52 protein-coding genes and 2 tRNA genes are annotated in these 52,213 nt (G+C 67.3%); 24 read left to right on the forward strand and 30 right to left on the reverse strand.

The genetic code is table 11. The annotated features are described in order from the left end of the window. Positions 1-47 precede the first annotated feature (47 nt). From AE618_RS02455 to AE618_RS02475, 4 genes are all read left to right on the forward strand, one after another. Positions 48-124: transfer RNA gene (locus AE618_RS02455), tRNA-Met, on the forward strand. Between the two features lie 567 nt (positions 125-691). Beyond that, positions 692-1,591 carry a polyphosphate kinase 2 gene (ppk2, locus tag AE618_RS02460; protein WP_054207481.1) on the forward strand — a complete coding sequence of 300 codons (900 nt, stop codon included), beginning with the start codon at positions 692-694 and terminating at the stop codon, positions 1,589-1,591. A gap of 379 nt (positions 1,592-1,970) precedes the next feature. Further along, positions 1,971-4,340, forward strand: a complete 2,370-nt coding sequence (locus AE618_RS02470; RefSeq protein WP_054207483.1) for an Orn/Lys/Arg decarboxylase N-terminal domain-containing protein — start codon at positions 1,971-1,973, stop codon at positions 4,338-4,340. Between the two features lie 14 nt (positions 4,341-4,354). Beyond that, complete coding sequence (locus tag AE618_RS02475; protein ID WP_054207484.1) at positions 4,355-4,912, forward strand: GNAT family N-acetyltransferase; 558 nt, start codon at positions 4,355-4,357, stop codon at positions 4,910-4,912. 59 nt (positions 4,913-4,971) lie between these two features. On the opposite strand, the gene AE618_RS02480 is transcribed toward AE618_RS02475, so the two are convergent. The 11 genes from AE618_RS02480 to AE618_RS02525 all read right to left on the reverse strand — a co-directional run bounded on the left by AE618_RS02480 (position 4,972) and on the right by AE618_RS02525 (position 14,834). Then, entirely contained in the window at positions 4,972-6,246 is a 1,275-nt protein-coding gene (locus AE618_RS02480; RefSeq protein WP_054207485.1) for a TRAP transporter large permease, read from the reverse strand. Between the two features lie 18 nt (positions 6,247-6,264). Next, positions 6,265-6,870: a TRAP transporter small permease gene (locus tag AE618_RS02485; RefSeq protein WP_054207486.1), complete on the reverse strand. Its 606-nt coding sequence runs from the start codon at positions 6,868-6,870 to the stop codon at positions 6,265-6,267. A 119-nt stretch (positions 6,871-6,989) separates the two neighbouring features. After that, complete coding sequence (locus tag AE618_RS02490; RefSeq protein ID WP_054207487.1) at positions 6,990-7,988, reverse strand: TRAP transporter substrate-binding protein; 999 nt, start codon at positions 7,986-7,988, stop codon at positions 6,990-6,992. A gap of 44 nt (positions 7,989-8,032) precedes the next feature. Then, positions 8,033-8,947, reverse strand: coding sequence for an amidohydrolase family protein (locus tag AE618_RS02495; RefSeq protein ID WP_054207488.1), 915 nt, complete (start codon positions 8,945-8,947; stop codon positions 8,033-8,035). Continuing rightward, positions 8,947-9,846 (reverse strand): NAD(P)-dependent oxidoreductase, encoded by a 900-nt coding sequence (locus tag AE618_RS02500; RefSeq protein ID WP_054207489.1) that lies wholly within the window; start codon positions 9,844-9,846, stop codon positions 8,947-8,949. Before AE618_RS02500 ends, AE618_RS02495 begins: the two co-directional genes overlap by 1 nt. A gap of 25 nt (positions 9,847-9,871) precedes the next feature. Beyond that, a complete protein-coding gene (locus AE618_RS29125; protein ID WP_349236423.1) occupies positions 9,872-10,150 on the reverse strand; it encodes a hypothetical protein in 279 nt (92 codons plus the stop codon). Then, complete coding sequence (locus AE618_RS02505) at positions 10,033-10,653, reverse strand: enoyl-CoA hydratase-related protein (RefSeq protein WP_349236422.1); 621 nt, start codon at positions 10,651-10,653, stop codon at positions 10,033-10,035. Before AE618_RS02505 ends, AE618_RS29125 begins: the two co-directional genes overlap by 118 nt. Next, positions 10,650-11,840 (reverse strand): CaiB/BaiF CoA transferase family protein, encoded by a 1,191-nt coding sequence (locus tag AE618_RS02510; protein WP_054207490.1) that lies wholly within the window; start codon positions 11,838-11,840, stop codon positions 10,650-10,652. Before AE618_RS02510 ends, AE618_RS02505 begins: the two co-directional genes overlap by 4 nt. Positions 11,841-11,943: 103 nt before the next feature. Further along, the gene (locus AE618_RS02515; protein ID WP_054207491.1) at positions 11,944-12,939 is read right to left on the reverse strand and encodes a TRAP transporter substrate-binding protein; all 996 of its coding nucleotides are present in this window, start codon (positions 12,937-12,939) and stop codon (positions 11,944-11,946) included. A 51-nt stretch (positions 12,940-12,990) separates the two neighbouring features. Then, positions 12,991-14,274 carry a TRAP transporter large permease subunit gene (locus AE618_RS02520; RefSeq protein WP_054207492.1) on the reverse strand — a complete coding sequence of 428 codons (1,284 nt, stop codon included), beginning with the start codon at positions 14,272-14,274 and terminating at the stop codon, positions 12,991-12,993. Then, positions 14,271-14,834: a TRAP transporter small permease gene (locus tag AE618_RS02525; RefSeq protein ID WP_082364943.1), complete on the reverse strand. Its 564-nt coding sequence runs from the start codon at positions 14,832-14,834 to the stop codon at positions 14,271-14,273. Before AE618_RS02525 ends, AE618_RS02520 begins: the two co-directional genes overlap by 4 nt. A gap of 401 nt (positions 14,835-15,235) precedes the next feature. Between AE618_RS02525 and AE618_RS02530 the strand changes: the two genes are divergently transcribed. Then, positions 15,236-16,201, forward strand: a complete 966-nt coding sequence (locus AE618_RS02530) for a Bug family tripartite tricarboxylate transporter substrate binding protein (RefSeq protein ID WP_054207493.1) — start codon at positions 15,236-15,238, stop codon at positions 16,199-16,201. Positions 16,202-16,390: 189 nt separating this feature from the next. Here the strand turns inward: AE618_RS02530 and AE618_RS02535 are convergent, their stop codons facing one another. From AE618_RS02535 to AE618_RS02545, 3 genes are all read right to left on the reverse strand, one after another. Further along, positions 16,391-17,590 carry an OpgC family protein gene (locus AE618_RS02535; RefSeq protein ID WP_054207494.1) on the reverse strand — a complete coding sequence of 400 codons (1,200 nt, stop codon included), beginning with the start codon at positions 17,588-17,590 and terminating at the stop codon, positions 16,391-16,393. Beyond that, entirely contained in the window at positions 17,590-17,781 is a 192-nt protein-coding gene (locus tag AE618_RS02540) for a hypothetical protein (RefSeq protein ID WP_054207495.1), read from the reverse strand. The genes AE618_RS02535 and AE618_RS02540 overlap by 1 nt, the downstream gene beginning before the upstream one ends. Before the next feature lie 70 nt (positions 17,782-17,851). Further along, positions 17,852-18,772 carry an alpha/beta hydrolase family esterase gene (locus AE618_RS02545; protein ID WP_054207496.1) on the reverse strand — a complete coding sequence of 307 codons (921 nt, stop codon included), beginning with the start codon at positions 18,770-18,772 and terminating at the stop codon, positions 17,852-17,854. 165 nt (positions 18,773-18,937) lie between these two features. On the opposite strand from AE618_RS02545, the gene AE618_RS02550 reads away from it, so the two are divergent. From AE618_RS02550 to AE618_RS02555, 3 genes are all read left to right on the forward strand, one after another. Beyond that, complete coding sequence (locus AE618_RS02550; protein ID WP_054207497.1) at positions 18,938-19,510, forward strand: sigma-70 family RNA polymerase sigma factor; 573 nt, start codon at positions 18,938-18,940, stop codon at positions 19,508-19,510. Between the two features lie 68 nt (positions 19,511-19,578). Next, the gene (locus tag AE618_RS29015) at positions 19,579-19,713 is read left to right on the forward strand and encodes a hypothetical protein (RefSeq protein WP_282568483.1); all 135 of its coding nucleotides are present in this window, start codon (positions 19,579-19,581) and stop codon (positions 19,711-19,713) included. 87 nt (positions 19,714-19,800) lie between these two features. After that, entirely contained in the window at positions 19,801-20,613 is an 813-nt protein-coding gene (locus tag AE618_RS02555; protein ID WP_054207498.1) for a DUF72 domain-containing protein, read from the forward strand. Positions 20,614-20,743: 130 nt separating this feature from the next. Here AE618_RS02555 and AE618_RS02560 read toward each other — a convergent pair whose 3' ends face one another. The 6 genes from AE618_RS02560 to htpX all read right to left on the reverse strand — a co-directional run bounded on the left by AE618_RS02560 (position 20,744) and on the right by htpX (position 27,316). Next, entirely contained in the window at positions 20,744-21,211 is a 468-nt protein-coding gene (locus AE618_RS02560; protein WP_054207499.1) for a YbaK/EbsC family protein, read from the reverse strand. Positions 21,212-21,215: 4 nt separating this feature from the next. Next, a complete protein-coding gene (locus tag AE618_RS02565) occupies positions 21,216-21,482 on the reverse strand; it encodes a hypothetical protein (RefSeq protein ID WP_054207500.1) in 267 nt (88 codons plus the stop codon). Positions 21,483-21,503: 21 nt separating this feature from the next. Next, positions 21,504-23,096: a bifunctional phosphoribosylaminoimidazolecarboxamide formyltransferase/IMP cyclohydrolase gene (gene purH / locus AE618_RS02570; protein ID WP_054207501.1), complete on the reverse strand. Its 1,593-nt coding sequence runs from the start codon at positions 23,094-23,096 to the stop codon at positions 21,504-21,506. Positions 23,097-23,199: 103 nt separating this feature from the next. Continuing rightward, complete coding sequence (locus AE618_RS02575) at positions 23,200-24,945, reverse strand: heparinase II/III family protein (RefSeq protein WP_054207502.1); 1,746 nt, start codon at positions 24,943-24,945, stop codon at positions 23,200-23,202. A gap of 63 nt (positions 24,946-25,008) precedes the next feature. Then, the gene (locus AE618_RS02580; RefSeq protein WP_248310722.1) at positions 25,009-26,382 is read right to left on the reverse strand and encodes an RsmB/NOP family class I SAM-dependent RNA methyltransferase; all 1,374 of its coding nucleotides are present in this window, start codon (positions 26,380-26,382) and stop codon (positions 25,009-25,011) included. Between the two features lie 4 nt (positions 26,383-26,386). Further along, positions 26,387-27,316 carry a zinc metalloprotease HtpX gene (htpX, locus tag AE618_RS02585; protein WP_054207503.1) on the reverse strand — a complete coding sequence of 310 codons (930 nt, stop codon included), beginning with the start codon at positions 27,314-27,316 and terminating at the stop codon, positions 26,387-26,389. 113 nt (positions 27,317-27,429) lie between these two features. On the opposite strand from htpX, the gene AE618_RS02590 reads away from it, so the two are divergent. After that, on the forward strand, positions 27,430-27,663 hold the full coding sequence (locus AE618_RS02590) for a DUF1674 domain-containing protein (RefSeq protein WP_082364947.1): 234 nt from the start codon (positions 27,430-27,432) through the stop codon (positions 27,661-27,663). 107 nt (positions 27,664-27,770) lie between these two features. Here the strand turns inward: AE618_RS02590 and AE618_RS02595 are convergent, their stop codons facing one another. Genes AE618_RS02595 through AE618_RS02605 form a run of 3 tightly spaced genes read right to left on the reverse strand, consistent with a single transcriptional unit; the run spans position 27,771 to position 30,813 of the window. Continuing rightward, the gene (locus AE618_RS02595) at positions 27,771-28,964 is read right to left on the reverse strand and encodes an ABC transporter substrate-binding protein (protein WP_054207505.1); all 1,194 of its coding nucleotides are present in this window, start codon (positions 28,962-28,964) and stop codon (positions 27,771-27,773) included. Positions 28,965-28,987: 23 nt separating this feature from the next. Beyond that, positions 28,988-30,049 (reverse strand): N-acetylglucosamine-6-phosphate deacetylase, encoded by a 1,062-nt coding sequence (locus AE618_RS02600; RefSeq protein ID WP_197280659.1) that lies wholly within the window; start codon positions 30,047-30,049, stop codon positions 28,988-28,990. A 20-nt stretch (positions 30,050-30,069) separates the two neighbouring features. Further along, positions 30,070-30,813, reverse strand: coding sequence for a glucosamine-6-phosphate deaminase (locus AE618_RS02605; protein ID WP_054207506.1), 744 nt, complete (start codon positions 30,811-30,813; stop codon positions 30,070-30,072). Between the two features lie 141 nt (positions 30,814-30,954). On the opposite strand from AE618_RS02605, the gene AE618_RS02610 reads away from it, so the two are divergent. From AE618_RS02610 to AE618_RS02660, 11 genes are all read left to right on the forward strand, one after another. After that, complete coding sequence (locus AE618_RS02610) at positions 30,955-32,139, forward strand: ROK family protein (protein WP_054207507.1); 1,185 nt, start codon at positions 30,955-30,957, stop codon at positions 32,137-32,139. A gap of 163 nt (positions 32,140-32,302) precedes the next feature. Next, positions 32,303-33,475 (forward strand): ABC transporter substrate-binding protein, encoded by a 1,173-nt coding sequence (locus tag AE618_RS02615; RefSeq protein WP_054207508.1) that lies wholly within the window; start codon positions 32,303-32,305, stop codon positions 33,473-33,475. Between the two features lie 11 nt (positions 33,476-33,486). Next, positions 33,487-34,512 carry a Gfo/Idh/MocA family protein gene (locus tag AE618_RS02620; RefSeq protein WP_054207509.1) on the forward strand — a complete coding sequence of 342 codons (1,026 nt, stop codon included), beginning with the start codon at positions 33,487-33,489 and terminating at the stop codon, positions 34,510-34,512. A 12-nt stretch (positions 34,513-34,524) separates the two neighbouring features. Then, a complete protein-coding gene (locus tag AE618_RS02625) occupies positions 34,525-35,535 on the forward strand; it encodes a Gfo/Idh/MocA family protein (protein WP_054207510.1) in 1,011 nt (336 codons plus the stop codon). Between the two features lie 84 nt (positions 35,536-35,619). After that, positions 35,620-37,122, forward strand: a complete 1,503-nt coding sequence (locus tag AE618_RS02630; protein ID WP_054207511.1) for a xylulokinase — start codon at positions 35,620-35,622, stop codon at positions 37,120-37,122. Between the two features lie 3 nt (positions 37,123-37,125). Continuing rightward, entirely contained in the window at positions 37,126-37,920 is a 795-nt protein-coding gene (locus AE618_RS02635) for an SDR family NAD(P)-dependent oxidoreductase (RefSeq protein ID WP_054207512.1), read from the forward strand. A gap of 5 nt (positions 37,921-37,925) precedes the next feature. Next, positions 37,926-38,882, forward strand: a complete 957-nt coding sequence (locus AE618_RS02640; RefSeq protein ID WP_054207513.1) for an ABC transporter permease — start codon at positions 37,926-37,928, stop codon at positions 38,880-38,882. A 39-nt stretch (positions 38,883-38,921) separates the two neighbouring features. Further along, on the forward strand, positions 38,922-39,863 hold the full coding sequence (locus AE618_RS02645) for a sugar ABC transporter substrate-binding protein (protein WP_197280660.1): 942 nt from the start codon (positions 38,922-38,924) through the stop codon (positions 39,861-39,863). 122 nt (positions 39,864-39,985) lie between these two features. Then, positions 39,986-40,750, forward strand: coding sequence for an ATP-binding cassette domain-containing protein (locus tag AE618_RS02650; protein WP_054207515.1), 765 nt, complete (start codon positions 39,986-39,988; stop codon positions 40,748-40,750). 4 nt (positions 40,751-40,754) lie between these two features. Further along, positions 40,755-41,684, forward strand: a complete 930-nt coding sequence (locus tag AE618_RS02655; protein ID WP_054207516.1) for a nucleoside hydrolase — start codon at positions 40,755-40,757, stop codon at positions 41,682-41,684. A 22-nt stretch (positions 41,685-41,706) separates the two neighbouring features. Continuing rightward, complete coding sequence (locus AE618_RS02660) at positions 41,707-42,228, forward strand: hypothetical protein (RefSeq protein WP_054207517.1); 522 nt, start codon at positions 41,707-41,709, stop codon at positions 42,226-42,228. 10 nt (positions 42,229-42,238) lie between these two features. Here the strand turns inward: AE618_RS02660 and AE618_RS02665 are convergent, their stop codons facing one another. The 5 genes from AE618_RS02665 to AE618_RS02685 all read right to left on the reverse strand — a co-directional run bounded on the left by AE618_RS02665 (position 42,239) and on the right by AE618_RS02685 (position 45,932). Continuing rightward, positions 42,239-42,721, reverse strand: a complete 483-nt coding sequence (locus tag AE618_RS02665; RefSeq protein ID WP_054207518.1) for an SAM-dependent methyltransferase — start codon at positions 42,719-42,721, stop codon at positions 42,239-42,241. A 12-nt stretch (positions 42,722-42,733) separates the two neighbouring features. Beyond that, positions 42,734-43,552 (reverse strand): molybdate ABC transporter substrate-binding protein, encoded by an 819-nt coding sequence (locus AE618_RS02670; RefSeq protein WP_054207526.1) that lies wholly within the window; start codon positions 43,550-43,552, stop codon positions 42,734-42,736. A 4-nt stretch (positions 43,553-43,556) separates the two neighbouring features. After that, positions 43,557-44,435 (reverse strand): extracellular solute-binding protein, encoded by an 879-nt coding sequence (locus AE618_RS02675; RefSeq protein WP_054207519.1) that lies wholly within the window; start codon positions 44,433-44,435, stop codon positions 43,557-43,559. An 83-nt stretch (positions 44,436-44,518) separates the two neighbouring features. Continuing rightward, complete coding sequence (locus AE618_RS02680) at positions 44,519-45,241, reverse strand: energy-coupling factor ABC transporter ATP-binding protein (RefSeq protein WP_054207520.1); 723 nt, start codon at positions 45,239-45,241, stop codon at positions 44,519-44,521. Further along, positions 45,234-45,932, reverse strand: a complete 699-nt coding sequence (locus tag AE618_RS02685) for an ABC transporter permease (protein ID WP_432704481.1) — start codon at positions 45,930-45,932, stop codon at positions 45,234-45,236. Before AE618_RS02685 ends, AE618_RS02680 begins: the two co-directional genes overlap by 8 nt. Before the next feature lie 106 nt (positions 45,933-46,038). Between AE618_RS02685 and AE618_RS02690 the strand changes: the two genes are divergently transcribed. Further along, positions 46,039-46,929, forward strand: a complete 891-nt coding sequence (locus AE618_RS02690) for a helix-turn-helix transcriptional regulator (protein ID WP_054207521.1) — start codon at positions 46,039-46,041, stop codon at positions 46,927-46,929. 304 nt (positions 46,930-47,233) lie between these two features. Here AE618_RS02690 and AE618_RS02695 read toward each other — a convergent pair whose 3' ends face one another. Then, positions 47,234-48,370, reverse strand: a complete 1,137-nt coding sequence (locus tag AE618_RS02695; protein ID WP_054207522.1) for a DSD1 family PLP-dependent enzyme — start codon at positions 48,368-48,370, stop codon at positions 47,234-47,236. Between the two features lie 156 nt (positions 48,371-48,526). Here AE618_RS02695 and AE618_RS02700 point away from each other — a divergent pair, with 156 nt between their 5' ends. The 3 genes from AE618_RS02700 (at position 48,527) to AE618_RS02710 (ending at position 51,065) form a co-directional block, all read left to right on the forward strand. Then, entirely contained in the window at positions 48,527-50,347 is a 1,821-nt protein-coding gene (locus tag AE618_RS02700) for an ABC transporter ATP-binding protein (protein ID WP_054207523.1), read from the forward strand. Between the two features lie 96 nt (positions 50,348-50,443). Beyond that, entirely contained in the window at positions 50,444-50,812 is a 369-nt protein-coding gene (hisE, locus tag AE618_RS02705; protein ID WP_054207528.1) for a phosphoribosyl-ATP diphosphatase, read from the forward strand. A gap of 176 nt (positions 50,813-50,988) precedes the next feature. Further along, a tRNA-Arg gene (locus tag AE618_RS02710) sits at positions 50,989-51,065 on the forward strand. Positions 51,066-51,226: 161 nt separating this feature from the next. On the opposite strand, the gene AE618_RS27755 is transcribed toward AE618_RS02710, so the two are convergent. After that, positions 51,227-51,880 (reverse strand): hypothetical protein, encoded by a 654-nt coding sequence (locus AE618_RS27755; protein ID WP_210166439.1) that lies wholly within the window; start codon positions 51,878-51,880, stop codon positions 51,227-51,229. Between the last annotated feature and the right edge of the window lie 333 nt (positions 51,881-52,213).

The raw sequence follows: 52,213 nt of genomic DNA on the forward strand, positions 1-52,213 counted from the left end.
TAAAACACGCCCTGCGCACAACACACGCAGCGCACCAAAAGACTTATCGCGGGGTGGAGCAGCCCGGTAGCTCGTCAGGCTCATAACCTGAAGGTCGTAGGTTCAAATCCTGCCCCCGCAACCAAAACACCAAAACCCCGGCGCTCAACGCGCCGGGGTTTTCGCGTCTCTGGCCGTCGCCCCAAAAGCCCGCCGCCGCGCTAACCCCACAATCGCGCAAAAATCGCGGCGCAGCACCCGAATATCTCGCCCCCGGCGGCCAACCGCGTCCGCGGAGCGGTGACGAGCCGCGCTGACGCGACGATGAAACCACCCTGGCGGGACCATGGCGTCGCGTCGCGCAAGCCGGCGTCATATCGGTGTCACCTCGCCGCTGTCTGCACTACCACCGTCGGCCAGATCGAAAGCGGGGACGCAGCGATGAACGCCCACCCTTCGGCCGCTTTGCCCAAGAGCCGCTGTCTCGGCTGGTGCCCGGAGCGATGCGACCAGTGGCCCGCGTGTTTCAGGGCGGCGCGAGCCGGGACCGTCCATCGCAATTGCCGGGTGCGGCATCTGCGGGCAGCATGCGGCGGCGCGCAGGCATGGCTCCTGGCAGATGCCGGCCCGAGCTGCTTGCCACAACCGCTACAGGGCCGCGCAGGCGGCCAGGTGCTCTCTTTCTTCCAGAACCAGAACAGGGACCGCTTCTATGAGCACTGATCTCGACCGTATCAAAGCGGAGATCGCCGACAGTTTCGATGAAGAACTCGAGATGCAACTCGAGGAGGACCGCATCGACGAGTTGGTCGCCGAGGGAGTGGCGCCATCGGGATCGACGCTGGACCGAAAGGTCTATTTTCGAGAACTGTTCCGGCTGCAGCATGAGCTGGTGCGGCTGCAGGACTGGATCCAGTACAAGAAGCTCAAGGTGGTCGTGCTGTTCGAGGGGCGCGACTCCGCCGGCAAGGGCGGGGCGATCAAGCGCGTGACGCAGCGGCTCAATCCACGGGTCTGCCGCGTCGTGGCCCTGCCGGCCCCGACCGAGCGCGAGAGACATCAGTGGTATTTCCAGCGCTATGTGCCGCATCTGCCGACCGCCGGCGAAATGGTGCTGTTCGACCGCAGCTGGTACAACCGCGCCGGCGTCGAGCGCGTGATGGGGTTCTGCACGCCCGACGAACTCGAGGAATTCTTCCGTTCCGTCCCGGAATTCGAGCACATGCTCGTCCGTTCCGGCGTCATCCTGGTCAAGTACTGGTTCTCGATCACGGATGAGGAACAGGAGTTCCGCTTCCAGATGCGCATCGCCGATCCGCTCAAGCAGTGGAAGCTCTCGCCGATGGACATGGAAAGCCGTGTCCATTGGGAAGACTACACCCGCGCCAAGGAGGAGATGTTCGACCGGACCCATACCGACTACGCACCCTGGTGGGTGGTCGAGGCCGTCGACAAGAAGAAGGCGCGGCTCAACTGCATCGCCCATCTGCTCAGCCAGATCCCGTATGAGGATGTGCCAAAGCAGGAGATTTCCCTGCCGGAGCGCGTGCGGCACCCGGACTACCAGCGCCATCCCGTCCCGCCGGAACTCTACGTGCCGGACCAGTATTGAGCGCATGACAGGCGAGCGCGTCGATCGTTGCCAAGCTGCGGGCCGCCTCGCCGAGGCGGCCCGCTCGGGTTTCAGGACAGCCACATCTCGCTGCCTTCGCGCGAGGTGAGCGGAGGGAGGGCCTGCCGCCTCGACGGGTGCAGGGGTCGTCGTTCGGGATGGGCGGTTGGGTGATCGCTGTCGCCGTGCAAACACTCCGCCGCGTTACAGCCATGTCATTGCGCTGTCGGGACGTCTCGTTCCCGATCATGGGGCTGTTGCGCGACGGGCTGAGCATCGCCATCGGCCCCCGGGGCAAGATGGAGCGAGCCGATTAGATCATTCGTCGGGCCGTCATGAAATCTGTAGATATCATCGGACTCGCACGCACGGGGTTCAGATGGATTATTTCAGGCGCTTCACTTTCCTGTTCGCGACGCCGAACTTCGATGCGGAGGATCTCGAGGGCATCCGCTTCCATCAGATCGTCGACGAAATCGAGAGGTCCGGCTTCGAGGTCGTCAAGGCGCGCAAGCTCGAAGACGCCGAGATCGCTGTCCAGACTGACGCTGCCATCGGCTGCATGGTCGTCGACTGGGGCAAGAAGGGCCTCGAGGGCAAGACCGCCTCGCTGATCAATTTGATGCGCCGGCGCGGACTCGAATTCCCGATCATCCTGCTGATCCGCCGCAAGCGTTTCGAGGACGTGCCGGTCGAAGTCCTCGACTTCATCGACGGCTATATCTTCCTGTCCGAGGAAACCCCGCCCTTCATTGCCAAGAGCCTGATCAGCCGCCTCAAGCAATATGCCGAGACGCTGAAGACGCCGTTCTTCGGCGCGCTGGTCGATTATGCAGAGGAGGGCAACCATCTCTGGACCTGCCCCGGCCATAATGGCGGCGTGTTCTACAGCCGCAGCCCGATCGGCCGGGTCTTCATGGAGCATCTCGGCGAGGCGGTCTTCCGCGACGACCTCGACAATTCCGTGCTCGACCTCGGCGACCTGCTGACCCATGAGGGCCCCGCCCTCAAGGCCCAGAAGGAAGCCGCCCAGATATTCGGGGCGGAGAAGACCTATTTCGTGCTCAACGGCACCTCGACCTCCAACAAGGTCGCGCTGGCGGCACTGGTCACCGATGGCGACCTCGTGCTGTTCGACCGCAACAACCACAAGGCCGCCCATCACGGCGCGCTGCTGATCTCCGGCGGCATCCCGGTCTACATCCCCACGGCGCGCAATGCCTGGGGGCTGATCGGCCCGATGCGCTGGGACACCTTCGACGAGGAGGCGCTGCGCGAGCGCATCCGCACCAACCCGCTGGTCAAGGACCCTGACGCCTGGAAGAAGCCCCGCCCCTTCCGCGTCGCGGTCGTCGAGCAATGCACCTATGACGGCACGATTCACAGCGCCGAGATGATCCTCCAGCGCATCGGGCATCTCTGCGACTACATCATGTTCGACGAGGCCTGGGCCGGCTTCATGAAGTTCCACCCGCTCTATGCCGGGCGCTTCGCCATGGGGCTGAAGGATCTCGGCCCGGATTCGCCAGGCATCATCGCCACGCAATCGACCCACAAGCAGCTGGCGAGCTTCAGCCAGGCCTCGCAGATTCACATGAAGGACCGGCACATCAAGGGCCAGAAGCGGCGCGTCGAGCACCGCCGCTTCAATGAGAGCTTCATGCAATACGCCTCGACCTCGCCCTTCTACCCGCTCTTCGCCTCGCTCGATGTCGGCGCGCAGATGATGAAGGGGCGTTCGGGCGAAGTGCTCTGGGACGACACGATCCGGCTCGGCATCGAGCTGCGCAAGAAGATCAGGGCGGTCCGCCGCGAATTCGAGGAGAAGGAGGCGCGGCTCGAGCGCCGCTGGTTCTTCGAGCCCTTCGTGCCTGACCGGGTGTCGATTCCCGATGCGGCGCGGCCCGGGGCCGTGCATGACGTCGCCTGGGAAATGGTCGCCACCGACCAACTCGCCAGCGACCCGGCCTTCTGGCAGCTCGCGCCCGGCGCGGGCTGGCACGGCTTCGCGGATATGGAGCCGGGCTTCGCCATGACCGACCCCAACAAGCTCACCCTGCTTACGCCCGGCTTCGACCGCAAGACCGGCGCCTATGAAGAGCACGGCATCCCCGCGCCGGTCGTCGCCCAGTTCCTGCGCGAGAACCGCATCGTCGCTGAGAAGAACGACCTCAACTCGCTGCTCTTCCTGCTGACGCCGGGCGTCGAGGCCAGCAAGGCCGGGACGCTGATCAGCGGGCTCGTCGCTTTCAAGAAGCTGCATGACGACAACGCTCTGATGGAAGACGCCATTCCGGAGTTCTATCGGCGCAGGCCGGCGCGCTATGACGGCGTGCGCCTGCGCGACCTCTGTGGAGAGATGCACCGCTTCTTCCGTGATCATCAGGTCAGCGACCTGCAGAACCGGCAATTCTCGCGGGAGCATCTGCCGGAGATGGTGATGTCGCCGCATGACGCTGCGCGCTGCCTCGTGCGCAACGATGTCGACTATCTGCCGATCGATTCGATCGCCGGACGCATCGCCACCACACCTTTCGTCGTCTACCCCCCAGGGATCGCCACCATCGTGCCCGGCGAGCGACTATGCGAGCGGGCCAAGCCCATGATCGACTATCTCAAGATGTTCGAGGCCTCCTTCAACGCCTTCCCGGGCTTCGAGGTCGAGATCCAGGGTGTCTATCGCGAGCTTGATGCAGACGGTCGGGTCCGCCTGCACACCTATGTGGTCAGCGAGCCGGCCGGGCACTGAGGTCGAACGACGCCATGGATGCTGACCTGCCGATCTTCGTGCGTCCCTCGCGGGACGACGATGTGGAACCCATGCTGGCAATCTATCGCCGGCATATCCGCCGCGGTATCGAGGCCGGGGTCGAGGAGACAGGCACCCCGCTGCCGGACGATCTGAAGGACCGCCGGAAGAACCTGCGCAACCGCCGCCTGCCGCATCTGGTGGCGACGCGCGGCGGCGAGGTGGTGGGCTACGCCTATGTCGTTCTCTTTCGCAAGCGTCCGGCCTATCGCTTCACGGTGAAGCATTCGATCTATGTGCATCACGAGCATCTCGGACGCGGCATCGGGAGGCTGCTCATGCAGGCGCTGATCGATGCCTGCGCAGCGGCCGGCTTTCGCCAGATGATCGGCTATATCGACGCGGAAAACACCGCTTCGCTGGCGCTTCACGAACGCTTCGGCTTCATCAGGGTCGGGCTGCTGCCGGGTGTCGCCTATCGCTATGGCAAATGGTCCGACAGCGTGATGGTGCAGCGCTCGCTCGGCGCCGGCGCGACCCTGCCGGCCATAGGCGACGCCGCTCTGCGGTGACGTTTGGATGGCGGTCTCCATCTGGCGTGCGCCGGGGCGGAGGCGATCGCTTGAGCCGGCTAGCGTAGCATCTTCGGCAGCCAGAGGGTCAGTTCGGGAAAGACGGTGATGATGGCGAGCGCGCCGAACAGCGGAATGTAGAAGGGCAGCAGCGCCTTGAAGATCGCCGGCATCGGCGCCTTGGCGATATCCGCCAGCAGGAACAAAGCGAGCCCCATCGGCGGCGTCAGCAGGCCGATCATCAGGTTGAAGATGAAGATGATGCCGAGATGGACCGGATCGACGCCGGCCAGCACCAGCGGCGCGCTGACGAGCGGCGCGACGAGCAGCGTCGCCGTGGTCGAATCCAGGAACATGCCGACGACCAGCAGCAGGCCGTTGACGATCAGCAGCAGCACGAGCGGATCGGTCGAGAGCGACAGGATCGTGCGGGTGAAGGTCTGCGGCAGTTGCTCGATCGTCAGGATCCAGCCGAACAGCGCCGCCGCCGAGACGATGATCAGCACCGCCGAGGTCGTCTTGACCGTGTCGAACAGCGCAAAGCGCAGGCGCGCCCAGCTCATGCCGCCATAGAAGACGAAGGTGATCAGCAGGATGTAGACCACGGTCACCGAGGCGGCCTCCGTCGGCGTGAAGATGCCGAGCAGCATGCCGCCGACCAGCAGGATCGGCGTGAACAGCGCCGGAGCCGCCGGCAGGAAGGTCGACCAGATCTCGCGCAGGCTCGGCCAGGTCCGCGAGCGCGGATGGCCGTGGCGATGCGCCAGCCAGGCGACTGTCGCCATCAGCAGCGTGACATACATCAGGGCGGGCATGATGCCGGCGACCAGCAGCTGCACGATCGAGACGCTGGTGACCGATCCGTAGATGATGATCGGGATCGAGGGCGGAAAGATCGGTCCGACCACGGCCGAGGCGCCGGTGATCGCGGCGGCATAGGCGCGAGAGAAGCCCGCATTGACCATGGCGCGGATCTCGATGCGCCCGAGACCGCCGATATCGGCGAGCGCGGCGCCCGAGGTGCCCGAGAAGATCAGCGAGCCGATGACGTTGACCTGTGCCAGCCCACCGGGGACGCGTCCGGCGACGGTGTGGGCGAAGCGGTAGATGTCGCTGGTGATGCCGCTCTGGTTCATCAGGCTGCCGACGAAGATGAACACCGGCACGGCGACCAGCGGGAACGAGTCGAGCGCATAGGTCATGCGCTGCGCGATCAGCTCCATCGGGAAACCGGCGAAGAAGACGTAGAGCAGCGCCGGCACGGCGATGGCGACGACGACCGGGAAGCCGAGGATGAAGAAGGCGACGAAGGCGAGGATGACGACGAAGGACATGGGATGCGTTCCGCTCGCTCAGATCTTCATCTCGGGCGGCAGGTCGAGCTCTTCCTCGGGCTCCATCTCCTGGGGGAAGCTGACATAGAGCGGCCTGTCCTGCAGCACTTTAATGAGCTGGATCCCGCATTCGGTCGTGGTCATCGTGAAGCTGACGAAGGCGGCCCCGAGGAAGAGCCAATAGGGCATGCCCAGGGTCGGCGTGGCATTGTCGAGATTGCTGGAGATCGCGATCAGGCTGGCGACGGCGGCGGTCGCGAAGGTTGCGATGGCGACGATCGCCGTGACCAGCTTGACGCTTCGGACGAAGCGTTTGGGGCAGAGGGAGAGGATCTCCTCCATGCGGATATTGGCGCCGCCCGCCGCGACATAGGGCAGTGCGATGAAGACCGTGCAGATCAGCATGAAGCGCGCGAGCTCCTCGGCCCCGATCAGCGGCGCGCCGACGATTTCGCGCGCGACAACCTGGAGGAACGGCAAGGTCACCATCGCGATCAGCATGACGAGGCTGCCCCAGCGAAAGACCCAGCGCAGCGGCTCCATCGCGCGGTCGATCGCATAGGTGCGGCTGTCGACGGCGATGGACGCAACGGGCGCGTCGGCGATGAGCGTCTCGGCGTGCATGGGACAGGTCTCGCTGGCAACGGACGGAATGGAAATCGCCCGCGCGCAGGGCCGGGCCGGGAGCGGACCGGGCGGCGCGAGGTCGCCCGGTCGTCAGAAGGCTCAGGAGGCCGAACGCCTCACTTCACGGCGGCGATGCGCTCGATATAGGGGCCCCAGCTCGGAAAATCGGTGCGGACCTGAGCGGAGACGGCCTTGCGGAAGTCCTCGACCTTGAGGCCGTCTGCCGCGGTGACGAACGTCATGCCCTTCTTCTTCAACTCGTCGATCAGCTTGGTCTCGGCTTCGTTGCCGAGCTTCAGCGTCTCCTCGCCGATCTCGGCGGCCGTGGCCGAGATGATGGCGCGGTCCTTCTCGGGGATCGACTGCCAGGTGCGCTCGTTGATGAAGACCGGCAGCACGTTCTGCATGTGGCTGGTCAGCATGACATGCGTCTGCACCTCGTAGAGCTTGTTGGCGTTGATCATGGTCAGCGGGTTCTCCTGCCCGATCACCATGCCGGTCATCAGCGCGGTAGGCAGTTCACCGACCTCGACCGGGGTCGGAATGGCGCCCATGCCCTTGATCATCGTGGTCCAGAGCTGAAGCGGCACGCCGCGGAAGCGCTTGTCCTTGAGATCGGCCGGCGAATAGACCGCCATCTTCGCCGTCATCTGGCGGGCGCCGCGATAGAGCCGGCCGATGATGCGGATATTGGCGGTGGCGACGAGCTTGTCGGAGAGCTCCTTCATCACCTCCGACTTGGCCGGGTCGGTCGCGTTCATGGCATGGGAGCCGTCGCGATAGGCGAAGGGCGCGGCGAAGACGGCGATGTCCGGGCTCAGCCGGGCGAGCGAGGCGAATTCGTGATGCGCCAGCGGGATCGCGCCGCTGCGGACTCCATCGACGGTCTCCTGCGCGCCACCGAGCTGCGAATTCGGGAAGACCTGGACCTTGACGCGCCCTTCCGTGCGCTGGTTGACGCGCTTGGCGAATTCCTCGGCGTACCAGTACTGGATGTCGCCTTCCGAGCCGACATGGGCATAGCGGATCGTGACCTGCGCCTGTGCCTGCAGTCCGAGTCCAACGGACAGGCCGAGGCCGAGGGCCAGCATCTTCAAGGCGTCGCGCTTCTTCATGGTATCCTCCCGTTTTGTTTTTATGATTGTCGAACGGCCCGCTGTCAGAGCCGGTAGAGCCTCGCCGCGTTGTCGTGGAACAGGCGCATCCGGTCTTCTTCGGACCGGTCTGCCGTGGCAGCGAGGAAGCCTGAGAAGATCGTGTCGAAATCGCCGACGAGGCTGTCGACGGGAAAGTTGCTGGCGAACATCGCTCGTTCGACGCCGAAGATCGCGATCGCGTCGCGAATGATGGCTGCGTTGCCGGCCTGCGCCCAGGCGATGCCGGGCCGGCCGATGCCGGAGATCTTGAGGGCGATGTTGGGCTGGGCGGCAGCCGTTTCGAGCGCGCGGCGCCACGCCGCCAGTGCCTCGGGGCTGCGGTCGGCAGGCAAGGCGGTGTGGTTGATGATGATCTGCGTTTCCGGCAGGTCGCGCGCCAGCTCCGCTGCCGCATCGAGATGCCACCATGGCGTCTGCAGATCGTAGGACAGGCCGTTGCGGGCGAGCTGCGCATAGCCCTCGCGCCAGGCGGGATCGTCCATCGAACCGGGCTGGCCGCGCCTGGCGTCGCCCGCGCTCGCGGCAGCGGCGGGCTTGTGCCTTATGCCGCGCACGATCGGGATCGCCGCATGGGCAGCCAGAAGCTCGGCCGCGCCGGGGTCGGCGAGGTCGCACCAGGCGACCACGGCCGAGGGCAATCCGTGTTCGGCGGCAACGGCCGCGATCCAGCGGCTCTCGCTCAAGGCGTTGGAACGCTCCCATTCCGCCTCGACGTAGACGGAGGCCGTCACCGGCCAGCCGGCGGTGTCGCGGCGGTAGTCGGCCGGCATGTAGCTCTTGCGGATGGCTGAGTAGTCGCCGTAGCGGAACGGGATCGGCGGCTCGTCGCTGAGCCAGGGATGACGGTTGGCGTCGAGATCCCAGACATGGTGATGCGCATCGATCACCGCGCTCGGCTTTTGCGGCGCGCTTGCCATCAGCCGCCTCCGCGCGCGGCTGCTTCGTGCTCGTAGAGCTTCACGACCGCAGCCGAGTCGCTCATCTCGTGGCCGAGCGCGACATAGTCGGCGTAGCGATGCACGGCTTCCTCGATCACCTTGAGGTCGAGCCCCAGCTCCCGGGAGAAGGCCTTGACCGCTTTGAGGTCCTTGAGCAACTGGCGGGCATAGCTCGCCGGCGGCTCGAAGGCGCGGGCCTGCATCTGCGGATAGAGCCGCTGCAGCAGGCTCGAATCCGCGTGTCCCCCGGCGAGGCATTGCGGCAGGCGCGCGGCGTCGATGCCGGCGGCTTCCGCCAGCATCAGCGCCTCCGCCATCACGACATAGCCAGTGCCGACGATGGCCTGGTTGATGATCTTGGTGGTCTGGCCAGCGCCGACCGGTCCCATCAGCGTGACATTGCCGGCCATGTCGGCGAGCAGCGGCTGCGCCGCCGCGAAATCGTCGTCCGAGCCACCGGCCATCACGGTCATGCCCCCGGTGCGGGCGAGTTGCGGCCCGCCCGAGACCGGCGCATCGACCCAGCCGGCGCCGGTCAATGCCTTGAGCTTGCCCGCCGCCTGCCGCGTGCCCTCGGGATCGGCTGTCGACAGGTCGATGACGAGCTTCGTCGAGGAACCGCCCGCCGCGACGCCGTCCCCAGCGAAGACGCAACGCTCGACCGCGGCCATGTGCAGCACGCAGAGCATGACGACATCGCTCGCAGTCGCGACCTCGGCCGGCGAGGCGGCTGGCCTGGCGCCGTGCGGGACGACGGTCTCCAGGCGCTCGGGCTCGAGATTCCAGACCGTCACCTGATAGCCCTTGTCGAGCAGGCGTCGCGTCATCGCCTCGCCCATGATGCCGATGCCGATGAAGCCGATGCGGGGTTTTGTCATGGCTGCTGCTCCCTCGGTGTCAATTTCACTGCCCCGCCCAGGTCGGCAGCGCCTTGGTCTTGGCCAGGAACGCGCTGACGCCTTGCCTGAAGTCGTTGCTGCCATAGACCCGGGCGATGAGGTCATCGACCTCGGGCAGGCCCTCGAAGGCCATGCGTCGCAGGATCTCCTTGGTCGCCCGCGTGGTCAGCGGGGCGTTCTCGGCGGCGCGGCGGCACAGGGATTCGAGCTCGGCATCGATCGCCTCCGGCTCGACGACGCGCAACAGGAAGCCGGTGGGGAGCAGATCCTGCGCGCCGAAGATTTCGCCGAGCAGGACCATGCGCCTGGCGGCCGCGACGCCGATCGCCCCCCGATCCGCGCCAGGCTGAGAGGCGAGAGGCAATTGCCGAGCGTGCGGCCGATCGGGGAGCCGAAACGCGCATCGGGCGTCGCAATCCTGAAGTCGCAGGCCGCGGCGATATTGAGGCCGCCGCCGACGGCCCAGCCATCGATCACGGCGATGGTCGTGACGGGAATGGCATCCAGCGCGCGCATGCAGTCGTCGCCGCTGCGTTCGTAGGCGACGCCGTCCGCTCCGCCGGTGAAGGTGGCGAAGCCGGAGATGTCGGTCCCCGATACGAAGGCCTTGCCGCCCACGCCACGGAACACGGCGACCCGGACGGACGGATCCTCCGCGATCCTGCCGGCGATGTCGCGCAGCTGGAGCCACATCGCGCCGGTGAGCGCGTTATAGGCGCCTGGATTGTCGAAGCGGACATGGGCGACGTCGCCCGTCTTCTCGTAGGTGACGCGGGGTTCGCTCATGCTGTCTTACCCGACTTGGCTGCCTCGGGCAGAAGGCCCTGGCTGATCAGTTCGGCGCGCAGTTCCGTGCCATGCTCGTCGAGCAGGGGCGGCGGCAGGCGGATTTCCTGCGGGGTGTCGCTGAGCTTCACCGGGAAGCCGAGGGCGCGGAACTCGCCCTCCACCGGATGCGGCACCATCTTGACCATCTCGCGGGCCACGGCCTGCTCGCTGACGACGGCCTCGCCGTAGTCGAGGATCAGGTCGGCGGGAACGCCCGCCTCGAGCAGTGCGTCGATCCAGTCGCGGCGGGTGCGCGTCAGGAAGGTCGGGGCCATCGCGTCGATCAGGGCGAGCCGGTTCTGCAGGCGTGCGGCGTTGGTCGAGAAGCGGGCATCCTCCTGCAGCTCCTCGCGGCCCAGGACCTTGAGCAGCTTGAGCCAAAGCCCCTGATTGGCGGCGCCGATCACGAACCAGCCATCGGAGGCCGCCACGGCCTGATAGGGTGCCGACATCCGGTTCGCCGAGCCGATCGGCTCGGGCGCGCGGCCGGTGCCCCAGAGTTCCGTCGTCTCCCAGACCGACAAGGCCAGCGCGGCCTCGAACAGCGAGGCATCGAGATACTGGCCCTTGCCAGTGGTCTGGCGACCGATGACGGCGCTGAGGATGGCATAGGTGCTGAACAGCCCGGCGCCGAGATCGGCGACCGGAATCGAGTTCTTAGCCGGCTCCATGCCGGGCAGACCGTTCGAGCTGAGCACGCCGGAGACCGCCTGCGCGATCAGGTCGAAGCCCGGACGCTGCGACCAGGGGCCGGTCTGGCCGAAGCCTGAGATGCTGGCATAGATCAGCCGCGGATTGATCGCGCTCAACGTGGCGTAGTCCATGCCCAGTCGGCCCGCGACGCCGGGGCGGGCATTCTCGACCAGAACGTCGGCCGTCTTCACCAGTGCGTAGAGAACCTCGCGATCGGCGTCGGATTTGAGATCGAGCGCGATGCTGCGCTTGTTGCGGTTGAGCGCGAGGAAGCCGGGGCTGTCCTCCCCCTTCATGCGGAAACCCATCGACTGGCGCGTCGAGTCGCCGGTCCCCGGCGGCTCGATCTTGATGACGTCGGCGCCCATATCCGCCAGCAGCATGCAGCAGAACGGCCCGGCCATGACCTGCGATATGTCGAGAACCCTGATGCCTGTCAGCGGTGGTGCCATGGACGATATCCTCCGGCATGTTCCGCCTCCTTCACTGGCGTGAGGGAGGCGGTATGATCGTGGTCGATCGCGGCGTGCTGCCAGCGAGCGGCAGTGGGGTGCGTCAGACGGCGGCCTTCTTGATCGCGTCGAGCGTCTCGCTGCCGTATTTGCCGACGAAGTCCTTCTCCACCTCCGCCGTCACGATTTTTGCAAAGGACTCGCGGTCCGGGCTTTCCACCGCCTGCATGCCGGCCTTCTTCAGTGCGGCGAGGCTCGAGCCCTCGGTGTCCGCGTTCATCTGGCGCTGGGTCACGGCGAGCTCGGCGCCGATGCCGAGCAGCAGCTTCTGGATCTCGGGGGAATAGGCATCGAACTTGGCCTTGTTCATCACGACCGGGCCGGTGGTGAAGGCGTGGCGCGTCAGCGAGAGATGCTTCTGCACCTCGAAGAACTTCGCGTTCAGGATCAGCGTGACCGGGTTCTCCTGGCCGTCGACCGCTCCGGTCTCCAGTGCCGTGAACAGCTCCGTGAACGCCATCGGGGTCGGGATCGCACCGAGCAGCTGGAAGGCCTTGATATGGGCCGGGTTGGGCGTGGTGCGGATCTTGAGCCCCTTGATGTCGGCGGCGGTCGCGACAGGGCGGCGGTTGTTGGTGAGGTTGCGCCAGCCGATCTCCCAGGTCGCCAGCGCCTTCAGATTCGAGGCTTCGAGCTCGCGCCGCAGGCCTTCTCCGATCGGACCGTCCATCACGGCTGCGGCATGCTTGCGGCTCTGGATCAGGAAGGGCAGGTCGAGCACATTGAGCTTGGGCGCAAGCCCGGTGAAGAAGGGGTTGCCGGTCAGGCAGATGTCGATCGAGCCGCCGCGCACGGCGCTGATCGTCTGCGCATCGGAGCCCAGCGCGCCATTGGGGAACACCTGGACCTCGAACTGCCCCTGGCTGCCGGCCTTGACGCGCTCGGCCAAAAGCAGTGCCGCCTTGTGCCAGCTGTCGGATTCCGGATGCGGATGGGCAAAGCGCAGCCGCGTCGCCTGGGCGAAGGCAGGGTTGCCGATCGCAAACAGCGAGACACCGGCGGCGGCGCCCTTCAGGGCGGTTCTGCGGGTCAGGGTCATGGCGTCCTCCTCGTGATTTTTATGGGTCGATTCAGGTTGTTGGGGGCGGTTTCAGCGCCCGTAGAACCATTTCGCGGGGATGGTGACGATCTCCGGCACCAGGATCAGCAAGGCGAGCACGGCGAGCTGCGAGAGCAGGAACGGCATGACGCCGCGAATGACCCTGTCCATCGAGATATTGCCGACGGCGCAGACGACGTTGAGGACCGTGCCGACCGGCGGCGTCAGCAGGCCGATGGCGTTGTTGATGATGAACATCACGCCGAAATAGACCGGGTCGATGCCGGCCTGCTTGACGATCGGCATCAGCACGGGCGTCAGGATCAGCACGGTCGGGATGAAGTCGAGCGCCGTGCCGACGACGACGACCAGCAGCATCATCGCCAGCATGACCAGGGTCTTGTGCTCGATCAGCGGGCCAAGCAGGCTTGCGACTTGGGCCGGGATGTCGGCGATGGTGATGAGCCAGGCTGAGACCAGGGCCGCCGCCACCAGGAACATCACCGCGGCCGACGTCTTGAGCGAGGCCAGCAGCGCCGGACGGATGTCCTCGAGCTTGAGCTCGCCGTAGACGAAACGGCCGACCAGCCCGGCATAGACAGCCGCGACAACGGCGGCCTCGGTCGGGGTGAAGGCGCCGGCCTTCATGCCGCCGATGATCAGGAAGGGCAGGCCGAGCGCCCAGATGCCATCGAGCGCCGAGCGTGCGATCTCGCGCGGCCGGGCGCGGCTGGCGCGGGCGACGGGCTCGTCGCGCGCGACGACATACCAGGTGATGACGAGCGCAAGCGCCATCAGGATGCCCGGGACGATACCCGCCAGAAACAGCCGCGTGATCGAGACGCCGGCGGCGACGCCGAAGACGACGAAGCCGATCGAGGGCGGGATCACCGGGGCGATGATGCCGCCGGCCGAGATCAAGCCGGCCGCGCGCGGCATGTTGTAGCCCGCCTGGCGCATCATCGGGATCAGGATGGCGGCGAGCGCGGCGGTATCGGCGACGGCCGAGCCGGAGATCGAGGCCATCACCAGCGCGGCGATGACCGCGACATAGCCGAGCCCGCCCTTGACGTGGCCGACCATTGTGACCGCCAGCGCGATGATGCGGCGCGAAAGCCCGCCGGCATTCATCAGTTCTCCGGCCAGCATGAAGAAGGGCACCGCCATCAGCGGGAAGGAATCGGCGCCGCCGACGAGGTTCTGCGCGAGGATCTGCGAGTCGAATGTGTCGAGCTGCAGCATCAGAGCGACGCCGCAGACCAGCAAGGCGATCGCGATCGGCACGCCGAGCGCCATCGCGCCGATCAGCGAGCCCAGGAAGACGAGGACGGTCACTTGCGCGCCTCCGCCGGACCCGTCTCGCATTGCCTGGCCTCGAAGGCCGCCAGTTCCTCGGAATCGGCGCCGATCACCAGGGCTGAATCGGGCATGCGCCCGGTGAGGAGATCGAACAGGGCGATCAGGTTCAAGGCCCCGATGCCCAATCCGCAGAGCAGCCCGGCGATATAGGTCACGGCCAGTGGGATGCCGGTGACAGGGGCGTAATTGTCGATGTTGATGACGCTCTGGCGCCAGCAGCCGCCGACCAGCAGCGCCATGCACAGGAGCGAGAGCGCTTCGGCTGCGAGCCTGCACCACCAGCGGCCATTGCGGCCGAGCATGACGACGACCGTGGTCATTCCGAGATGATTGCCGTCCTTGGCGACGAGGAAGGCGCCGCCGAAGGTCAGCCAGACGAAGATCATGCGCGAGGCTTCTTCCGACGTGGTGATGCCGGAGTTGAAGATGTAGCGCAGCACGACATTGCCGAAGACCATCGCAATCATGGCGACGAAGCCGATGAGCAGCAGATTCTCGACGCTGCGCAGAAGGGCGTGCCGGATGGCGCCGCTCATGGCGTGCACCGCCTGTGGACCCTGTGCATGCGAAGACGCTGCCGGCGACGGGCCAGCAGGGCGTGGTTTTCGACCATCGCCTTCTCCTCGTTTGTTTCCCTGGCCGTGGCGCTGAACCGCCCGGTCTCGATTATCTGTATGCAGCATACCGTGTGCGGGAGACGTGTCAAACGCTCGGCCGTTCCGTCGCGCGAAAAGTTGCATGCAAGAATTGGTGGGCGTCAACCGAGCCGTCGGCATGACCGCCTAGCGATGACGACATCCTCGGCGTCGCCACGGTTCCACCCATGCGCAAGAGCGGAATGCTGCATGCAGCATATCTTGAGCCGCGGGGAGAAACTGCTAGTCTGGTCGTCCGGACCGCCGGTCAACGCGGCGGCCGATCCCTGGGGAGGGACCTAATGAAGATCATCGTGAAGGCCGCCATCGGCATGGCGGCCATGCTGGTTGCCGCTGGCCCGTCCTGGGCCTTCCCTGATCGCCCGATCCAGCTGATCGTGCCCTGGGCCGCGGGCGGCGGCATGGACTCCGTGATGCGCATCTTCGCGGCCGGCTTCGAGGCCGAGCTGAAGCAGCCGGTCAATGTCGTCAACCGCACCGGCGGCGGCGGCATCACCGGGCATACGGCGATCGCGGGCGCTGCTCCCGACGGCTATGTCGTCGGCGGCATCAGTCCCGAAATCTCGTTCTTCAAGGCTCTGCGGCTTGGAGATCTGACCATCGACAGCGTCGATGCGTTCTCCCGCGTGTCGGTCATTCCGGCCGGCGTCACGGTCAAGGCCGACAGCCCCTACAAGACCATCGCAGACTATCTGAAAGCGGTGAAGGACAGCCCGAAGGGCACGCTGATGGCGTCGGGCACGGGTGTCGGCGGCTCCTGGCATATCGCGTCGGGCGGGCTGCTTAAGGCGGCTGGCGTCGCGCCCGACGCCGTGAAGTGGGTCCCAAGCAATGGTGGCGCCCCGGCGCTCAACGATCTCGTCGCGGGCGGCCTCAGCGTCTTCACCGGCTCGCCGATCGAGGCCAAGGCGATGCTCGAGGCGGGGCGCGTGCGCACCCTCCTGCTGATGACAGCCGAGCGCCATCCCAGCTTCCCCGACATCCCAAGCGCGAAGGAGGCCGGCCTCGACTGGACCTATGAGAACTGGTTCGCGCTGGCGGGGCCGAAGGGCATTCCCGCCGAGCGCCGCAAGGTGCTCTTCGACGCGGCCGCCAGGACGATGCAGCGTCCCGAGGTCCGCAAGGCGATGGCCGATCGCGGCATCACGCCGGTCTGGGACAAGCCGGAAGAGTTCGCGGCCTATGTGACGACCTTCACCGAGCGCGGCAACGGCATCCTGCGCGATCTCGGGCTGGCGAAGAACTGAGGCACAGCGCGGCCGGGATGCGGGCATCCAGGCCGCAGTGCCGCATCAAGGGCCGGTCTGCGGAAACAGGCCCGGCCAACTGGCGCCAGCGTGGACGTCGCCGGAGAGGCCGTGATCCGTAGGCTGCCCTGTTGGGGCGCGCGTCGCGCGCTCTCGCGGCAGTTCGCAGCGGGCCGATCAATCGAACGTTCAACTCGCTTTACGCACGCGTGTCGGCAGTGCGATGGCGGCTGACGCTGGATTGGGCTGCTGCCGGGAGTGGGATTCGGCCACCGGTTTCGACCATGGCGCGCTCTTGAACCACCCGACCACGACCGCCACGCCAAGGATCAGTGCGAAGCCGATGAGATTGAGCAGGGCCACGACAAGCTCGCCGCGGCCTGCCATGTCGGCGACGGTGCCGAGCAGTCGCGCCAGGACGACGCTGGCGAGGAAGGCCGCGAGCGATTGCCTGCCGATCAGAATGAGCAGATGGCCCGGCCCTTGATCGAGCTGCCGGCGCCAGGGCTCGATCAGGCTCAGCACGAGATAGGCCAATGCCAGGAAGTGCAGGATGCGCAGGACGTGCAAGTTGCTCTTCTCGGCATCGGGGAGAATCAGATCGCGCAGGGCCTGGGCCGCCGGCCAATGCTCGACGATACCCCAGAAGGAGAGCGGGACCGAGAGCACAAGGAAGATCGCGGCGCCGATCATCAGGCGCCAGTCGCCGAGCTGTGGCACTGGCAGCCATTTCATCGCGATGAAGAAGCCGATGAAGAAGATGAGCTGCCAGGCGAAGGGGTTGAGGAACCAGCCGGCGCCATTCCACGGATTGCCAAGCAGGTTGAGACCAGCGCTCCAGACCAGCCCATAGAGCAGCCCGGCCAGCAGGAAGGGCAAGGCGGAATGGACGCGCCTGAGCGCCATCATCACTGGCACCAGCGCCAGGATCACAAGATACATCGGCAGGATGTCGAGATAGTCGGGCTGCCATGTCAGGGTCGCCAGGCCGAGCAGGGCCATCTCGGCATCGCTGAGCAGCGGCGCGAATTGCTTGGCGACCTCCGCCAATCCGAAGCTGCGGTCGAGCAGCGCGGCCAGCGCGATCAGCGCCAGAACGACGCCGAGCTGTGCCCAATAGACCTGCCAGATCCGGTAGGCGATGCGTGCCGTGCCGAGCGCGAGCCCACGACGGACGAAGACGCTGCCGAAGGCAAGCGCACTGGCGATGCCCGAGCAGAAGACGAACAGTTCGGCTCCCGAGGAGAAGCCGAAGCGCGCCGGAATGAAGGCGTTCCAGCTGTTGTCGGGCACATGGGCGACGAAGATGATCAGCATCGTCAGGCCGCGGAAGAAATCGAGCCGCTCGTCGCGCGGCCGCTTCGCCGGATGGGAACCCTGCTGCTGCATCAGAAGGCTCCCTCGTCGCTGTCGGCGTCGAGCCGGCAGGCTGGCGCGGTGAAGCTGCTGCGCCTGAAAGCGGCATCGGCCTCGCGCCGCAAGCTGCGGCGGTCGACGCCGACAGCGACGAGGTCGGCGCCCGCAACGGGCTCATGCCGGATCGCGCTCGTCTGCGCGGCTTCTATCGTTTCGCGGTGCATGCTGTTGTCCAGGCTGGCCGTGCTGACGGCTCGCGTGAGAGATCGCACGGCCAGCGCGTTTGGTTACATTTTACTGAGCTGTGAGGGTGGTACGTGCCAGGGTGGCCGGTGCGCTTGCCGTCGCGGGCGGGGCATTGGCCGGCATGGCGATCCGCCAGGCGCGCTCGACCCAGGCGGGATCGGACATGTGGCCGCCGGCATGCAGGCAGAGTTCGAGCCGCGCCGTTCCGCTGCAGTGTTCCGCGACGCTGCAGATCAAGGCGGCAGTCGACACAGCTTGCACAGCCGCAGGGAATGGCGCGGTGCAACGGCCGGGCGCGAAAATGGCGAGGCTTCTGAACAGGTCGCCCTGCCGCGAGCCCTGGCGCAGGGTTCGTCCGGCCAGCGGCACAGTGGTGTCGGCGGTGCCATGGACATGGATCAGGTTGGGGCGGGGGCTAGCGCAGCTCTCTGGCAGCGGCTCCCAGAAGGCGCCTGCGATCGGTGCGAAGGCGGCGAAACGCTGCGGCATCCGGCAGGCGAGATACCAGACCATCGAGCCGCCCTGCGAAAAGCCTGATGCCATGATCCGGCGGGGATCGACAGGAAAGCGCCTGGCGACATCGTCGAGAACATGGCTGACATAGGCGAACTCGTCGCGGTTACGCGCCGGCGAGCCGGGAAAGGACCAGCTCCGGCCGACGCCGTCCATGGCGATCAGCGCGACACCGAGACGCTGCGCCACAGCGACCAGCCCCTGATCGGCGATCGTCTCCTCGGCCGAGCCCTGATAGCCATGGAAATACATGATCGCGCCGCTGACGGGTCCAGCCTTTGGGTGCTGCGGCAGGACGATACGGTAAGAGCCGCCCTCGACCTGGCAGCCGGCCTCGGCCGGGCAGGAATCGACCGGCTTGAGGTCGGCCGCAGTCTGGGCTCGCCCCTGACCTGAAAGGGTGCAGGCGGTGGCGAGCGCCAGCAGCCACCTTGTCGAACGCCACGCCGCCGCCATCGCCGAAGCTCCCTCGCACACGCGCCTGCACGCGCTCTCGCAGGCCTGAGCGTATCGGGCTTGCAAGGGCGGTTCATCTGCGGGTCACGGGCTTGTGAGCCCCGTGCCGGCATGCGACGAAAGAATCCGGATTCCGCCATAGCTTTCCGGGAAAAGCGCCCAGCCTTGTCGCTCGCCGAACTCGAAACGCAATTGCGACCGGTCTTTCTCGCCGCATTGGCGGGCGATGGCGCAGCATACCGGCTCTTCCTCGACGCGATCAGCGCCCGGCTGCGCGGTTCTCTGCGCCATATGCTGCTGCGCATCGGTCGCAGCGAGGCGAGCGACGCCGAGGACGTGCTGCAGGAGACGCTGCTGGCACTGCACCTCTCCCGCCACACCTACGATCCGGCGAGCCCAGTGACGGCCTGGGCGCATGCCATCGCGCACCACAAGCTCGTCGATCATCTGCGCCGCAGCGGGCGTCACGCCGCGAACCTGCCGCTCGACGACGAGGCCTATCAGCTCGCGGCCCCCGACAACGCGGCGCCCGATGCCAGGCTCGATCTGGAGCGCGCCCTGCAGGCCCTGCCCGAGCGCACGCGCATGCTGATCGAGAGGGTGAAGATTCAAGGCGCCAGTATCTCCGAGGCGGCGAAGGCAGAGGGGCTGACCGAGACGGCGGCCAAGGTCGCGATCCATCGCGGGTTGAAGGCCATGGCCCGGTTCCTGACGAAGCGCGGGACAGGACCGACCTGAAGCGATGCCAGGTCGCGGCCCTGCGACCTCTCGCCCTCCTGCTGCTCGCCGCGATCCTGCTCGGGCTCGTGGCCGCATCGGTCCTGCCGACCCTGGCCCGGGCGCTGGCTGCGCTGGACGAGCGCGACCGTCGCATCGCAGCCCTGCAGGCTGAGGTCGTGCAACTCGAGGCCGGGGGCATGCCGGCAACGACGAACTCCTGACGCGATCTGTCGCTGTCCGTGCCGTGCGAGGTGGCTGGAGGGTGGTCGGCGATGCTAGGCTTCAGCCCTAGGGCAGGAGGTGACGACATGGCGGCGGCACGAGGGACGATCCGGGTCGGCATCGGTGGCTGGGTCTTCGAGCCCTGGCGCGGGGTGTTCTATCCCGAGGGGCTGCCGCAGAAGCGCGAGCTGGACTATGCGGCGGAACGGCTCGGCTCGATCGAGATCAACGGCACCTATTACGGCTCGCAGAAGCCCGAGAGCTTCGCCAGATGGCGCGCCGAGACGCCGGACGGCTTCGTCTTCGCGCTGAAGGGCTCGCGCTATTGCACGAACCGGCGCGTTTTGGCCGAGGCCGGCCCCTCGGTCGAGAAGTTCATCACCAGCGGGCTGACGGAGCTGAAGGAGAAACTCGGGCCGATCAACTGGCAGTTCATGCCGACGAAATCGTTCGACCCCGGCGATTTCGAGGCCTTCCTCAAGCTGCTGCCAAAATCGCATGACGGCATCTCGTTGCGCCACGCTGTCGAGGTCCGGCATGGCAGCTTCCAGACGCCCGATTTCGTCGCGCTGCTGCGCGAATACGGTGTCGCCGCGATCACCTCGGCGGATTCCGACTACACCCAGATCGCCGACATCACGGCGCCCTTCGTCTATGCCCGCATCATGGGCACGAAGGAGGCGCAGCCACACGGCTATTCCGATGCCGATCTCGACGCATGGGTGCAGCGCGCCGGTGTCTGGGCCATGGGCGAGGTGCCCGACGGGCTGGAGACCTTCGGCTCGGCCCCGGCGAAAGCCGGCCCGCGCGACGTCTTTCTTTATGTGATCAGCGGCGACAAGGTCCGCAATCCCGCCGCCGCGATGGCGCTGACCCAGCGGCTGGCGGCCAAGGGCTGAGCCTTCCCGTCATTGCGAGCGCAGCGAAGCAATCCAGTCGGTTTCGCTCGACGTCCCCCTGGATTGCTTCGCTACGCTCGCAATGACGGGAAAGAAGCGCGTCGACCGATCTCGAAGGCGGTCGGTCGTGTCAGGCGACGTCCTGGCAGACATCGACCCATTCGGCTCCGGTGAGCGCCGCCATGCGCTCCGGGGTGATGCGGACGGCGCTGTGCGTCGAGCCGGCCGCCGGCACAACCTCGTCGAAGGCCTTCAGCGAGATGTCGCAATAGACCTGCAATGGCTGGCTGAGCCCGAAGGGGCAGACGCCGCCGACGGGATGCCCGGTCAGCGCCACGACCTCATCGGCATCGAGCATGCGCGGCTTGCCGCCGAGCGCCGCCTTGGCCTTGCGGTTGTCGAGCCTGGCATCGCCGCGCGCCACCACGAGCACGACGCGCTCGCCGACACGCAGCGACAGCGTCTTGGCGATGCGGGCGGGCTCGACGCCATGGGCGGCGGCGGCCAGAGCCACCGTCGCACTGCTCTCTGCCGTTTCGATGACGGCGATGTCGGGCGCGTGCTGCGCGAAGAAGGCGCGGACGGATTCCAGGCTCATCGTGTCACCTGAATTTCAGAAAGAGCAGGATCGCGAAGGCCGCCGGCAGGCCGAAGACGAGCGAGAAGAACGGCATCTCCTGCAGGAGTGTATAACCGGCGCGGTTGACGCCGAGCCAGAGATTGACCAGCGATGCCACCAGCCAGATCGGCAGGAAGAGCTTCACGGCCAATCCGGTCGGATCGCCGCCGCCGAGCTTGAGCCGGCGCGCCAGGAAATGCAGCGCCCCGAGCAAGGCGAAACCAGCGGCGATGAGCTTCAGCGTGTGCATGCCGGTCTCGTTGTCAGTGCCTCAATGCCGGAAATGGCGATGCCCGGTGAAGACCATGGCGAGGCCGGCCTCGTCGGCAGCCTGGATGACAAGATCGTCGCGCATCGAGCCGCCGGGCTGGATCACCGCCGTGGCGCCCGCTTCGGCGGCGGCCAGCAGGCCGTCGGCGAAGGGGAAGAAGGCGTCGGATGCGACGACCGAGCCCTTCGCCAGCGTTTCGGGCAGGCCGGCCGCCTTGGCGGCTTCGCTCGCCTTCCAGGCGGCGATGCGCGAGGAATCGACACGGCTCATCTGGCCGGCGCCGATGCCGACGGTGGCGCCGCCCTTCACATAGACGATGGCGTTCGACTTGACGTGCTTGGCGACGCGGAAGGCGAAGCGCAGATCGGCGAGTTCGGCCTCGCTCGGCTGGCGCTTGGTCACGACCTTCAATTCCATGTCGTCGACGACGGCGTTGTCGCGCGCCTGTGCCAGGAAGCCGCCCGAGACGGTGCGCAGCGAGAGGCCGGCCGCGCGGACATCGGGCAGGCCGCCGGTGAGGAGCAGGCGCAGGTTCTTCTTGGCGGCGATCAGCGCGATCGCCTCCTCGTCGGCGTCGGGCGCGATGATCACCTCGGTGAAGATCTCGACGATCTTCCTGGCGGCGGCCGCATCGAGCTTGCGATTGACGGCGACGATGCCGCCGAAGGCCGAGGTCGGGTCGCAGGCGAGCGCCTTCTCATAGGCTTCTGCCAGCGATGCGCCGGTCGCGACGCCGCAAGGGTTGGCGTGCTTGACGATGACGCAGGCGGCCGACGCCGCAGGATCGAACTCGGCGACGCATTCGAAGGCCGCGTCGGTGTCGTTGATGTTGTTGTAGGAGAGCTGCTTGCCCTGGACCTGGCGCGCGGTCGAGACGCCCGGGCGTTCGCCCGGCGTGCGATAGAAGGCCGCCCATTGATGCGGGTTCTCGCCGTAGCGCATCGCCTCGGCCAGGCTGCCGCCGAGCGCGCGATAGGCCGGCGCGGTGTCGCCGAGCTCGCCCGCAAACCAGTTCGAGATCGCCGCGTCATAGGCTGCGGTGCGGGCATAGGCCTTCTGGGCGAGCTTGCGGCGCAAGGTCAGCGTGGTCGCGCCCTTGTGAGACTGGAGATCGCTCAGGACGGCGCTGTAATCGGCGGCATCGACCACCACGGCGACATCGTTGTGGTTCTTGGCGGCGGCGCGGATCATCGCGGGACCGCCGATGTCGATGTTCTCGATGCAGTCGTCATAGGGCTTGCCGGCCGCGACCGTCGCCTCGAAGGGGTAGAGATTGACGACGAGCAGGTCGATCGGCGCGATTCCGTGGCCGATCATCGAGGCCTGATGCTCGGGGTGGGAGCGGATCGCCAGCAGACCGCCATGGACCTTGGGATGCAGCGTCTTGACGCGGCCATCCATCATTTCCGGGAAGCCGGTGAGATCGGAGATGTCGGTGACGGGCAGCCCGGCCTCGGCGATCGCCTTGGCGGTGCCGCCGGTCGAGACCAGCGCGATGCCGAGCCGGTTCAGCGCGCGCGCGAAATCGATCAGCCCGGTCTTGTCGGAAACGGAAAGGAGGGCGCGTTCGACGCGGCGAAGCTCTGTCGGCATCGGGGCATGTCCGGGGCTGGTCTATGGGGGAACTGCAAGGCAGGTGTTGGGCGCGAGCTATCATGCTGCGCCGCGCAAAGCAAAGTTGCGCGAGGAAGATTGATTATGCGTCCTGTGCCGGTTCGGGTGGCGTTCCGGTCTCCGGAGGCGGCGGCCTGAACCGCCCGGTCGTGGGCGCGGCCGCGCCGACGCGGCTGAAGCGCCACACGATCCGCGGGGTCGCGACCGCGTCGAAACTCAGGCTGAGCTGTTCGGTGCGGCGCCGTCCATCCGTCGCGGCGAGGAAGATGCTCTCCTCGATCGACACCGTCAGCCCCGAGGCTTCGAAGGCCCAGACCTCGCCATTGGGCAGTGCGAGCATGGCGCCCTCGCCTTCGCGGATCAGGCTCGGCCTGACGGAGGGGTGCAGATGGAAGCGGGCCACGGCGGGCAGGCTGGCCGGTTTGCCGGTCAGCGTGATCTCGTCCTCGCCCGACAGCGAGGCGCCGTCGCGGGAGAGCAGCAGCCGGCGCGTGTGGACGGCACTGAGCCCGCGGCGATAGCCGTCATGGCTGCCGACCCATTCCTGGCCGTCTTCCGCATCCTGCCGGGCGACGCGCACATCGGACGGTCCGGAGACGATCCGCATCTCGCCCAGGACGAGGCCGAAAGCCGCGCTGGAGCGATCATTCAGCGTCACCGTGGAATGCGCCGCCGTGCTCCGCGCCGCGAGGCGGAGCTCGTCGGAGCCGTAGCGACTGGTGCCGCAATTGACCACGAGCCGCTGGCTGCCGCTGGAGAATTCGAACGCGAGGCAGCCGGCATGCGCCTCGATCGAATGGGCGCCGCGCGGTGGCGCGCCCGCATCGACCACGACGATGCTGCGCTCGCCCGAGAGCCTGCTGTAGCCGGAATAGGCAGCCTGCTCGTTGGGCCGGGCGCGGGCGTCGTCATAGGCGGCGAGCGTCGCCATCAGATCGGGCGGCGTCGTGCCCATGCCGTTGAACAGGGCGAGCGCGCCGTCACCATGCCGGAACAGCCGCAGATGCGGCATCATCCGCTCGATCGCCATGAGCACGCCGCGCGGCGGCTCGATGCCGCGAGCCATGAAGGTCTCGCGCAGCGGCAGGAGGTCGAGCAGCAATTCGATCAGCAAGCGGGGGTTGCGGCTGAGATGGCCGCCATCGGGCAGGATCTGGTGGTCGAGCTCGTCCGAGAGCAGGAACTCGATGCGCCGCCGCCGCGCGTCCTGGCCGTCGAGGCACACTGCGGCGAAGGCGACCGCGATCAGGCAATTCAGGCGCGCGGCCCCCTCGACCGCGCCGGCGAGTGCAAGGTTCAGCCGGTCGGCCAACCGCGAGACGTGACGCACGAAGCGCTCATAGAAGACGTGGTCGGCGCCCTCCAGCAGCAGCGGGGAATGCGACAGGAAGGAGATCAGCCTTCGGGCCGCCACCGCCGGCCGGCGCGCGATCTCGCTGCGATCGCGCTTCTTGCCGATGAAATCATCGACCAGCGCGCGGGCATTGGCGCGGGCGATGGCCGTGTCGGCGGCATGCATGTGGCGCAGCCAGCCGAAACCATACAGCGCCTCGGCCCAGGCCTCGCTGGCCGGTTCGCTGTCGAAGGGCGACTCGCCATGGGTCCGCAGCGTGCGGCCGGCAAAGGCATAGTAGCCGGCATAGATGTCGCTGGCCGTTGTCGGGTCAGAGGTGCGAAGGTCGTGCGGCGCGAAGAGCAGGCGGGTCGCCCTGGAACGGCCGAAGGGCCAGAGCCTGCGCGCGAGGCCGACGAACTGGCCACGGGTGCGCCGCGCCGCCCGGCCGATGGCAGCCCGGGCCAGCCCCCTGCGCTCAGACCAGCCGTTCAATGCCCCAATACGCCCCGTACCCATTACGCCTGGTGCTGTCCGCCGACACGAATCCCCACATCGTCATAGCCTGATCAGGCGGCTTGCGTAAAATCCGCTCCATCCCGACAGGCGCGGCGTCTCGTTGCGGAGCTGGTGGGGCAGGGTGCGCAGGTCGCCATTGCGGTCGATCGCCTCACCGATGCCGCCGATTTCGCCGGGTTCGATCGGCTTGCGGGCGAAGTCGGGATGAGCTGCCAGAAAGGTCTCGATCTGCTCCTCGCCCTCCTGCGGCTCCAGCGAACAGGTGCAGTAGACCAGCCGCCCGCCCGGCCGCGTCAGACGCGCCGCGGCCTCGAGCAGCCGCGCCTGCAGGGCGACGAGCTTGTCACGATCGTCAGGCGATTTGGTCCAGGCGACGTCGGGATGGCGGCGGATCGTGCCGGTGGCGCTGCAGGGCGCATCGAGCAGCACGGCGTCGAAGGGCTCGACCTCCCAGAGGGTGGCGTCCTTGGTGACGATCTCGGCGGTCAGGCCGAGCCGCTCCAGATTGGCCCTGAGACGGCGCAGGCGCGGACCCGAGCGGTCGACCGCCGTGACCTGCGCGCCGAGCGCGGCCAGTTGTGCGGTCTTTCCGCCGGGGGCGGCGCAGAGATCGGCGATGCGCTCGCCGGGCTGGACTGCGAGCAGGCGCACCGGCAGCGCGGCGGCTGCGTCCTGCACCCACCAGGCGCCATCATCGAAGCCGGGAAGGCTGGCAATGCTCTGCCGTTCGCGCAGCCTGATCGACCCCGTCGGCAGGAGCAGACCGTTGAGCTTCTCCGCCCAGCCTTCGGCATCGTCCTTCACAGAGATGTCGAGCGGCGGCTCGTCGCGATGGCTTTGCGCAATGGCGGCTGCGGTCTCCTCGCCATAGCTCTCCATCCAGCTCTCGGCGAGCCATTCGGGCGTGTCGAGGAAGGGGTCGACGGCTTCCGCCAGGATGGCCTCGCGCTCGCGGGCGAGGCGCCGCAGCAGCGCGTTGCCCAGCGAGACATAGCGCGAGGAGCGGGCGTCCTCGTGGAGATGGCGGATGGCGAGGTCGACGGCGGCGTGGTCGGGCACGTCAAGGAAGAGGATCTGGGCGGCGGCGGCGACCATGATCGGCTCGAAGGGGCCGGAATTGCGCGGGCTGCCGCGCTCGAGCCTGGCGTTGATCGCCTCCTGGATTGTGCCGAGATGCCGGAAGGCCGTGATCGCAATGGCGCGCGCCAGTGCGGCGTCGGCGGCGTCGAGCCCGTAGGAGGGCGCCAGCTTCTCATGCGTGTCGTCGAGCGCGAGCTTGGCGCGCAGCACCTCGTCGATGACGGCGGCGGCGAGCTTGCGGGCCGGCAGGCCCGGCGCGGTCGCGCCGCCGATGTCGCCGTCGGCATCCTGCTGCGGATGGTCGCGTTGGTCGTCCGTAATTTCCTTGGCCACCGGATCAGCCCCAGGGGCCGGGCTGATGGCCCGGGCCGCTCCAGGGGCTCTGCGATGCCTGGCTTGTGAAGCCGCCCCTGGGCGCATTGCGGCCGATGCCCATGGCGCGGGCCTGCTCCATCAGCGCAGCGATGCGGTTTCCGGTGTCGGGATGTGTCGAAAACAGGGAATCCATGCCGCCGCCAGTCAGGGGATTGATGATGAACATGTGCGCCGTAGCAGGCTTCGCCTCCGCCGTCTCGTTTGGAATATGCGCGACGCCACCGGCGATCTTGGCCAGCGCATCGGCCAGCCAGACCGGATTGCCGGTGATTTCGCCGCCGAGCTTGTCGGCCTCGTATTCGCGCGAGCGCGAAATCGCCATCTGGATCACCATGGCGGCAAGCGGCGCCAGGATCGAGAGCAGGATCTGGACGATCATGTTCGGCCGGTTCTCGCGCGAGCCGAACATCATGCCGAAGGTGACGAGCGAGGAGATCGCGCCGGCCATGGTGGCGGTAATCGTCATCGTCAGCGTGTCGTGGTTCTTGATGTGGGCGAGCTCGTGCGCCATCACGCCGGCCAGTTCCTCATAGCTCAGCGTGCGCAGGATGCCGGTCGTCGCCGCGACGGCCGCGTTCTGCGGATTGCGGCCGGTGGCGAAGGCGTTGGGCTGGCCCTCGTCGATCAGATAGACGCGCGGCATCGGCATGTTCGCCCGCGCCGCGAGATCGCGCACCATGCCATAGAGCTCGGGCGCGGTCTGCGCATCGACCTCGTGGGCGTTGTGGGCGGCCAGCGCCAGCCGGTCGGAATTCCAGTAGCTGAACAGGTTGGTGACGGCGGCGAAGCCCAGCGCCATCAGCATGCCGGTGCCGCCGCCGAGCAGGTAGCCCACCGCGCCGAACAGCGCGGTCAGGCCGGCCATCAGCATGCCGGTGCGGATATAGTTCATCGTCTTCCCCAATGGTCCCCATTCACGAGTCGCGGCGACATGCCTCTCCCCGGATGCGGATTTGCGCCTTATGTGGTGAAGGCGGTGCCGATCCTGCAAGAGAGAGCCAAGCGATGAGCCAGAGGCCCGAGGACATGGATGTGCCGGCGGCCGCCCCCCCGGAGGCGCCTGCCCGGACGCTGTCGCCCGCTGCCCAGCGCGCGCTGGCGGAAGCCGAGGCAAGGCGCGCGGCGATCGACGCGAAGGCCGCCGAGCTGACCGGCGCGCGCGAGATCAACGGTCGCGGCGGACTGGAGCCGGTCCGCTACGACGACTGGGAGGTCAAGGGGATCGCCAGCGACTTCTGAGCACGCAGGAGCCGGCATTCCCGGGCGGCGCGACGTGCCGACCCGAGAATCTCATGCAGGAGATGCTCGGGTCGAGCCCGAGCATGACGCGCCTTTTGGGGCGTTGGCTACTTCGCCCGCTTCGCGCCGACCAGCTCGTCCCATTTGCGGAAGGCGACGACCATCTTCTCGGGCTTCAGCGGCAGCTCGATCGGGTTGTTGGCGATCATGTCGGCATATTCCGGCCGGCCGAACTCGGCGATGACCTTCTGGCTCGCTTCCGGCGCGAGCGAGAGCGGCACGTTCTTCACCGCCGGGCCGGGATAGAGATAGCCCTCGTCATAGGCATAGGCCTGCGCCTTGGGGGTGAGCACATAGGCCATCATGTCGAGCACGACCGCGAGCCGGTCGTTGGGGATGCCCTTGGGCACGCACATGAAGAAGGCGTCCGAGACCCAGTGGAAGCCCTTCAGCGTCTGGATTTTCGCCTCCTTCGGCACGATGCCGAGCGCGCGCGGATTGATGTCCCAGCCGGTGGTCGAGATGATGATGTCGCGCGAGCCGTCGCCGAACTCCTTCATCGTCGCGCCGGTGCCTGCGGGATAGTATTCGATGTATTGGCCGAGTTCTTGGAGATAGGCCCAGGTCTTGTCCCAGCCACTGAGCGGGTCCTGCGGGTCCTTGTCGCCGAGGATATAGGGCAGGCCCATCATGAAGGTGCGGCCCGGGCCTGAATTGGTCGGGCGGGCGTACATGAACCTGTTGGGATTGGCCTTGGCCCAGGCGAGCAGCTCCTCGGCCGTGGTCGGCACCTGCTTGACGCGGGCGGGCATGTATTCGAGCAGCGGGCCGGATGGATAGTAGTTCACCACGACGCCGAAGCCGTCGCCCTGGACCTTGTGCAGGTTGAGCGCCGCCGGCTCGTAATTCGCCTCGATATTCGGGAACTTGTCGTTGAAATCGGGCAGGATTTTGAGCCAGAGCTTCTGGTCGAGCCCTGCCGCGAGCCCGTCGCTGCCGGTCAGGACGAGGTCGAGATCGGCGCGGCCGGCCTCCTGCTGCGCCTTGATCTTGCTGGCGAGTTCGGGCGCCGGTGCCTTCACGAAGGCGATGCGCGAGACCAGCTTGGGATTGGCGGCGCGATAGTCCTCGAAGGCCTTCTGCATCAAAGCGAGCGCACCGCCGACATCGATGACGCTGATGACGACGGGAGCGGAGGGCAGGGGCGGCGAGGCGGCGAGCGCGCCGCCGGCCCCTGTCGCCATGGCAGTCAGGCCGCCCAGGACGGTGCGGCGATCGAGGCCCTTGGACTCATGGCTCATCTGGTGATCTCCCCTTTTATGATTCAGGCGTTGGTCGTCATCAGGTCGTCGAGTCGGGCGGAGGCTCCGAAGCGGCGCGCGATGGTGTCGAGGCGCACATCGGTGACGACCAGCTCGTGCGACCAGTCGATTTCGCCGCGATCGACGGTGATGCCGCGCGCGCTCAGTGCCGGCAGCAGGGCGGCCAGCGGGTTGTCGCAGGCCATGGCGACCGCGTCGCGTGGCGAGGCCAGCCCCCAGGCGACGAGATTGCGCACCGCCTGGTCGAGGCACAGCGCCGAGCCTGCGAGATTGGACGCACCCGGCTGGCGCACGGAGCCGTCGGCGCGAAGCTCGACCTCCATGCCGGCGAATGGGTAGCCGCCCGGCTTCGAGGCCGCCGCGGAGACCGCATCGGTCACCAGAATGGAGCGGTCGAAGCCCTTGACCCGCAGCAGAGAACGCAGCGCCCTGGGGTGAAGATGAATGCCGTCGGCGATGAAGCTCGCCCAGAGCCGGTCCTCGGCGAGCTGGGCGAAGATCGGGTTCACCAGCTTGTGGAGCTGCTGCGGCATGCCGTTGCCGAGATGGGTCGAGAGCGTCGCGCCGGCGTCGGCGGCCATGGAGACCTGGTCGAAATCGGCGGCGCTGTGGCCGATCGCCACGATGCGGCCGGCCGCCGTCAGCGCGGCGACCAGCGCCTGCGCGCCCGCGATCTCCGGCGCCAGCGTCACCATCAGGATCGGCCGGGCCAGCCGGCTTTCGAGCCGGTCGACGAGGGTGGGATCGGCCTTCGTCATGGCTTGGGGCGGATGGCAGCCGGCATAGCCGGGGCTCGGGTTCAGGAACGGGCCTTCGAGATGGTAGCCCGGGCACATCAGCGGGCCGAGCCGGCTTGTGGAAATCGCCGCGTCGAGCGCCCGGAAGCGCTGGTCGAGTTCATCGGGGTGGGCCGTGATGATCGTCGGCAGGCACAGCGTCACGCCGGTCGCCAACATGGCCTCCAGCGCGTGATCGATCTCGGCCGGCGTCACCGCGCCGGAATTGAAATCGATGCCGGCAAAACCGTTGACCTGGAGATCGACGAGGCCTGCCGTGTGCATCATCGCCGCCCCTCCTTCTGCGCTCAGGCGCTTGTCAGCAGCGAGGCGGCCGGCGGATCGATGAACATCACCGTGTTGCCGTGCGTCTGCAGGATCGAGGCTGGATAAAGGTTGCTGACCGGGCCTTCCAGCGCATCGCGGGTGGCTTTCGCCTTGCGCTCGTCGGAGACGGAGAGGACGATCAATGCGCTCTTCAGGATCTGCCGGACGCTCATCGAGATGGCGCGCTGCGGGACGGACTCGAATGTCGGGAACCAGCCCTCGCCGAATTGCTGCTGGCGGCAGCCTTCGTCGAGCGTCACGACGATATAGGGCTGCTCGGTATCGAAATCGGCCGGCGGGTCGTTGAAGGCGACATGGCAGTTCTCGCCGATGCCGGCGAAGCAGACATCGATGCGCTTGCCGGCGATGAGGGCATTGAGGCGCGCGGTTTCGGCTTGCGGATCGCCCTCTCCATCGACGGGGATGAACTCCGGGGCGTTGGCGAGCGGAGCCAGGAAGCGCAGGCGCAGATAGCGCCGGAAGCTGGCCGGGTGCTCCTCGGTCAGCCCGACATATTCGTCGAGGTGGAAGGCCGTGACCTTCGCCCAGTCGATGCCCTCGGCGACGACGAGATTCTGCAGCAGCTCGAACTGGCTCGCGCCCGTGGCGACGATGATGTTGGCATGGCCGAAGCGAGCTTGCGCGTCGCGGATTGCCTGGGCACCCAAAGCGGCGGCCTTGGCGCCGAGCGTCGCCTTGTCAGGGACGATGCGGATATCGACCATGCGATTTTTGAACCTTTGCCTATGTGATTGTTTTTTATATCGTCTTGGGAGCTTATGGGGCTTGCCCGGAAAGGCAACAGCTATTTTTGAACCTGCATGTTCTGAATAAGGGCATGGTCTGAAAAAGGAATCTGGACGGCCGTGATTCTGGCGATGCTCGACGACAGCCGCTTTTCCGCGGCCCATGACCGCGACTGCGCCCGGGTCTACCGGGTCGTGCTGGCACGTCTCGCGCATTCGCGCTCGGATATCGGCAGGCGGCTCGGCCTGCGCTCAACCACGACGTCGCGAGTGGTCGCCGACCTCGTTTCGCGCCGGCTGCTGCTGGAGACGATGGGCGAGACGGCAGGGCGTGGCCGCCCTGCGGCGACGCTGATCGCCAATACCAGGCGCATCGGCGCATCGGTGATCCATGTCTCGAGCCAGTCGCTATCGGGCGCGCTGGTGGACCTTTCGGGCCATATCGTCACGCAGCGCAGCATCACGATAGCCGGCGATGCCGATAACGGCGCGATCGCCACCGTGATGGCGCAACTCGGCGGCCAATTGCTCGCCGCGATGCCCGATGGCATGAGCCATGCCGGCACGGCGGTCTCGCTGTCGGGCCTGCTCGACCTGTCTCGGGGGCAGTGGCTGATGGCTTCGCGCTGGCCGCGGATGCGCGGGCTCGACATCGCCGCCGTCCTGGCGCCGGTCGCCGGGCCGGTCGAGATCTGCCGCAATCTCGATGCCGAGATGCGGGCGCGGGCGGTGCGCGAGCCCGAGCAGTTCGCGGGCAGCACGCTGCTGCTGCATTGGGGCTGGGGCATCGGCCTGTGCTTCGCCGTCGATGGGCGCCCCTTCGCGCCGGCCGGTTCGTTCGGCGAGATCGGACATTGGCGGCTGAGCGCCCTGGGCGAGCGTCGCTGCGGCTGCGGCAACACCGGCTGCCTCGAAACCGGGGCGGCGCTGTGGTCGCTGCTGCCGGCGCTGCGCCGGCACTGGCCCGATCTCGACGAGGACGAGGTGCGCCTCGCTCTGCAGCTCGCCGGGCGCGACCTCGTCGCCCTGCCGGAAATCGACGCCGCGACCCGGCTTGTGGTGCGGGCGCTGGCCAATGCCTGCCGCATCTTTTTCCCGACCCGCATCGCCGTCAGCGGACCTTTCGTGGCCAATCCCGGTCTTTGGGCGCATTTCGAGGCGTTGCTGCGGGCGGAGGGCACGATGGACGGCCTCGCCGTGCCGCAGCTCGGCAGCGTGCGCGCCAGCCAGCTTCACGAGATCCATGGCGCGGCGGCGCCGTTGCTGGGCCGCGCCACCGAGGCGCTGCTGATGCAGCAGGTCTGAGCGATCGCGGAGCGGTCGCAACGGCGGTCCGACATGCTTTGGGAGAGCCGCCAGACCCGGTTCCACGCACTGGCGCGTGATTTCTTGGTGTACTAGTATGCCAGTCAAGGGTCCGCCGCCTGCGCTTTGCAGGCGTGAAGAGACCTCAACCCAGGGAGATGACATGACCCATCTGACACGCCGCAGCGTGGTGGCCGGCGCGGCCGGCCTTGCTGCTCTCGGTGCGAGCCGGGTCCAGGCCCAGAGCGCACCCGTCGCGCTCAACATCATCGACGTCGCGGGCAACCTGCAATTGACCCAGGTCGCGATCGAGCGCTTCGCAAAGGACAATCCGAAGATCATTTCGCGGCTGAATTTCTCGCGCGCGCCCTCGCCCGAGCTGCCGGCCAAGCTCAAGGCGCAGCAGGCGGCCAACCGCGTCGATATCGACCTCGTCCTGACCGGGCCGGGCGCGATGTCGGACGGCATCCAGCAGGGCCTCTGGGTCGACGTCTGGAAGTCGCATGCCGCCAGCCTGCCGAAGGCCGAGGAGGTCTATCACGAGCAGGCGCTGATGATGCAGCGCAATTTCGGCCAGAACGAAGGCGTTGCCGTGGCCTATTCCCCGTCTGGCCCGCTGTTCGAATACATGCCCGATCGGCTCAAGGTGGTGCCCAAGACCGCCGAGGAGTTCCTTGCCTATGTGAAGCAGAACAAGAACCGCTTCACCTATGCGCGGCCGGTCAATTCCGGCCCTGGCTGGACCTGGCTTCAGGGCCTGCCCTACATCCTCGGCGATTCCGACCCCAGCGACCCGATGAAGGGCTGGGACAAGACATGGGCCTATCTCAAAGAGCTCGGCAGCGGCATCGACTACTATCCCGGCGGCACCACGCCGACGATGAAGGAGCTCGGTGAGGGCACCCGCGACGTCATCGTCTCCACCTGCGGCTGGGACATCAACCCGCGCGCGCTCGGCATCGTGCCGAAGGAAGCCGAGGTCTTCGTGCTGGCCAACACGCACTGGATTCCCGACACGCAGTTCATGTGCATCCCCAAGGGCGTGCCGGCCGACAAGATCAAGGCGCTGCTGGCGCTCATGTCCTACATGCTCAAGCCCGAGGCGCAGGCCGGGACCTATGACAAGGGCTATTTCTATCCCGGCCCGGCGGTGAAGGGCGTGACGCTCGCCATGGCGCCGCAGGAAAGCCGCGACGTGCTCAAGGAATATGGCCGGCCGAAATATGACGAGCTGATCGCCACCCTGCCGACACGGCCGCCGCTGACGCCCGAGCGCCTCGTCGCCGCCTTCCGGCGCTGGGACCAGGAGATCGGCGTCGGTCACGCGCCGAAGTAAGGCGCGCCCCGATGCGATTTGCTGCCATCGGCCTCGACCACCGCCATATCTACCACATGGTCGGCGGCCTGCTGGAGGCCGGCGCGGACTGCGCCGGCTTCGACCCCGCGACGAGCGATCCCCGCGTGCTCGAAGGCTTTCGCGAGCGCTTTCCCGATCTGCCGACGGTGGAGGCGCAGCGGCTGCTCGACGATCCGTCTGTTGATCTGATCGTCTGTGCCGGCATCCCGAGCGAGCGCGCCGCGGTCGCGGTCGCGGCGATGCGGGCCGGCAAGGACGTGATGGTCGACAAGCCCGGCGTCACCAGTATCGCGCAGCTTGCCGCAGTCGAGGCGGCGGTGGCGGAAACCGGCCGCATCTTCTCGGTCTGCTTTTCCGAGCGCTTCGTCGTGCCCGCGACGATCGTCGCGGGGAAGCTGATCGCCGATGGGGCGATCGGCCGCGTCGTGCAGACAATGGGCCTAGGTCCCCACCGCCTCAACCGCGCAATCCGGCCAAGCTGGTTTTTTGAGGCGGCGGCCTATGGCGGCATCCTGACCGACATCGCCTCGCACCAGATCGACCAGTTCCTGCATTTCACCGGCTCCGACGACGCCGAGATCGTGACATCAGGCATCGGCCATTTCGGCGCGGCCGATCTGCCGGACTTCCAGGATTTCGGCGAAGTCCTGCTGCGCAGCGACAAAGCCGGCGGCTTTATCCGCGTCGACTGGTTCACCGCCGATGGGCTCTCGACCTGGGGTGATGGGCGCCTGACGATCCTGGGGACAGAGGGCACGATCGAGCTGCGCAAATATGTCGACATCGCCGGACGGCCGGGCACGGATCACGTCTTCCTCGTCGACAAGGCGGGCACCCGCCATATCGACGCCTCGCGGGAGCCGCTGACCTATTTCCGCAACCTGATCGCCGATATCGACGCGCGCGGCGAGACCGCGGCGCCGCAGCGACACACCTTCACGGTCTGCCGGCTGGCGCTGGAGGCGCAGGCGAAGGCCGCCTGGCTGCCGGCCGGGCCGCGCAGCGCCCATTCCTGAGGATCTTCCGCCATGACACGCAAGCTCGGCATCGCCGTGATCGGGCTCGGCCCGGCCTCCCTGCCGCATTCCAAGAGCCTGCTCGATCTGGCCGACCGGGCGCAGGTGCGCTTCGCGGTCAGCCGTTCGGCAGAACGGGCGCAGGCCTTCGCCGGGCAGTTTCCGTTCCCGACGACGACCGATCTCGACGCGGTGCTGGCCGATCCTTCCGTCGAGGCGGTCATCGTGCTGACGCCGCCGAGCTCCCATCTCGACGTCTCCGCCCGCTGCCTCGAAGCCGGCAAGCATGTGCTGGTCGAAAAGCCGCTGGAGCTGACCAGCGAGCGCGGTCAGTGCCTCGTCGACACCGCCCGGCGCACCGGCAAGGTCTTCGGCGTCGTGCTCCAGCACCGCTTCCGCCCCGCCAGTCTGCGCTTGAAGGCGGCGCTCGATTCAGGCGAACTCGGCAGTGTCGAGGCGGCGTTCCTGCAAGTGCCCTGGTGGCGGCCGCAGGCCTATTACGATGAGCCCGGACGCGGCACGTTGGCGCGGGACGGCGGCGGTGTCCTGCTGACCCAGGCGATCCACTCGCTCGACCTGTTCCGCTCGCTGGTCGGCGTGTCGAGGGTGGTCGCGGCGCAGGCGCTGACGACCGGGCTGCACCGCATGGAAACCGAGGATTACGTCTCCGCCCTGCTCGAAACCGCCAATGGCGCGCCGGCGACTCTGGTGACGACGACGGCGGCCTATCCCGGCTATCCCGAGCGCATCGAGATCACCGGGACGAAGGGCTTCGCCGCGCTGATCGGCGGGCGCCTGCGCCTGGCCTTCCTCGACGGACGCGAGGAGATCGTCGAGGCGGAAGGCTCGACGGGGAGCGGCGCCAACATCATGGATTTTCCCCATGACGCGCACCGCGCCGTGATCGCCGATTTCCTCGACGCCATCGAGCAGCAGCGCGACCCGGTCGTGACCGGCGAGGAGGCGCTTGCCTCGCAGCGTCTCGTGGACGATATCCTCGCATGCGCCCGCCTGGGGCGCTGATCGCAGGGCGTACGGACATCGGATGATGAGCTATGCCGGCGTCATGAGGCTCGTCTGCGCAGCCATCGCCTTGCGTGTGGACCTGTGAGCGTCGTCCTCGCCTGTGATCTCGGCGGCACCAGCTTTCGCGCCGCGCTGATCGATGCGGATGGCGTCACGCGGGCGCAGGCCGTGATCCTCGGGCCGAGCGCGATCGACCGCATGGGCTGGTCGGAAATCGACGCGACGGAATGGTGGCGCATCCTGGTCGAGGCTGCGGGCCAGCTGGACGAGGCCGAGCCCGATCTCTTCAGCGCGATCGAGGCCGTCGCGATTTGCGGCGTCACGCGCACGCAGGTCTTCCTCGGCCGCGACGGGCGCCAATCGCGGCCGGCGATGACCTGGAAGGACACGCGCTCCGAAGCCGCTGCCGCGCGGCTGCGCGAAAAGCTCGGCGAGGGGCATCCCGAAAGCGCCCGGATCAACGCCTTCCACCCGCTGGCGCGGCTCGCCTGGCTGCGCGAGGAAGAGGAAGCCTGCTTCCGCGCGCTCGGCTGCGTGTTGGAGCCTAAGGATTACCTGAATTTTTGCCTGACCGGCCGGCAGGCGGGCGACCCGGTTTCGACGGCGCGGCTGCTGGCCGCGAAGGAGGTCGTCGGCGGCATCGACCCCTTCGCCGCGATCGACCTCCCCACCTCCATCCTGCCGCCGACGCTCGAGCCCTGCGATCGCGTGGGGCCGGTCATGCCCGGCCTGCCGGCCCCTTTCGACAGGATTGTCGGCGTGCCGGTGTTCTGTTCGTCGAACGACACCTGGGGCGCCGTCACGGGGCTCGGGGCGCTGCGGGCGGGCTATGCCTACAACATCTCCGGCACGACCGAGGTGCTCGGCGCGGTCGGCCTGGAACCGGTCGAGGCCGAGGGCCTGTTGAGCGTCGACTGGCGCGGTCTCTGGCAGATCGGCGGGCCGAGCCAGAATGGGGCCGACACCGTGTCGTGGCTGCTCGCGCTGCTCGGCCGCCAGAGCGGCGATGTCGGCCGCGAGATCGATGCGCTGCTGGCGGGTTCGCGTCATCCGCAGCCGCTACTGTTCCTGCCCTATCTCCAGGGCGAGCGCGTGCCTTACTGGAGCCCGTCTCTGCGCGGCGCCTTCATCGGCCTCAACCGCCAGCATGGCGCGACTGATCTGGCTTATGCCGTGCTGGAGGGCGTCGCCTTCCTGAACCGGATCGTGCTGGAGCGGGCGGAAGCCGCGCTCGGCCAGCCTGTGGCCGAAATCCGCTTCGGCGGCGGTGCTGCCGCGAACCCGGTCTGGAGCCAGATCAAGGCCGACATCTGCGGTCGCCCGGTCGTGGTGGGAGCCTCGAAGGAACCCGGCCTGCTTGGCGCCGCCATCGTCGCCTGGACCGGGCTCGGGCGGTTCGGCTCGCTCGCCGAGGCGCAGGAAAAACTCGTCGCCGTCGCCACCCGCTTCGAACCCGACGCGGCCCGGCATGCCGGTTATGACGCGCTCTTTGCGCTCTACCGGCGCGGCGAGACGGCGCTGGCGCCGATCTCGGCCGAACTCGTGGCGCTCGGCCACGCCGCCAGCGATCGAAAGGCCTTCTGACCCATGGCAGCCCCTCAGCCGCTTTCGCCCGTCACTCTCGTCACAGGCGCCTCGGGCGGCATATGCGGCGCACTCGCCGTGATGCTGGCGGGGCAGGGGCATCGGCTCGTGCTGTCGGGGCTCGACCAGGCCGGGCTCGACGTCGTCGCGGAGGAGGTGAGCGCGTCCGGCGCCGAGGTCGCGACCATCGCCGGCGACATGCGCGACCGCGACCTGCCCAAGGCCTGTGTCGATCTCGCGGTCCAGCGCTTCGGCCGGCTCGATCATCTCGTCACCGGCGCCGGGGCCTCGCGCCCCGTGCCGATGGTGGAGATGGAGGACGACGAGTGGGACAAGCTCGTCGACATCAATCTTTCCGCGGTGTTCCGCATTTCCAAGGTCGTCTCTCGTCAGATGATCGCGCAAGGCGAGGGCGGTGCCATCGTCCACATCTCCTCGATCGCCCATGCCAATGGCGGCGCCAACCTCGCCTATGGCTCGGCCAAGGGCGGCGTCGCGACCCTCACCTACGGCATGGCCCAGCAGCTTGGCCGGCATGGCATTCGCGTGAATGCGGTTGCGCCTGGTATCATCGATACGCCAATGGTGAGGAACGGCTTCGCGCAGCAATTCAATGCGCTGGTCGAGGGCGCGGCGGTCCGCACGCCGCTTGGACGTTTGGGCAAGCCTGAGGATGTCGCTGCCGTGATCGCCTTCCTGCTTTCGCCCGGCGCGGCCTTCGTCACCGGCGCGCTGATCCCGATCACCGGCGGCATCGAGATCCTGTCCCCGATCTCGACCATCGCCAGGGGAGTCTGACGCGGATGGGCCGGATCACTGCGCGCGAGGTGATCGGACGCTACGGCACGGCCATCGCCGGGCTGGCGCTGATCCTGTTCTTCCTGCTCTTCGCGCCGAATTTCGCCAGCACGACCAACATCATCAATGTGCTGAAGGATACGAGCTTCCTCGCCATCCTGGCGCTCGGCTTCGCGCTCGCCTTCACCGTCGCCGAACTCGATCTCTCGGTCGCCGAGATCGCCAGCCTGGCGGCCGTCGTCTGCGGCTGGCTGGTGCACTCGCAATATCCGCCAGCGCTGGCGGTGGCTGGCGCCCTGGTGGTGGGCGTCGTGTTCGGCTCGCTGAACGGCTTCGGCGTCACGGTGCTGCGCATTCCCTCGCTGATCATGACGCTGGGCACGGCGGCCATCGCCAAGGGCTGCGCCTTCATGATCACGCAAGGCGTCGCCTTCGTCGGGCGCTGGCCGGTCGGCTTCACCGGGCTGGCGCGCGGCTACACATTCGGCATTCCAAATCTCGTGCTCTGGATGATTGCTGCGACGCTGTTCGCCTGGGGCCTGATCAAATGGACCCGCACCGGCGCGCATATGGTCGCGACCGGCGAGGCCGACGAGGCGGCGCGGCTCGCCGGGATCGCCACGGCGAGGATGAAGCGCATCGGCCTGCTGCTGGCTGGCGTCTTCGCCGGGCTGATGGCGGCGCTGCTCGCCGCCAACCTGTCCTCGGCCGCGCCCAACATGGCCGGCGACTACCTGCTCTATGCGATTGCCGCCGTGCTGCTGGGCATGACCATGTTCGAGCCCGGCAAGCCCAATGTGCCCGGCACGGTGTTTGCGGCGCTGGTGCTCAAGGTGCTCGGCAACGGCTTGGTGCTGCTGGGCGCGGCCTATTACATCCAGGACATCGTTCTCGGCGTCATCATCATCGGCTCCGTCGCCTTCTCGGCCAGCGCGATGAAGACGGCGGCGTTCAAGGTCTGACGATTCGGCTGGCGATCACAAAAACGGGGAGAGATGATCATGTTCGGTTTCAGGAAAATGCTGGTGGCGGGCGCCGCGCTTCTTGCCCTTGGCCAAGCGGCGCAGGCCTTCGAGGTCGGCATCATCGGCTTCCAGTTCTCGTCGGAGACGCATGCGCGCGTCGCCAATGCGGCCGCGGCCGCCGCCAAGGCCAAGGGCTGGGGCGTGACGCTTCTGAACTCGGAGGGCGCGCTGCCCAAGCATGCCGAGCAGTTCGATGCGCTGATCGCCAAGAAGGTCGACGCCATCATCATCGCCATGGGCAAGCCGGTCGAGGCCGACGCCCAGTTCAAGGCGGCCAAGGACGCCAAGATCCCGGTCGTCACCGTGCAGTCGGGCTCGAGCCCGCATGCGCTGTTCGACATCCAGACCAATGAATACAAGGTCGGGGCGGACGCCGCGCTCTATCTGCTCGGCCAGCTCGGCTATCAGGGCAATATCGTCACCGCCCGCTTCGACCTCAACGTCGCCTCGCGCATCCGTGGCCGCATTCTTGATGCGGTGCTGGCCGAAAACCAGGGCGTGAAGGAGCTCGGCAAGTTCTCGATGGCCCGGACCCAGAGCTGGCGCGACGATGTCCGCGCCGGCATGCAGGCGCTGCTGCTGCAGAACCAGGGCAAGATCAACGGCATCTGGGCTTCCTTCGACGGTCAGGCCTACATCATCGACGATTTGCTGCAGGCGCAGGGGATCAAGAAGGGCCAGATCCCGCTGATCTCGGTCGATGGCGGCAAGGAGACCTATGCCCGCATCGCCGACCCGGCCTCGACCTTCCTCGCCACCGTCGCGATTCCCTTCGAGGAGATGGGCAAGCAGGCGGTCGATGCGATCGCGACCATCGTCGTCGACAAGAAGCCGAAGGAGAGCGTGGCGAGCGGGCCGTATCTGTTCACGGAGGCCGTGCTGGTCGACAAGACGAATGTGCAGCAGTTCCTGAAGTGACGCGGCTTCGCCGTCATGCTCGGGCTTGACCCGAGCATCTCCTGCACGAGATTCTCGGGTCTGAGCTTCGCTTCGCCCGAGAATGACGCAGCCCCGCGGCGCCAATCCTGACGGGCACATCCATGAGCGATCCCACCCCCCTCCTTTCGCTGCGCGGCATCGGCAAGGCTTACGGCCCGGTCGTCGCCGTGCGCGAGGTCGATCTCGACATCTTCGCGGGCGAGGTGGTCGCGATCTGCGGCGACAACGGCGCCGGCAAGTCGAGCCTGATCAAGGTGATCTCGGGCGCCGAGGAGCCGACGTCCGGGGCGATCAGCATGCGCGGCAAGCCGGTCTCCTTCGGATCGCCGCATGATGCGCTGGAACATGGCGTCGCGACGATCTACCAGGATCTCGCGCTCGCGCCGCGTCTGTCGATTGCGCAGAACGTCTTCATGGGCTCGGAACTGACGAAGCCCTTCCTGCTGCCCTTCCTGCGCGTGCTCGACAAGAAGCGGATGATCGCCGAGTCGCAGCGCTATCTCTCGCAGCTTTCGGCGGCGGTGACGGACATGACGCGGCCGGTCGAGCGGCTCTCGGGCGGTCAGCGTCAGGCGGTGGCGATCTCGCGGGCGCTGCGCTGGAATGCCGAGATCATCATCATGGACGAGCCGACGGCGGCGCTCGGCGTCAAGGAGAGCGCGCTCGTGCTCGACCTGATCCGCAAGCTCAAGGCCGATGGCCGCACCGTGATCCTGATCAGCCACAACATGCGCGACGTGGTGGCACTGGCCGACCGCGTGGTGATCATGGGTGCGGGCCACAAATATGTCGACCAGCCGATCGGCGATCTCAAGGCCGACGACATCGCCCACCTGATCATGGCCGGCAACGCCAGGGCGGCGTGAGCCGATGCGCGAAGCGATCATCATCGATACCGATCCCGGCCAGGACGATGCGGTCGCGCTGCTGCTCGCCTTCGCCAGCACAGACCGGCTCGACCTGCGGGCGATCACGACTGTGGCCGGCAATGTCCCGGTCGCGCAGACGACGATCAACGCCCTGCGTATCCGCGATCTCGGCGGGGCGGATGGCGTCCCTGTCCATGCCGGCGCGGCGGGGCCGCTGATCTTTCCGCTGGAGACGGCGGAGTTCGTCTGCGGGCCGGACGGGCTTGCGGGGACAGACCTGCCCGAACCGCGTGGCGCGGCCACCCCCGGCCATGCCGTCGAGGCGATCATCGCGATCTGCCGTGCCGCGCCCGATGACGGCATCACACTCTGCCCGCTCGGGCCGCTGACCAATCTCGCGCTGGCCTTCCGGCTGGCGCCGGACATCCTGCCCAAGGTCAGGCGCATCGTGCTGATGGGCGGGGCGATCGGGCTCGGCAACATGACGCCGGCCGCAGAATTCAACGTGCATGTCGATCCGCATGCGGCGGCGATCGTCTTGGGCTGCGGCCGGCCGATCGTGATGTTCGGTCTCGGCGTCACGCTGCAGGCGATCGTTGGTCATGAGCAGGTCGCGCGCATCGGCGCGCTCGGCACTGAGACGGGTCGCGCCATTCACGGGATGCTGACGCGGCCGCGTCCGGGCGGGCTCGGCACGGCCGGCCATCCGATGCACGACCCTTGCGTCATCGCCTTCCTGATCTGGCCGGAGCTTTTTGCGGGGCGCGATTGTTTCGTCGAGATCGAGACCGGCGCGGGACCCTTGCGCGGGCGCACGACGATCGACTGGAACGGGCGGCTGAAGCAGCCTGCCAACGCGCATGTCATCGGTTCCGTCGAGGCGCATGCACTGTTCGAGCGGATGATCGAGCGCCTCGCCACCCTTCCCTGATCCTGCCTGCCGAGGATACGCCATGCCCCATTTCGTTGAGGAACTGCGCGGGGATGCCGAGGCTGCCATCGCCGCGATGCGCCATGCCGCACTGGCCGCGCGCCACGTCCACGCCCGCGCCGAGTTGATGCGGCATATGCTGACCACCGCGCGCAAGGTTGCGGCCAAGCCGAAGGGCGAGGCGGTCGAGACCGTCGTGCGCGAATGGATGGACGCCTGGAATCTCGACCGTCACGACTGGCCGCATATCGCCCGCGAGATGGAAAGCTTCACCGCTGCCTTCCACGACTACGCCAACGATCCATCCGACGCGCATGATGCGGCCCTGCGCGCGACCTGCACGGCGCTCGATCAGGCGCTGGCGCGCGAGGGCACCTCGATCTCCGATCAGATGGCCTTCCGCTCGCAATGCGCCCATGGCTGGTGGGACTTGGTCGCGCCGACGCCGGTCGATCTGCCGGGCGCCAAGCCGCGCCCCTCGATGCCGGTGCTGCGCCCGGACGCGCCGTTCTGGGATGCCGGTTGCGCGGATTTCTGCCGGTAGGGGCGGACGATCAGGCCGATCCATCCTGATGCTGGCCTCGAGAGGCCGTATGCGCGCAGCGATGCGGCTTCACGTCGAGCAGCGGCGTGCCGTCGAGGCAGTCGAGCCCACGCACCAGCAGAGCGCCCTCCTCGACGCCGAGCAGCCGTACCCGCGAGACCGCGATCGGATTGGGCCTGACCGGTGAGCGCAGAGCGAAGGTGCCGAGCGGCTCGCCGCCGCGTGGGGTCTGGGTGACGAGGTCGCGCCGCGCCTGATGCATCCAGTAGAGCAGATCGAGCTGCGTGAAGCCCTCGATGCCGGCCAGTGCCGCGTGCCAGGGTGCGTCGATCTCGACGCGGCAGACCGGGCCAGCCTCCGCATCGCCCTGACGCGGGCACTGGTCGCGGGTGGCGAAGGGCGTGCGCAGCCGGCCGATGAAGACGAGATGCGCGTCCTGCCGGTCTGGCAGGGGAGCCTGCGTCTCGCCCGGTCGGATCGCCTGCCAGTCCATAGGAGTCTCCGGTCAGCCGCCGTCGCGCGGGAGCGTCGGGGCGGCGAAGCCGTGCCGGGCCAGGATCGCCTGCCCGTCGCGGGACAGGATGAACATGGCGAAGCGCCAGGCGTTTGGCGAGGCCCCGGTCATCACGGTCAGCCCGTAATCGGCGCCGACGGCCAGTGACGGCGGCAGCCGCACCAGCTTCAGGCCGGGCTGCTCCTTCGCGATCGGCGTCGCATTGGTGCAGTAGGCGAGAAAGATGTCCGCCTCGCCCTTTGCGAGCTTGTGGCCATAGACATTGGCGCCATCGGGCGCCGGCGTGCTGCTCGCGCTGCCGGTGAGTTGCAGCGCCTTCGCCTCCAGCGCCGCCCTGGCGCCGGGCCTGACGGCCTCGGCCCGGGCGAAGACCTGAAAGGCATAATCGCCCGACGGATCGGCCTTGGGTGTCGAGGTGCCGAGCTTGATGCCGGAATCGAGCATGCGCTCCAGCAGGGTCTCCGGCGTCAGCGCGATCTCCGGCCGCGCGAAGGCGCAGAGCTCGTTGCGGGCGAAGAGCACGACCGGTCCGCTGAGCCCGGCCTTTGCCAGTGCCTGTGGGTTGCCGAGATCGGCCGAGGCGAACACCTCCGCCCGCTCACCCCCGGCGATCCTGTCCTTGAGCAGGCCCGATGCACCGAAGACGGGCTTGACCCCGACAGCCGTCTGCGCGGTGAAGGCCTCGGCGACCTCGGTCAGCGCGGCGCGCAGGCTGCCGGCGGAATGGAGCAGCACCGGCTCCCCGGCGCGAACGGCGGATGTCATAGCGCCGGTCATCAGGAGGATGCCTGCGATGAGCGTGCGGCGCATGAGATCACGCGCCCGCCTGCGTCGCATTCGGGAAGAACAATTGCTGCCCCTCGATCTTGTAGTCAGAGATCACCTTCTGGCCTTCCGGGCTGACCAGCCAGTTCACGAAGGCCTGGCCGTCATTGATCTTCACATGCGGGTGCTTGGCCGGGTTCACGGCGATGACGCCGTACTGGTTGAACAGGCGCCTGTCGCCCTCGACGGCGATCACGAGGTCGCCCCGGTTCTTGAAGGAGATCCAGGTGCCGCGATCGGCCAGCACATAGGCGCCCATGCCACCGGCCGTATTGAGTGCAGCTCCCATGCCCTGGCCGATCTCGCGGTACCAGGCGCCTTTCTTGGCATCGAGATCGACGCCGGCGACTTTCCAGAGCGCGAGCTCGGCGGAATGGGTGCCGGATTTGTCGCCGCGCGAGACGAAGGGTGCGCCCTTCTCCTGGATCGCCTTGAGGGCGGCGGCGATGTCCTTCGTCCCGGTGATGCCGGCCGGGTCGCTCTTGGGCCCGATCAGGACGAAATCATTGTACATCACCGCCTTGCGCTCGAGCCCGAAGCCCTCCGCGACAAATTTCTCCTCCTGCGCTCTGGCGTGGACGAAGACGACGTCGGCATCGCCGCGCCGGCCGGTGTCGAGCGCCTGGCCGGTGCCTTGCGAGACGACGCGGACATCGATTCCGGTCTTCGCCTTGAACAGCGGCAGGAGGTAGCCGAACAGGCCGGAATCCTGGGTCGAGGTCGTCGAGGACACGGTGATGAAGCGGCTGTCGGAGGTTGCAGGCGCGGTGGCGGCCGGCGGCGTCGCCGTCGTCGTCTGGGCCAGGGCGATGCCGGCCAGGGCGATGGAGAAGCCCGTGGCGAGAAGCAGGCGGCGGGTGGTCGTCATGGTCGTCTCCCGGGTGGTGGTTTCTTGGGTCTTCGTTTCTTGAGCGTTCGTTTCTTGGGGCATCGTGTCGGACAGGCGAGGTTTCACCAGATCAGCTCGCCCGCGAGGAAGGCGCGCGCTTCGGGCGAGGCGGGTTGGGCAAAGAACGACTGCGCCGATGCGTCCTCGATCAGCCTGCCGCGATGCAGGAAGAGCACGCGCGAGGCGAGCCGCCGGGCCTGGCCGAGATCATGGGTCGACATCAGCACCGTGATGCCCTCGGCGACGAGGCCTGAGAGCAGCTCCTCGATCTGGCGCGTGGCGGCGGGGTCGAGCTGCGAGGTCGGCTCGTCCAGGAAGAGCAGTTCGGGGCGGAGCGCCCAGGCACGCGCGATGGCGAGGCGCTGCTGTTCGCCGCCCGAGAGCAGCCGTGCGGCCTGCGTCGCGCGCTCCGACAGGCCGAAGCGGGCCAGCGCGTCGCGGGCGCGATCCCGGCGCTCGCTGCCGGAAATGCCAGCCGCCGCCAGCGCATGGGCAATGTTGGCCTCGACCGAGCGGCGCAGCATGATCGGCTTCTGGAAGACCATGGCGTGGCGCCGGCTTCGGCCCTCCGCGCCGGCGGCCCAGCGGATACGGCCCTGGCTCGGCGTCAACAGGCCGTGGCAGAGCCGCAGGGTCAGCGATTTGCCGGCACCGTTGGGGCCGAGCAGCACGGCCAGGCCACCGGCCGGCATGTCGAAGCTCAAGCCGTCGATCAGCCGGCGGCCATCACCGAGGAAGGACACGGCATCGACCGCGAGCGGCAGGATGGAGGCGACGTCACGCATAGCGCGCGCCGATCCGGCTGGCGCCGAAGGCCACCGCGTTGATGGCGAGCGTCAGTGCGATCAGGACGATGCCGAGGCCGAGCGCCAGGGGCAGGTCGCCCTTCGAGGTCTCCAGCGTGATCGTCGTCGTCATGGTGCGGGTGTAGCCGGCGATATTGCCGCCGACGATCAGCACAGCGCCGACCTCGGCGCTGGCCCGGCCGAAGCCCGCCAGCAGCGCGGTCGCCAGCGCGAAACGCCCGTCGAAGAGCAGGGTCGGGATGGCGCGCACCCCTTCGAGCCCGACCGAGCGGAGATGGTCGCGATATTCAGACCAGAGATCCTCGACCGTCTGGCGCGTCAGGGCGATGACGATCGGCAGGACCAGGATGACCTGGGCCGCGATCATCGCGGTCGGCGTGAACAGCAGGCCGAGCGACCCGAGCGGGCCCGAACGCGAGAGCATCAGGAAAACGAGAAGTCCCGCGACGACGGGCGGCAACCCCATCAGCGCGTTGAGGCAGACGATGACGGCCGATCGGCCGGGGAAGCGCGCCAAGGCGAGCGCGGCGCCCAGCGGCAGGCCGACGATGGCCGCGATCAGAACCGCCGTCAGCGTCACCCGCAGCGACAGGCCCACGATCGCCAGGAAGCCGGGATCGAGCCCGACGACCAGCGCGAAAGCCGCCTTGAAGATCGCTGCGAATTCCAATGTGTGATCGCTTTCCGGATCGTGTCGCTCTGCAAAGCCTTGCGATTTCTAGCGTTTAATGCGACCAAAGGCCAATTCTGGAAATTCCGCAGACTGGCGCAGTTTGATGCAGGATCATATTTATCTGACGACGGAGGAAGCGGCCGGATATCTGCGGCTCAAGGAGCGCAAGCTCTATGAGTTGGTGGCGGATGGCGCGGTGCCCTGCACCAAAATCAGCGGCAAATGGCTGTTTCCCCGTGCCGCGCTCGACCGCTGGCTGGAGGCCGGGCTGGCGCACCCCGAGGGTATGCTGCCGGCGAGCCCGCCGCCGATCATCGGCGGCAGTCAGGATTCGCTGCTAGAGGTGGCGGTGCGCGATTCCGGCTGCGGGCTGGCGCTGCTGGCCGAAGGCTCACAGACCGGGCTCGACCGTCTGGTGCGCGGCGAGGTCGCCATTGCCGCGATCCATCTCCATGCCACCCCAGACGATGACGAGGCCAACCCGGCTGCGATCCGGGCCGAGCCCGGCCTGTTCGATGCCGTCGTGATCAGCTTTGCCCGGCGCGAGCAGGGACTGCTGGTCGTGCCCGGCAATCCGCTGGGCATCGCCGGCGTGGGCTCGGCCGTTGCCAAGCGCGCCCGCTTCGCGCGACGCCAGAAGGGAGCGGGCGCGCAGCTCCTGCTCAACAGCCTGATCGAGCGTGAGCCGGTACCAGAACAGGCGATGATCCTGGCCGAGGGAATCTGTGCGACCGGCCAGGATCTCGCGCTCGCCATCCGCACCGGCCGGGCCGATTGCGGCATTGCTTCGCGAGCCGTCGCCACCGCCTTCGGCCTCGATTTCCTACCCCTGGTCTGGGAGCATGTCGATCTGGCGATGCGCCGGCGGACCTATTTCGAGCCTGCGACGCAGCAATTGCTGGGCTGGATGCGCGGCAACGCGATGACCGCACGGGCCGCCGAGCTTGGCGGCTACGATCTCTCGCGCAGCGGTACGGTCAGGCTGAATCGATAGGGCCAAGCGGCGCCGGCGAGAGTCCGTGGCCGGGTGACGAGCCCTCCCCCGTCATTCCGGGGCTTCGCGGAGCGAAGAACCCGGAACCCAGAACCGATGAGGGTTCACGGAGCGCTAGGACATGGCGCTTTGGCTACAAGCCGCATCGGCTCTGGGTTCCGGGCTCACGCCTTCGGCCTGCCCCGGAATGACGGTCGAGGGGCCGTTCACCCAGCAGCAGGTTCCTGGGTCCGCGAACGCGGTCGATCGTCTCGCGATCAGCCGCTGCGTCGGTGAGCACGTCGAGATGCCCCCGGCTGCGCGATCAGGTCAGGGCGCCGCGCGCCGCCACGGGCCAGAGTGCCTCGACATGGGCGTCCGCCGTATGGAGGCCGCGCACGCAGACATACCAGTCGTGCAGGTTGACGGTCGGGTCGCAATGGCCGGGCACCAGCAGCAGGCGGTCGCCGCGATGCGGCAAAACGGCTGGATCTCCCGTCAGCACGCCATGCTCGTCGGAGGGCTTGGTGTAGACCACGCCCTCGCGCCGGTAGGGGACGGGCAGGCCTGAATCGATCGCGGCGGCCTTGTGGCCGGCATCGACCACGGCGCGGTCCGGCACCGGCTTGCTCATCACCCCAGTCAGGATGAACAGCGCGTGCTCGAAGGTGCGGAAGGGGCTGCCGTCGGCCTGTCGGTTGCGGGCGTAATCGGCGTCCATGAAGATATAGGAGCCGGCCTGGATCTCATTCCAGATGCCGGACTGGCTCTCGATCTCGAAGGTTCCGGTGCCGGCGCCGCTGACGACGCCGCAGGCGAGGCCGGCCTGCGCCAGGCGTTCCACGGTGTTGCGGGCGCCCAGGCCTGCGCGCTCGATCGCCTCGCGGCGCTCGTCGATCGAGCGCATGTGCTGGGCCGTGCCGTGATAGGCCTGCAGGCCGCCGAAACGCAGCGTGTTGCTGCGCGCGATGGCCTCCGCCAGACGCACGGCGGTTTCGCCCGGCGCGACACCGCAACGCCGGCCGCCGACATCGATCTCGACGAGAACATCCAGCACCACGTCATGGCGCGCAGCTGCCTCGGCCGCCTCGCGGACGCCGTCGAGATGGTCGACGCAGAGCGTGATCTTCGCCTGGCGGGCGAGCTTGGCGAGGCGGTCGAGCTTGGCTGCGCCCGCGATCTCGTTGCTGACGAGCACGTCGGTCACGCCGCCCTCGACGAGGATCTCGGCCTCGGAGACCTTCTGGCAACACTGGCCGACCGCGCCATGGGCGATCTGGCGCAGCGCGATCTCGGGGCTCTTGTGGGTCTTGGCATGGGGGCGCAGTCTGACGCCATGGCCTTGCGTATAGGCGGCCATGGTGACGAGGTTGCGTTCGAAGGCGTCGAGATCGAGGATCAGCGACGGGGTGTCGATCTCGTCAAAACGCTGGCCGGCCTGGGCCGGTGGATGCAAGGGCATGGGCTGTCGTGCTTTCCTGAATCAGTGGCCACCATGGGACGCCAGCTTCTTGTCCGGGGCAAGACCCTGGGGCGCGAATGGCGAGGGGCGAATGGAAGCCGCTTGTTAGCCACTCGCCACTCGCCACTCGCGCCTTGCCATGATAGGTCGCGCGCCATGAAGATAGGCCGCGTTACCGACGACACCTTCGCGCTTCTCCTCCGCGTCTGGCGCGAGCAGGTCAAAGCCTATCTGCCGCAGATGGCGATGATCATGGCCCTCGTGGTGGTGATCGCGGCGACGACGAGCTTTTATCCCCTGCTGATCAAGGCGGCTTTCGATGCCTTCGCCGACCCTCTGACGGCGGAATCGACCGGCTTCGTGCGCCGGATGGAGCGCCTCGTCTCGAAGTCGATCGGCATCGAGATCGGCGTCGTCAATGCGGTCGCCGTCGTCGTCGTCATCGTCACGGCGGTAAAAGGTTTTTCGCTGCTCGCCCAGACGGTGATGACCAACAGCGTCGTCAGCCGGATCGAGGCCGACATGCAGACCGCGCTGTATTCGCATCTGATCCGCGCCGATCTGGCGCAGCTCCATCGCGAGAACCCGGCCTCGCTGACCCAGCGCTTCACCACCGACTTCACCTTCGTCAAGGAGGCCCTGACGCGGCTGATCAACATCGCCGTGCGCGACGTGCTGACCGCGATCGCGCTCGTCGGCGCGATGTTCTGGATCGACTGGCAGATGACGCTGGTGGTCGTGCTGATCGCGCCGATCGTCGCGCAGCCGATCGGCAAGATCGGCCGGAAGCTGCGCCGCATGGCGACCTCGCAGCAGGAACAGACCGGGCTGATGGCGAGCCTCGTCACCGAGAGCCTGCAGGGCGCCCGCGCCGCCAAGACCGACACGCTGGAGCCCTATCTCGAGCAGCGCGCGGCGGCGGCCTTCGAGAGCATCCGCGCGCTCAAGATGAAGGCGGCGAATGCGCGCGGCCGGCTCGATCCGCTGCTCGAGGTTGCCGGCGGCATGGCGGTGGCGGGCGTGCTGGCGGCGATCGGGGTCCGCATCACCTCGGGCGGCTCGACGGTCGGCGATTTCACCGGCTATGTCTCGGCGCTGCTGCTGGCGGCCCAGCCGCTGCGCTCGCTCGGCAACCTCAACGCCATCGTCCAGGAGGCCGGTGCTTCGCTGAAGCGCTATTATGCGCTGCTCGACGAAAACCCGCTGATCACGCAGCGGCCGGACGCCAAGGCATTGCAGGTCGGCGTGGGCGAGGTCGCCTTCCGGCATCTGCGCTTCCGCTATCGCGACGATGCGCGCGCGCTCGAAGGCATCGATCTCGTCGCCGCGGGCGGCAAGACCACGGCGCTGGTCGGCCGGTCCGGCTCGGGCAAATCGACGTTGCTGGCGCTGGTGCCGCGCCTGTACGACCCCACGGAAGGCCGCGTCGAGATCGACGGGCAGGATCTGCGCGACCTGACGCTCGCCTCCCTGCGCGCGCAGATCGGCGTGGTCAGCCAGGATGTCGTGCTGTTCGACGATACGGTGCGCGCCAACATCGCCTTCGGGCGACCGGGCGCCAGCGACGAGCAGATCGTCGCGGCCGCCAGGGATGCCGCCGCGCATGATTTCATCATGGCGATGCCGGAGGGCTACGAGTCGTCGGTCGGCGAGCGCGGCCAGAAGCTCTCGGGCGGCGAGCGCCAGCGTGTCGCGATCGCGCGTGCCATCCTGAAGGACGCGCCGATCCTGCTGCTCGACGAGGCAACGAGCGCGCTCGACGCCGAATCCGAGCGGCTGGTGCAGCAGGCGCTCGCCCGGTTGATGAAGAACCGCACCACGCTGGTTATCGCCCACCGGCTGTCCACCGTGCGCGAGGCCGATCTCATCGTCGTGCTGGAAGAGGGCAGAATCGTCGAGACCGGCAGCCACGAGGCGCTTCTGGCCCGCGACGGCTCCTATGCAAGGCTGCACCGGCTGCAGTTCGTCGAAAGCTGACGCGCTTCGCGGTTCGGGCGTGATGCGGCTTGCATGTCGGGCCGCGGCCCGGGCAGCTGTCATGAAACCCTCATGAGCCGGGCCAATCCTCCCGCGATGGCTGATTCGATCCTCCGGCTCCACGCCGCCGTTCTCGCTGCGCGCTTGCGTGACCCCGCTGTGTCGCGGACGGCGCGGCTCGCCAGCGAGGGCCTGCCGAAGATGGCCAAGAAGCTGGCCGAGGAGGCCTTCGAGGTCGGGCTGGAAGCCGTGCAGGGCGACCGCCGCCGCACCATCCTCGAAAGCGCCGACCTGATCTACAATCTGGTGGTGCTGTGGAGCGAGATCGGCATCGCGCCCGATGATGTCTGGCGCGAGATGGACCGCCGCGAGCAGCTTTACGGCATCGCCGAGAAACTGCCGAAGACCCGGGGCAAGCCGGTCGCGCGCGCGGCAACGGGACGCCGCACGCTGCTTGGCGTCTAGGATGGCTCGCCTCATCGCTCGGGTCCGTTGAGAGGCGTGACGGACCGGCATTCTCGAGGATCGTATCGGCAGCCAGCGAAACTTCGCGACAGCGAGGTTTTCAGGGTTGCCAAGACGCGGGAGAGCGGCTATTTCCGCCGACATCGGGGCCACGCCACGCGCTGTGCCGCCGATATGCGCTCGTAGCTCAGCTGGATAGAGCATCAGACTACGAATCTGAGGGTCGGGCGTTCGAATCGCTCCGAGCGCGCCATCACTCTTGTAAATCGCAATTAGTGCGACTCAGTCACGCATAATCCGACTTTCAGTCAGAGATAGTGCGACTTCCCATTAGCCGCAGGGTACGACCGCCAACAGAAACGGCGCCGCGAACCAAATCGCGACGCCGCTCCAGTAGGACGGTGCAGATAAGCGCTAGGCAGCGCTTTTCTTGATCTCCCGTTGGGCTGCGCGCGCATCATAGAGGGCATGCATCACATTGGTCAGGTAGTTCGCGATGAAGCCGAGGCCCACCGCCCAACTCCCCTCATCATGCAGATTGAATTTCTGCGAAGCGGCCACCAGCCCATTTTCGTCCAGCTCATACGCGTGCAAGGAGCTTGTCGCGCCTGATCTTAGGTTCTTGGCAACATAAGGCAGGATCACTCCCCGCCTGGTCGCGCACGAACCGGAAGCGACGCCTCCAACTACGGCACAATCACCATCAGCGAACGAAAACACGACTCGTATGAGACGCGAGCTGTCCCAAACCACCAACGAGGATCGCGGCATAGGTTGGGTCGAGCGGAACGGCAATCGGTTTGATCGAACGGCTTCTTCGGCCGCCTTCCAAAACCCAGACTTCGGATCGCTCACCTGATCGGGATCGTGGCTAAGGTTCAAGGCTTTGCGAGCCACAGCGCGCTCGACGAGCGCCGTCGCACCCGGACCAAGCGCTAGCGATGGAACACCTACTGCGGCCAATGCCTCCACGAACCGCTTGCGGCTTCGCGAATCATTGAAGGAATTGGCGTATATGCGAGCCGGAGCGTATTTCTTGCTCGCACGGTGGACGCTGTCGCGAGACACGCGGGGCCTCGTGGAAGTAGCCTCTGTCTGCATAAGAATGCCGTGGTCGAGTAGTTTTCTCGTGGTGACAAGGTCCACACAGAGAACTGAAGCTGCACCGGAAATTGGCAAACCGTCAGCGTCCGACATCCCTCGAAAGCGCTTTATGACGGTCGGCATGCGATCTGCCCTGATTTCCGGACGCCATTTTACGCCCTTTCCACGGATGGGTGTGTTTCGGCGTGCAAGTTTGACCCCTTGAGGCGGGGGATCGGCGTCCAACTTTGACCCCCTTGAGCCGGTTTCGGTGAGACTGTCCGTTCTGGTTTCAGACGGGCGGGCGGGGGATGAAGG

This window comes from Allobosea vaviloviae, from assembly GCF_001298265.1.
GTDB lineage: Bacteria > Pseudomonadota > Alphaproteobacteria > Rhizobiales > Beijerinckiaceae > Allobosea > Allobosea vaviloviae_B.

Excerpts from the sequence above, each read along its gene's own strand:
- ppk2 (WP_054207481.1), top strand. The coding sequence starts at position 692 with ATGAGCACTGATCTCGACCGTATCAAAGCGGAGATCGCCGACAGTTTC.
- AE618_RS02470 (WP_054207483.1), top strand. The coding sequence starts at position 1,971 with ATGGATTATTTCAGGCGCTTCACTTTCCTGTTCGCGACGCCGAACTTC.
- AE618_RS02475 (WP_054207484.1), top strand. The coding sequence starts at position 4,355 with ATGGATGCTGACCTGCCGATCTTCGTGCGTCCCTCGCGGGACGACGAT.
- AE618_RS02480 (WP_054207485.1), bottom strand. The coding sequence starts at position 6,246 with ATGTCCTTCGTCGTCATCCTCGCCTTCGTCGCCTTCTTCATCCTCGGC.
- AE618_RS02485 (WP_054207486.1), bottom strand. The coding sequence starts at position 6,870 with ATGCACGCCGAGACGCTCATCGCCGACGCGCCCGTTGCGTCCATCGCC.
- AE618_RS02490 (WP_054207487.1), bottom strand. The coding sequence starts at position 7,988 with ATGAAGAAGCGCGACGCCTTGAAGATGCTGGCCCTCGGCCTCGGCCTG.
- AE618_RS02495 (WP_054207488.1), bottom strand. The coding sequence starts at position 8,947 with ATGGCAAGCGCGCCGCAAAAGCCGAGCGCGGTGATCGATGCGCATCAC.
- AE618_RS02500 (WP_054207489.1), bottom strand. The coding sequence starts at position 9,846 with ATGACAAAACCCCGCATCGGCTTCATCGGCATCGGCATCATGGGCGAG.
- AE618_RS02505 (WP_349236422.1), bottom strand. The coding sequence starts at position 10,653 with ATGAGCGAACCCCGCGTCACCTACGAGAAGACGGGCGACGTCGCCCAT.
- AE618_RS02510 (WP_054207490.1), bottom strand. The coding sequence starts at position 11,840 with ATGGCACCACCGCTGACAGGCATCAGGGTTCTCGACATATCGCAGGTC.
- AE618_RS02515 (WP_054207491.1), bottom strand. The coding sequence starts at position 12,939 with ATGACCCTGACCCGCAGAACCGCCCTGAAGGGCGCCGCCGCCGGTGTC.
- AE618_RS02525 (WP_082364943.1), bottom strand. The coding sequence starts at position 14,834 with ATGAGCGGCGCCATCCGGCACGCCCTTCTGCGCAGCGTCGAGAATCTG.
- AE618_RS02530 (WP_054207493.1), top strand. The coding sequence starts at position 15,236 with ATGAAGATCATCGTGAAGGCCGCCATCGGCATGGCGGCCATGCTGGTT.
- AE618_RS02535 (WP_054207494.1), bottom strand. The coding sequence starts at position 17,590 with ATGCAGCAGCAGGGTTCCCATCCGGCGAAGCGGCCGCGCGACGAGCGG.
- AE618_RS02540 (WP_054207495.1), bottom strand. The coding sequence starts at position 17,781 with ATGCACCGCGAAACGATAGAAGCCGCGCAGACGAGCGCGATCCGGCAT.
- AE618_RS02545 (WP_054207496.1), bottom strand. The coding sequence starts at position 18,772 with ATGGCGGCGGCGTGGCGTTCGACAAGGTGGCTGCTGGCGCTCGCCACC.
- AE618_RS02555 (WP_054207498.1), top strand. The coding sequence starts at position 19,801 with ATGGCGGCGGCACGAGGGACGATCCGGGTCGGCATCGGTGGCTGGGTC.
- AE618_RS02560 (WP_054207499.1), bottom strand. The coding sequence starts at position 21,211 with ATGAGCCTGGAATCCGTCCGCGCCTTCTTCGCGCAGCACGCGCCCGAC.
- AE618_RS02565 (WP_054207500.1), bottom strand. The coding sequence starts at position 21,482 with ATGCACACGCTGAAGCTCATCGCCGCTGGTTTCGCCTTGCTCGGGGCG.
- purH (WP_054207501.1), bottom strand. The coding sequence starts at position 23,096 with ATGCCGACAGAGCTTCGCCGCGTCGAACGCGCCCTCCTTTCCGTTTCC.
- htpX (WP_054207503.1), bottom strand. The coding sequence starts at position 27,316 with ATGAACTATATCCGCACCGGCATGCTGATGGCCGGCCTGACCGCGCTG.
- AE618_RS02590 (WP_082364947.1), top strand. The coding sequence starts at position 27,430 with ATGAGCCAGAGGCCCGAGGACATGGATGTGCCGGCGGCCGCCCCCCCG.
- AE618_RS02595 (WP_054207505.1), bottom strand. The coding sequence starts at position 28,964 with ATGAGCCATGAGTCCAAGGGCCTCGATCGCCGCACCGTCCTGGGCGGC.
- AE618_RS02600 (WP_197280659.1), bottom strand. The coding sequence starts at position 30,049 with ATGATGCACACGGCAGGCCTCGTCGATCTCCAGGTCAACGGTTTTGCC.
- AE618_RS02605 (WP_054207506.1), bottom strand. The coding sequence starts at position 30,813 with ATGGTCGATATCCGCATCGTCCCTGACAAGGCGACGCTCGGCGCCAAG.
- AE618_RS02615 (WP_054207508.1), top strand. The coding sequence starts at position 32,303 with ATGACCCATCTGACACGCCGCAGCGTGGTGGCCGGCGCGGCCGGCCTT.
- AE618_RS02620 (WP_054207509.1), top strand. The coding sequence starts at position 33,487 with ATGCGATTTGCTGCCATCGGCCTCGACCACCGCCATATCTACCACATG.
- AE618_RS02625 (WP_054207510.1), top strand. The coding sequence starts at position 34,525 with ATGACACGCAAGCTCGGCATCGCCGTGATCGGGCTCGGCCCGGCCTCC.
- AE618_RS02635 (WP_054207512.1), top strand. The coding sequence starts at position 37,126 with ATGGCAGCCCCTCAGCCGCTTTCGCCCGTCACTCTCGTCACAGGCGCC.
- AE618_RS02640 (WP_054207513.1), top strand. The coding sequence starts at position 37,926 with ATGGGCCGGATCACTGCGCGCGAGGTGATCGGACGCTACGGCACGGCC.
- AE618_RS02645 (WP_197280660.1), top strand. The coding sequence starts at position 38,922 with ATGTTCGGTTTCAGGAAAATGCTGGTGGCGGGCGCCGCGCTTCTTGCC.
- AE618_RS02650 (WP_054207515.1), top strand. The coding sequence starts at position 39,986 with ATGAGCGATCCCACCCCCCTCCTTTCGCTGCGCGGCATCGGCAAGGCT.
- AE618_RS02655 (WP_054207516.1), top strand. The coding sequence starts at position 40,755 with ATGCGCGAAGCGATCATCATCGATACCGATCCCGGCCAGGACGATGCG.
- AE618_RS02660 (WP_054207517.1), top strand. The coding sequence starts at position 41,707 with ATGCCCCATTTCGTTGAGGAACTGCGCGGGGATGCCGAGGCTGCCATC.
- AE618_RS02665 (WP_054207518.1), bottom strand. The coding sequence starts at position 42,721 with ATGGACTGGCAGGCGATCCGACCGGGCGAGACGCAGGCTCCCCTGCCA.
- AE618_RS02670 (WP_054207526.1), bottom strand. The coding sequence starts at position 43,552 with ATGCGCCGCACGCTCATCGCAGGCATCCTCCTGATGACCGGCGCTATG.
- AE618_RS02675 (WP_054207519.1), bottom strand. The coding sequence starts at position 44,435 with ATGACGACCACCCGCCGCCTGCTTCTCGCCACGGGCTTCTCCATCGCC.
- AE618_RS02680 (WP_054207520.1), bottom strand. The coding sequence starts at position 45,241 with ATGCGTGACGTCGCCTCCATCCTGCCGCTCGCGGTCGATGCCGTGTCC.
- AE618_RS02690 (WP_054207521.1), top strand. The coding sequence starts at position 46,039 with ATGCAGGATCATATTTATCTGACGACGGAGGAAGCGGCCGGATATCTG.
- AE618_RS02695 (WP_054207522.1), bottom strand. The coding sequence starts at position 48,370 with ATGCCCTTGCATCCACCGGCCCAGGCCGGCCAGCGTTTTGACGAGATC.
- AE618_RS02700 (WP_054207523.1), top strand. The coding sequence starts at position 48,527 with ATGAAGATAGGCCGCGTTACCGACGACACCTTCGCGCTTCTCCTCCGC.
- hisE (WP_054207528.1), top strand. The coding sequence starts at position 50,444 with ATGGCTGATTCGATCCTCCGGCTCCACGCCGCCGTTCTCGCTGCGCGC.